Origin of the sequence: Pseudomonas sp. MF6751 (assembly GCF_016613265.1) — a bacterium.
Classification (GTDB): domain Bacteria; phylum Pseudomonadota; class Gammaproteobacteria; order Pseudomonadales; family Pseudomonadaceae; genus Aquipseudomonas; species Aquipseudomonas fluorescens_BV.
Map to the genome: position 1 here is coordinate 1 of NZ_JAENSV010000009.1, position 57671 is coordinate 57671.

The following is a 57671-nucleotide window of genomic DNA, read 5'->3' on the forward strand; positions in this document are numbered from 1 at the left end:
CGGTGTGCAACATCCCTCAAACCCGCGCTACCGGAACAATAGTCCTGCACGGCTGCGAGTTTTGCTTGCTCTGTGTACTTACCCATGACACCCCCAAGGTTGTGTCCAACCTTTGGGGGTCAGTTCAGAGCATGGGAACGATCAGTCGGGGGGTTAGAACAGGCGGGCGAGCAGGGCCGTTACGGCGGTTTCGACGCGTAAAATACGTGCACCCAGTTGCACCGGCTGCAAACCGGCCTTGGTCAGCAGGTCCACTTCATAGGGAATCCAGCCGCCTTCCGGGCCGATCGCGAGGGTCACCGGTTCCTCGAGGGCTCGGGGGCAGGACGGGTAATCGCCCGGATGGCCGATCAGGCCCAAGGTGCCAGCCGCCATGGCCGGCAGACGATCTTCCACAAACGGCTTGAAGCGTTTCTCGATAATGATCTCGGGCAGCAACGTGTCCCGCGCTTGTTCCAGGCCGAGAATCAGTTGCTCGCGCACCGCTTCCGGCTCCAGGAACGGGGTTTGCCAGAAGCTTTTTTCCACGCGGTAGCTGTTGACCAGTATCACCTTGGGCACGCCCATGGCCGCCACGGTTTGCAGCACCCGGCGCAGCATCTTCGGGCGAGGCAGGGCCAGCAGCAAGGTCAGGGGTAGTTTGCTCGGTGGCGGTTGGTCGAAGCTCACTTGCAGTTCGGCTTCAGCGGCTTCCAGGCGCAGCAGTTGGGCATTGCCCATCAGCCCGCCAATGCGGCCCACACGCAGGGTGTCACCGACGGCGGCGCGGTGAACCTCCTGCATATGCACCAGGCGACGATCACGCAGCACTACGCGGTCGGCCGCGATAAAGTCGGCCTCTTCGAGCAGCAGCAGGTTCACGGCTGGGTCGCTGGCGGTTGGTCGTCGTCGGCAGGCGCGTCATCCGGGTGTTCGCCACGCTTGCTGATCAGGCCGCTGAACAGGATGCCCACTTCGAACAGCATCCACATCGGCACTGCCAGCAAGGTCTGGGAGAAGATGTCCGGTGGCGTGAGGATCATGCCGACCACGAAGCAGCCGATGATCACGTACGGGCGGATCTTTTTCAGGTACTTGACGTCGACCACGCCGATCCACACCAGCAACACTACCGCTACCGGAATTTCGAACGCCACGCCAAAGGCGAAGAACAGCGTCATCACGAAATCGAGGTAGCTGGTGATATCGGTCATCATTTCCACGCCGGCCGGGGTGGCGGCGGCGAAGAACTTGAAGATCAGCGGGAACACCAGGAAGTAGGCGAAGGCCATGCCGGTGTAGAACAGCAGGATGCTCGACACCAGCAACGGCACAGCGATGCGCTTCTCATGCTTGTACAGGCCCGGCGCGATAAAGCCCCAGATCTGATGCAGGATCACCGGGATCGCCAGGAACAGCGAGACCATCATGGTCAGCTTCAAGGGGGTCAGGAACGGCGACGACACATCGGTGGCGATCATCGTCGCGCCGGCTGGCAGGTACTGGCGCAGGGGCGTCGAGACGAAGGTGTAGATCTGCTGGGTAAAGGCGAACAGCCCGGCAAAGATGATGAAGATCGCCGCCACGCAACGCAGCAGGCGGGTTCGCAGCTCGGTGAGGTGCGAGACCAGCGGCATGTGCTGGTCGTTTTCCGGTTTATCAGCGCTCATGGGGCTCGCGGCGGCAATGTAGGGTCATGGGGCGCGGGCGACGCGACGGGCGTCGGCGCAGGCGTCGGTGGGGCGGGCGCTGCCGATGTGGCGTCGGCCACAGGGGCTGGCGCGATGCTGTGCTCGGCCACCGGCGTTACCGGCTTGGCCGGCTCTTGCACCGGGGAAAGAATCTTGCGGGCTTCCTGCTCCAACGAGAGGATGTGCTCGTTGTGCAATTGCCGACGGATTTCGTCGGCACCGATTTCCCGTTCAACTTCCTGTTTGATCGCGTTGAAACTGCGCTTGAGGCGCCCGATCCACAAGCCGGCGGTGCGTGCGGCACCGGGCAGGCGTTCTGGCCCCAGTACCAGCAGGGCCACCAGGCCGACGAGCAGCAGTTCAGAGAAGCTGATACCAAACATTAGTCAGTGCTCACGAGTCTTTGCGGGTCGGCTCTTGGACCTTTTCAGCCTGCACGTCGAAGGTACGGCGCTCGGTGATCGGCTGGGTGGCCTGCGGGTGAACAGGCTGGGCCGGTGGCACCGGGTTGGCGCTTGGCTCGGCCGGCTTTTCATCATCGTTCATGGCTTTGCGAAAGCCCTTGATCGACTCGCCCACATCGGTGCCCAGGTTCTTGAGCTTCTTGGTGCCGAACACCAATACCACCACCACCAGAATGACAATCCAGTGTTTCCAGTCAAAAATGCCCATGCTTCAAATCCTCAAGTCTCAGTTATTCAGGCGGACGGGCGCGAGGCCTTCTCGGCGTGTCCGGACAAGCCGAAGCGACGGTCCAGTTCATCCAGCACGGCCTGTGGGTGCTGCCCCAGTTGGGCGAGCATCACCAGGCTATGGAACCACAAGTCTGCGGTCTCATAGATTACATCGCTGTAATCACCGCTGATTTGCGCGTCCTTGGCCGCAATGATGGTCTCGACGGATTCTTCGCCGAGTTTTTCCAGAATCTTGTTCAGGCCCTTGTGGTACAGGCTGGCGACGTAGGAGCTGTCGGCATCCGCGCCTTTGCGGTCTTCCAGCACCTGGGCCACACGGTTCAGGGTATCGCTCATGTTCAGTGTCCTGCTGGGTAGATGGCGTGCGGGTCTTTGAGCACCGGCTCCACAACCTTCCATTCGCCATTCTCGAACACGCGATAGAAGCAACTGTGGCGGCCAGTGTGGCAGGCAATGCCGCCGATCTGTTCGACCTTGAGGATCACCACGTCGGCATCGCAGTCCAGGCGCAGCTCGTGCAGGGTCTGCACGTGCCCGGATTCTTCGCCCTTGCGCCACAGTTTGCCACGCGAACGTGACCAGTAGATGGCGCGCTGCTCGGCGGCGGTGAGGCTCAGGGCCTCGCGGTTCATCCATGCCATCATCAGCACGCGCCCGGTCTTGTAGTCCTGGGCAATGGCCGGCACCAGGCCGTCACTGTCCCACTTGATCTCATCCAGCCAGTTTTTCATGTTCGGCTCCGGCAATTTGCGACAGTGTATAACCGGATTGGCTATCGACGCACGATCAGATAAACACCCACGGCGACCATGATGCCCGCTGGCCAGTGGCCTAGTTGGTTCAATGGCCCACCAATCGCCAGCATCACGCCGCCCACCAGATGCGCGGCACCGAGCAGGCGCAGGAACCAGTCGTCCTTGCGCTTGCGCCACGGTGGCTCAGGGTCCTTGGCATGGGGCTGGGACATGCGCTCCAGCAGGTCGCGGGTCATGTTGGCCAGGTGCGGCAGTTGCTCGAACTGGCTGTGCAGGTTGCCCAGCATGGTTTTCGGGCTCATGCGCTCGCGCATCCAGCGTTCCAGGAAGGGTTGTGCGGTGTTCCACAAGTCGAGGTCCGGGTAGAGCTGGCGGCCCAGGCCTTCGATGTTCAGCAGGGTCTTCTGCAACAGCACCAGTTGCGGCTGCACTTCCATATTGAAGCGCCGCGCGGTCTGGAACAGGCGCATCAGCACTTGGCCGAACGAAATATCCTTTAACGGTTTTTCGAAGATCGGCTCGCACACGGTGCGGATCGCCGCTTCGAATTCGTTGAGTTTGGTTTCCGCTGGCACCCAACCCGAATCAATGTGCAACTGCGCCACACGGCGATAGTCGCGCTTGAAGAAGGCAAACAGGTTGCGCGCCAGGTAATCCTGGTCTTCCGGGGTGAGGCTGCCGACGATACCGCAGTCGATGGCGATGTACTGCGGGCTCCACGGGTTGACGGTGCTGACGAAGATGTTGCCCGGGTGCATGTCGGCGTGGAAGAAACTGTCGCGGAACACTTGGGTGAAGAAAATCTCCACACCGCGTTCTGCCAACATCTTCATGTCGGTGCGCTGGTCGGCCAGGGTCGCGAGGTCGGTGACCTGCACGCCGTAGATGCGCTCCATAACCAGCACTTTTGGCCGGCACCAGTCCCAATACACCTGCGGCACATACAGCAGTTGCGAGCCTTCGAAGTTGCGTCGCAATTGGCTGGCATTGGCCGCTTCGCGCAGCAGGTCGAGTTCGTCGTAGATGGTTTTTTCGTAGTCGGCGACCACATCCACCGGGTGCAGCAGGCGCGCATCGGCGGAGAAGCGTTCGGCGGCGCGGGCGAGGATAAACAGCCATGCCAGGTCCTGGCCGATGATCGGCTTGAGGCCTGGGCGAATGACTTTCACCACCACTTCTTCGCCGGTCTTGAGCTGCGCGGCGTGCACTTGCGCCACTGACGCCGAGGCCAGGGGCTCGACGTCGAAGCGGCTGAACACCTCGCTGATCTTCTGGCCCAGCTGTTCTTCGATCAGCGCCATCGATTGCTGCGAATCGAACGGCGGCACGCGGTCTTGCAGCAGCATCAGCTCGTCGGCGATGTCTTCGGGCAACAGGTCGCGGCGGGTGGAGAGGATCTGCCCGAACTTGATGAAGATCGGCCCCAGATCCTGCAACGCCAGGCGCAGGCTGGCGCCACGGCTCAACGGCGATGGCTTGCGGGGCAACCAGCGCCACGGCAGCACATAACGCACCGCCAGCAGGAACCACGGCAAGGGCAGGGCAAACAGCAGGTCATCAAGACGGTAGCGGATTACGACGCGCTGGATACGAAACAAACGGCGGACGGCGAGCAACTTCATGCGTTATCGCTTGGATCAAGGGAACGGCTCAAGCGCTCGAAGCGGGCCTCGAGGCGTTCCAGGTCGATTTTGGCCTTGTCGAGCTCGCGAAAGCGCGCTTGCGCTTCCCGCTGCCCGACCAGGGTGCGCGATTCTTCGCTCAGGTATTCGGCAAGGTTCTGGTTGAGGCTGGCGAACCCTTGCTGGTACCAGCGCGAGCGGCTGCGCAGGTGCCCGCTGATCAACTGGGTGGCGACGGGGCCGATCCAGCGCGACAGTTCATATTCCCAGTCCAGCTCCAGGTCTTGCAGCACGGCGGCCAGGTCCATCAGCACCGCACTGTCGCCTTCCAGCTCCACCTCGGGGCTGTGGAGGATGGCAGTCTTGTTGCGGCTCAGCGCCAGGTGCAACAGGCTGGAGGCCGGCGCACGCAAGGTGCAATCGGCTTCAGCGGCCCATTGGGTGGCGAGCAGCAGGCCTTCATCGCTGGGCAGGATAAACAGCTGCACGGCGGGGCTGCGGCAATCGACGGCAATGACTTTGCCGGTCAGGTGCGCGAGCCGCGCCAGGGCGGTGCTGTCCAGGCGCAGTACACGGTTGAGACCGTGCTCAACGCTGGCGAGAAGACCTTGCAGCAGCATCAGGGCTTGATGCCGCGGTGCAGGGCGACGATGCCGGACGTCATGTTGTGGTAGGTCACGCGGTCGAAACCGGCCTCCACCATCATCGACTTCAGGGTTTCCTGGTCCGGGTGCATGCGGATCGACTCGGCCAGGTAGCGGTAGCTCTCGGCGTCGTTGGTGATCAGCTTGCCCATCAGTGGCATGAAGGCGAATGAATAGGTGTCGTAGACCTTGGACATCAGCGCGTTGGTCGGCTTGGAGAATTCCAGCACCAGCAGGCGGCCACCCGGCTTGAGTACGCGCAGCATCGAGCGGATCGCGTCTTCCTTGTGAGTCACGTTACGCAGGCCGAACGCGATGGTCACGCAGTCGAAATGGTTGTCTGGGAACGGCAGCTTCTCGGCATCGGCCTGGACGAACTCGATATTGCCGGCCACGCCTTTGTCGAGCAGGCGGTCGCGGCCAACCTTGAGCATCGAGCCGTTGATATCGGCCAATACCACCTGGCCGGTGGGGCCAACCAGCTTGGAGAACTTGGCCGCCAGGTCGCCGGTGCCACCGGCGATGTCCAGCACCCGGTTGCCGGTGCGTACGCCCGACAACTCAATGGTGAAGCGCTTCCACAGGCGGTGCATGCCGCCGGAGAGCACGTCGTTCATCAGGTCGTACTTGGCCGCCACGGAGTGGAACACCTCAGCGACTTTTTCCGCCTTTTGGCTTTCCGGGACGTTCTTGAAGCCGAAGTGAGTGGTGGGTTCGGCATCGCTGCCTTTGCGCTGATCAGTCATATCGCTGTCACCAAAAGAGAATGCGGGACATGATAATCCCCAAGGCCTGCTTTGTCTTGGCAAGGCTGCAGGTAAGATAGACGCTCATCGAGACCTTTTGCCGCATGGCGGGTGTTCTGAGTCGTTATAAAGAGGAGTCATTGCAATGGCCCGTATTACCGTTGAGCGTGAACACACCCTGGGAAAAGAACAGGCACGGGCCAAGGCGGAGCAATTGGCGCGCAAACTCGAGGATAAATATGGGGTGGAGTCTTCGTGGGCTGGCGACACCCTGAAGCTCAAGCGCTCCGGGGTTAAAGGCACAGTGTTGGTGGCCGATGATTCGCTGCGCATTGATGTGGAACTTGGCCTGTTGATGTCGGCCATGAGTGGCACGATCAAGTCCGAAATCGAAAAAGCCCTGGATAAGGCCCTGGCCTGATAGGGCTGTGCTTAGGGTGCCGATTCTAATTTTAAACCTTACTTTGTGCCCAAGCCCTCAACTCTTGCGGGCCGTCCGCCACCCAATTCTGTGTGAGGTGCACCATGGCCAAAGTTATTTTGAAGAAAAAAATCGACGTTCAGACCACCCCCCTGAGTGAGGTTAAAAGCTACGCCCGCAAGATCTGGCTGGCGGGTCTTGGCGCCTATGCCAAGGTCGGCAGCGAAGGCGGCGAGTACTTCAAGGAACTCGTTAGGAGCGGTCAACGTGTTGAAAGTAAAGGTAAAAAAGTTGTAGTTGAACAACTTGATGCCGCCAACAGTCAGATTGACCAAGTAAAGAGTAACGTCTCCGGCGTCAAAGGCCTGGTTGAAGTTCAACTGGATAAAGTTGAAAAAGCTTTTGATACTCGTGTCGCCAGTGCCTTGAATCGGATCGGCATTGCGTCTAAACATGACGTGGAGACACTCTCTGCTAAGCTCGAAGAGCTGACGGCATTGCTCGAACGTGTCGCGCGTAAACACTAAGGAGACATCGGGATGGCTGTTAAAAAGACTACTCAGAAAGAAGGCAGCTCGTGGGTCGGGAAAGTTGAAGAATATTCCCGCAAAATCTGGCTCGCTGGTTTAGGCGTGTACTCGAAGATCGACAGTGACGGCAGCAAACTCTTCGAGACCCTGGTTAAAGACGGCGAGAAAGCCGAGAAGTTGACCAAGAGCACGGTTGGTAAAAAAGTCGACGCTGCCAAGGCGAGCGCGGGTTCCGCCAAGTCGAGCATTTCGGATACCTGGGGCAAGTTGGAAGAGACTTTCGACAAACGCCTCAACAGTGCTATTTCGCGACTGGGCGTACCGAGCAAGGCGGAGTTGAAGGCGCTGCACAGCAAGGTCGATACCTTGACCAAGCAAATCGAAAAACTCACCGGCGCCAAAGCGGCTCCCGCCAAGACCGCCGCCGCCAAGCCTGCAGCAAAACCGGCGGCCAAACCAGCAGCTAAAACCGCAGTTGCAAAACCCGCCGCCAAAACTGCCGCCAAGCCTCTGGTTAAAGCCGCCGCCAAACCGGCTGCAAAACCTGCTGCAAAAGCGCCGGCCAAAGCCGCGGCGAAACCTGCGGCCAAGCCAGCGGCTAAAACTGCTGCCGCCAAACCGGCCAGCAAGCCTGCCGCTAAGCCAGTGGCCGCTAAAGCCGCCGCGAAACCTGCGGCTAAACCGGCTGCCAAACCTGCGGCTAAAACCGCTGCCGCTAAACCTGCTGCCAAGCCCGCCGCTGCGAAACCAGCTGCCAAGCCTGCAGCGGCCAAAAAGCCTGCGGTAGCGAAAAAACCGGCAGCCGCAAAGCCTGCCGCGGCGGCCAAGCCAGCCACGGCACCAGCACCGGCCGCTTCTACCGCCAATTCGGTGTCCGCGCCGACGCATGCGGCTGCTACCCCGACTGCAACGCCGGTTACCCCGACGCCATCCAGTCAGTCCTGATTTTTACGGGGCACATAAAACGCCCGGTCTGCGAAGATTGGGCGTTTTTTATGAAGATCCAAGAAACGCCGCATTTCCAATGTGGGAGCGAGCAAGCCCGCTCCCACACTTCAATCCAGGTCATCCAGATATTTGAGTGCGAACCGCTCGGTCGCCTGCCGCGCCGTTGGCAGCAGATGCGGCGCCACCAGCATCATGATCTGGTACACCACCACCCGTACCTCACCTTCACGGTCCAGAATCCGTTGGTAATCCAACGAAAACAGCAATGTCAGGGTGATCTGCTCCACCAGTTGCCCCAACGCCTGGGTATCGCTGACCAGTTGCCCTGCCGCCTTCAGCCGCGCAAGCAATGACGCCAAGGTGCGCTTGAGCGCCGTGAGCAAGTGACGGATCCCCTTGGCCAGCTTGGGCAAGCGCCCCGCCAGGTTCGACAAGTCCTGGAACAGGAACCGATAGTGGGCCATGCGCTCGACAATCAGGTGCAAAAACAGCCAGTAGTCCTCAGCTTCCAGTTGCGCATCCGCAGGAGGGTCCAGCAGTGGCGCCAGCTCACACTGAAAGCGCTCGAACAGCCCCAGCACCAACGGCTCCTTGCCATGGAAGTGGTAGTAGAGGTTGCCGGGGCTGATCCCCATCTCATTGGCCACCTCCATGGTCGATACGTTCGGTTCGCCCTTGTGGTTGAACAACTGCAGGGCGCATTCAAGGATACGGTCGCGGGTCTTCATCCAGTCTTCTTAAAGTTGATTGCTGAGCTCAGCGCACGCGCACGTAAGTACCCGGCGCCGCTTCCATCGGTGGGTAATTCTGGTTGCCCAGGGCGGTGAGGGTTTCGCGTTGTACGCCGGAGCGTTGTTGTACCCACTCCAGCCATTGTGGCCACCAACTGCCTTCGACGTGCTGGGCGTCGTAATACCAGGCCCGTGGGTCGCTGCTCAGCTTGAGGTTCTCGACGTAGTTGGCCTTGGGGTTGCCCGGTGGGTTGAGAATGCTCTGGATATGCCCGCTGTTGGAGAGCACAAAGCGCCGCTCGCCACCCAGCAGTTGCGTGGAGCGGTACACCGCGTCCCACGGCGTGATGTGATCGTTGATGCCGGCCACGCTGAAGCTGTCCACCGAGACCTTGCGCAAGTCGATGGGTGTGCCGCATACCTCCAGCCCACCGGGATGGCTCAGGGGGTTGTGCTTGAAGAAGTCCAGCAGGTCGCCGTGCAGGGCGGCGGGCAGGCGCGTGTTGTCGTTGTTCCAGTACAGGATGTCGAACGCCGGCGGTTCCTTGCCCAGCAGGTAATTATTGATCCAGTAATTCCAGATCAGGTCGTTGGGACGCATCCAGGCAAATATCTTGGCCATGTCGCGGCCATCCAGCACGCCTTGCTGGTAGGAGCGGCGCTTGGCGGCTTCCAGGGTTTGTTCATCAGCGAACAATGTTGCGGGGCTGTCGATCTGGCTGTCCAGCAGGCTTACCAGGTAACTGGCACTGGAGATGCGCCGCAACTGGCGCTTGGCTTGCAGGTGGCCTTGCAGCGCGGCGATGGTCAGGCCGCCGGCGCAGGCGCCCATCAGGTTGACCTCGCGGGCGCCAGTGATGGCCCGGCATACGTTGAGCGCTTCTTCCAGCGCCGCCACGTAGGTGGATAGGCCCCATTCGCGATGCCGCACGTCCGGGTTGCGCCAGCTGACCATAAAGGTCTGCAGGCCGTTTTTCAGTGCGTATTGCACAAAGCTGTTGGCCGGGCTCAGGTCGAAGATGTAGTACTTGTTGATTTGCGGCGGCACTACCAGCAGCGGCTTGGCGTATTGTTTTTCGCTCATGGGCTTGTACTGGATCAGCTCCAGCAGTTCGTTGCGAAACACCACCGAACCGGGGGTGGTCGCCACGGTCTTGCCCACTTCAAAGGCGTGCTTGCTGACCTGGCGCGGCAAACCGTTGTTGTGCAGCAGGTCTTCGAACAAGTTGCTCACGCCGCGCACCACGCTGTTGCCGCCGGAGTTGAGCAGCTCCTTGATCGCCAGCGGGTTGAGCAGGGTGTTGGAAGGGGAGACAGCATCGTTGAGCAGGGCGAAGGCGAACTGCGCGCGGGCGCGATCATCGTCACTGAGGGTGCTGTCGTCGATCCACAGCCGTGTCTGTTTTTGCCAGCTCAGATAGGCTTGCAAGCTGCGCCGGTACAGCGGGTTGAGCTTCCAGGTGGGGTCGCTGAAGCGATGGTCCCTGGGGTTGGGTTCGTGCACGGTCTCACCCAGCAGCACGCGGCCCAACTGGCCGCCCAGGGCCAGGGCGTGGCGGGCGGTGTGCACCGGGTTGCGCAGGCCGTGCGCGGCGACGGTACGCAGGGTCGACAGCAAGTCCCGGCCGCGCAGGCCGGTGATCGCATTTTGCGCGTTGATGAACGCAGCGGGGGTGGGCGCCGGGTTCGTCACGGGTCTTTCTCGCATGAGCCAACACTCCTTCGTCAAGTCATCAAGCAGGCACGCCAATCCAGAACCATAGTCGGTTCCTGGCAAGTTGCGCGGTGGTGTGTTCCTTCACACCGCCGGTCGCGGATGTATCACGGCGCGCAGGCGCTCCTCCTCCAGAAACTTCATGATGATCGGCGCCACGGCTTCGGCCCGGGTGATCAGGAACAGGTGGCCGTCATCGATGATGTGCAACTGTGCATTGGGGATGCGCCAGGCGAGCATGCGCATGTTGACCAGCGGGATCAGCGGGTCATCGTCCCCGGCCAGCACCAGGGTGGGCTGGCGGATCTTGTGCAACCAATGAATGCTGGTCCAGCCCAGGCCCGCAAACAGCTGCCAGTAGTAGCCCAGCTTGCCGGCCGAGCGCACTTTGCTGGCGTGCTCGGCGGCCAGTTTGGAATCTCGGCGGAACGAACCGCCATAAATCATCGGTGCAATGCGCACCACGTGGGACGGCTGGATATAACGCCTGGGGCTTGCCATCAGCCACAACACCTTGGGCTTGCCCGGCACCATGAAGGCCCCGGCCGCGGTGGCCGCGAGGATCAATTTCTTGCAGCGCTCGGGGTAGTCATACGCAAATTGCTGGGCCAGCGCTCCGCCCCAGGACACGCCCACGGCATTCACTTGGCCGTAGTCGAGGTAATCGAGCATACGTGCGGTGAGTTTGGCCAGGCCGGGGAAGCGATAGGGTCGCTTCGGCGTCGAGGAACCGCCCACGCCGGGCACGTCGAAGGCGATCACTTCCAGGTCCGGGTCCAGGGCCTGGACGAACGGAAACACCAGCTCAAGGTTGGCGCCGATGCCGTTGAAGATCAGCAGCGGGGTCAAGTGCGGCTTGCCCGGGCGTACCGCCGTGCGGATGGTCTGGCCATCCAGGTCGATGGTACGAAAGATGAACGGTTGCGCCATGCTCAAGCCCTGTGAAGTGGTGCTATTGGTCTGTAGGAACTCGGTCAGTGTGGGAGCTGGCTTGCCTGCGATGGCATTCTTTCAGGCCGCGATTAGTTAGCAGGCCCATCGCTATCGCAGGCAAGCCAGCTCCCACATCTGATCTGATTTCAATCACAAGAATGCCTAGCGTTCATGTACATAGGTACCCGGCGCCGCTTCCGCGGCGGTATAGGTTTTATTGCCTAATATCGTCGGGGCTTTTTTCAGTTTTCCCGCCCGCTCCGCCTGCCACACCTGCCAATGCAGCCACCACGAATCGGTGTGCTTGGTCGCATTCTCCTGCCACTCCAACGCACTGCCGGCCAGGCCCTCACTGGTCTGGTAGCGTGCCTTGGGGTTGCCCGGCGGGTTGAGGATGCTCTGGATATGCCCACTGCTGGACAGTACAAACTCGACCTTGCCGCCGAACAACTGCGCTGACTTGTAGCAGGACTGCCACGGCGTGATGTGGTCGTTGGTGCCGGCCAGGGAATAGATATCGGCGGTGACCTGCTTGAGGTCGATGGGCGTGCCGCACACTTCCAGGGCGTTGGCGCGTACCAGTGGGTTGTTTTTGAACAGTTCGATCAGGTCGCCATGGAACGCGGCCGGCAAGCGTGTGGTGTCGTTGTTCCAGAACAGGATGTCGAAAACCGGCGGCTCGTTGCCCAGCAGGTAGTTGTTGACCCAATAGTTCCAGATCAGATCGTTGGGGCGCATCCAGGCAAATACCTTGGCCATGTCGCGGCCTTCCAGCACGCCGGCCTGATAGGAGTGGCGCTTGGCCGCTTCCAGGGTCTGCTCATCCACAAACAGCGCCACCTGGGTGTCCAGGGTGGTATCCAGCACGCTCACTAGCAGCGTCAGGGCGTTGACCTTCTTCTCGCCCAGCGCCGCGTAGTGGCCCAACAGTGCGGTGCAGGTGATGCCGCCGGAGCAGGCACCGAGCATATTCACATCCTTGCTGCCCGTAATCGCCGTGACCACATCCACTGCTTCCTTGAGCGCCTCGATATAAGTCGACAGGCCCCATTCGCGTTGGGCCTTGGTGGGGTTGCGCCAACTGACGATAAAGGTCTGCTGGCCATTGCGCAGGCAGAAGCGCGCCAGGCTCTTATCCGGGCACAGGTCGAAGACGTAGAATTTGTTGATCTGCGGCGGCACCACCAGCAGCGGGCGCTCATGCACCTGCTCGGTAATGGGCTTGTACTGGATCAGCTCCAGCACGTCGTTGCGAAACACCACCGCGCCTTCGCTGGTGCCCAGGGTCTTGCCGACTTCAAAGGCGCCCATGTTGACCTGGCTGGGCATGCCGCCGTTGTGCACCATGTCCTTGGCCAGGTGAGACAAACCGTCGAGCAGGCTTTTGCCGCCAGTTTCAAAGAAGCGTTTGACCGCCGCCGGGTTGGCCGCGCTGTTGGTGGGGGCCATGGCTTCGGTCATCAGGTTGATCACGAAGTGGCCGCGGCTGATGTCTTGTGCCGACAGGTTGCTGTCGTCGATCCAGTCGTGAAGTTCCTTGCGCCATGCCAGGTAAGTCTGCAAATAACGTTTGTAGAGCGGGTTCTGGCTCCAGGCCGGGTCGTTGAAGCGACGGTCGTCGCCCTCGGGCACCAGTGCGGATTTGCCGAACATCACATTCTTCAATTCAACGCCAAAGTGGGCGACGTGCTTGACGCTGTGCAACGGTTGCTTGATGGCTTGGGTCAGCACCATCTTGGCCGAGGCCAATAAATCCTTTTTGCGTAACGCGATGATCGGGTTCAACCCCAGGGTGTTTTCCGAGGCCTGGCGTTTCAAGTCATCGTTATTCTTGTTACTCATCTACGACGCTCCATTGTCCGAAAGACGAGTACCGGCGATTGCTGCGCACCCAATTTCGATACACGACACCAGCCTGGTACTGCGACTCGGGTGACCGTTGATACCGCATCGTCAAATGCAGGGAACTTGCCAGCTCCATTGGTTACCCGAGTTTATTTTTTTTCGCAAGCGGGCCAATCGTTGGCCACGCGACAGGGCATTCAAACAGATGAAATTAGAAAATGCGCTCTAAACAGCAAGACCCCTGTGCTAGAGCATCAGCCGCACGACCGACTCACTCGGATCGCGGGTTTTCCCAGCGGCTTTGAGCTCGGCCAGGTAGTCGGCCCATAGAGCGTCCTGACGTACGGCCAGTTGATAGAGATAGTCCCAGGTGAACAGTCCGCTGTCATGACCGTCGTCGAAGGTCAATTTCAGTGCGTACTGGCCGGCGGGTTCCAGCTTGATCAACCGGACGTTGAGCTTGCCGAATTGCAGGATGGGTTTGCCGTGGCCCTGGACCTCGGCAGAAGGGGAGTGCACCCGCAGGAATTCGGCGGGCAACTGGTAGGTTTCGTCTGGCCCGTAGGTCAGGCCGAGGGTATTGGAGGTTTTGTGCAGGTTTACTGCGGTAGGAAATTTCGACATTGGAGATAACCCTGTAGGAACCGGCTCAAAATGTGGGAGGGACCCATGTGGGAGCCGGGCTTGCCCGCGATGCAGGCACCTCGGTGTTTCAGGAACACTGCAGTGATGCTATCGCAGGCAAGCCAGCTCCCACACAAGCCACTCCCACATTGAGTGAGGCTTACAGGATATAACGAGACAGATCTTCGTTCTGCGCCAATTCGCCCAGGTGACCGTTCACATACTCGGCATCGATCTTGATCGCTTCGCCATTCTGCGCACCGGCCATGTCGCCGGCGCTGAAAGATACTTCCTCAAGCAGGCGCTCAAGCAAGGTATGCAGGCGACGGGCACCGATGTTCTCGGTCTTCTCGTTGACCTGCCAGGCGATCTCCGCCAGGCGCTTGATACCGTCAGCCTGGAATTCGATACCCAGCCCTTCGGTTTTCAGCAGCTCGCGGTACTGCTCGGTGAGCGAGGCATGCGGTTCGCTGAGGATGCGCTCGAAGTCGCCCGGCGTCAGTGCCTTGAGCTCCACCCGAATCGGCAGGCGGCCTTGCAGCTCGGGCACTAGGTCGCTCGGCTTGCTCAGGTGGAAGGCACCGGAGGCGATAAACAGGATGTGGTCAGTCTTGACCATGCCCAGCTTGGTGTTGACCGTGCACCCTTCGATCAGCGGCAGCAAATCGCGCTGTACGCCTTCGCGGGAGACATCCACGCCGCCGGAGTTGCCACGCTTGGCCACCTTGTCGATCTCATCGATAAACACAATGCCATGTTGCTCGACCGCTTCCAGGGCCTTGGCCTTGAGTTCTTCCTCATTGACCAGGCGCCCGGCTTCTTCGTCGCGCACCAGCTTGAGCGCATCCTTGACCTTGAGCTTGCGGCTTTTCTTCTTGCCCTTGCCCATGTTGGCAAACAGGTTTTGCAACTGGCTGGTCATTTCTTCCATGCCTGGCGGGGCAGAGATATCCACGCCGGACACTTCGGCCACTTCGATCTCGATTTCCTTGTCATCCAACTGGCCTTCACGCAGGCGCTTGCGGAACAGCTGACGGGTGTTGGAATCGGACGACGGTGCGGCGTCTTCGTTGAAACCCATGCGTGCCGGTGGCAGCAGGGCGTCGAGGATACGCTCTTCAGCGGCGTCTTCGGCGCGATGGCTGACCTTGGTCACTTCCTGTTCGCGCAGCATCTTCAGGGCGGCGTCAGCCAGGTCGCGAATGATCGACTCGACATCGCGGCCCACATAACCGACTTCGGTGAATTTGGTCGCTTCGACCTTGATGAACGGTGCATTGGCCAATTTGGCCAGGCGTCGGGCGATCTCGGTTTTGCCGACGCCGGTAGGTCCGATCATCAGGATGTTCTTGGGCGTTACTTCAACGCGCAGTTCTTCCGGCAGTTGCATCCGGCGCCAGCGGTTACGCAGCGCAATGGCAACGGCGCGCTTGGCATCGTCCTGGCCGATGATATGGCGGTTGAGTTCATGGACGATTTCGCGGGGAGTCATGGACATAGTGTTTGGCGGCCTCAAGCCTGAATAAGCCCAGGGCTTATTCGGCGAGGTCCTGCTCCTCAATGGTCTGGTTGTGGTTGGTGAACACGCAGATATCGCCAGCGATACCCAGGGCGGTCTCGACGATTTCCCGGGCCGACAGGTCGGTTTTCTTCAACAGCGCGCTGGCCGCAGCCTGGGCGTAGCCGCCACCTGAACCCATGGCGATCAGGCCATGCTCGGGTTCAACCACGTCGCCGTTGCCGGTGATGATCAGGGAAGCGTCTTTGTTCGCAACTGCGAGCATGGCCTCCAGGCGGCTGAGGGAGCGGTCGGTGCGCCATTCTTTGGCAAGTTCCACAGCGGCGCGCACCAGGTGGCCCTGGTGTTTCTCAAGCTGGCCTTCGAAACGCTCGAACAGGGTAAAGGCGTCGGCGGTTGCGCCTGCGAAGCCGGCAAGCACCTGGCCGTGGTACAGGCGGCGCACTTTCTTGGCGTTGCCTTTCATCACGGTGTTGCCCAGGGAAACCTGGCCGTCGCCGCCCATGACAACTTTGCCGTGGCGACGTACTGAAACGATGGTGGTCAAGGGGAGAGTCTCCACGCAGCGGGGCGAAAATGCCCTGATGGAAACTCATATGGGGGTGGCGAGGGGGATTTCAACCGTAGGAAGGCAGGGCGGACGAGTGGTGTTTATGGGTTCAACACTTACTTGAGCACGCTGCAAACCAATGTGGGAGCTGGCTTGCCTGCGATAGCGGTGTGTCAGTCACTGAAACATTGACTGTTACACCGCTATCGCAGGCAAGCCAGCTCCCACATTAAAACCGGTTTGGCTGCTGGATCAGCGGCTCTGGCGTTGTTGTAACAACAGGTTGCTAAACCCGGCGCCGGCCAATTGCTTTTGCGCCACGGTCAGCTGTTCGCGGTTGCTGAACGGCCCTACCAATACGCGATACCAGGTCGCGTCCTTCACCGTGCCGGACTCAACCGATACCGATTGGCCCAACAGAATGATCTGTGCGCGTACACGGTCCGCATCCGCCTGTTTCGGGAACGAGCCCGCTTGCAGGAAGAACTTGGTCACCGGCGCGGCCTTGGTTGCAGCCACTGGCGGTGCTGGCGGCGGCGTGATACCGGCCAACGCGGCCTGAGCGCGCGCCGTGTCGATTTTCGCCGCTTCCGCTGGGGTTACCGGCGTGGTCGGCACTTGTGGCGTCGGCAGGGTTTTTTCCGGCACGGCGTCAGGCGGCACGATCACTTCCGATTCCGGCAGCAGCGTGTAGAAGTCGTACTTGGGCTTTACCGGTGCGGTCGGGCTCGGCGCGGTCTTGTTGGCTTCGGCGATTTTCGTGGCCTTTTGCTGCTCCTGTTTGACGCGCTTGACGTCATCGCCCTGACCGGGCTCCAGCTTCATCAGAAACACGATAAATGCGCCGACCGTAAGGCCGATGGCCATCCACAACCAACCCGGAATCGGTTGCTTCGCCGGGGCCTGGTAGCGGCTGGCGCCGCGCTTGGGTGCAGGTTTTTTCTTGGCAGCCAACTTACATACGCTCCAGAGTTTCCAGGCCCAAGAGTTCCAGGCCTTGCTTGAGGGTGCGTCCAGCCAAGGCGGCAAGGCGCAGGCGACTTTGTTTCTGGGCTTCGTCGTCGGCGGTCAGGATCGGGCAGTTCTCGTAGAAGCTGGAGAACAGGCCGGCCACTTCGTACAAATAGGTGCACAGGATGTGCGGCGTGCCTTTTTCGCCAACGCTGTTGAGCACCTCGCCAAATTGCGCGAGCTTGGCCGCCAGTTCCTGTTCGTGGGCGGCGTCCAGCGCGATCTGGCCTTCGACTTCGCTGAAGTCCTTGCCCAGCTTGCGGAACACCCCGGCCACGCGAGTGTAGGCGTACAGCAGGTACGGCGCGGTGTTGCCTTCGAAGTTGAGCATCAGGTCGAAGTTGAAGCTGTAGTCGCTGGTGCGGTGCTTGGACAGATCGGCGTATTTCACCGCGCCAATGCCCACCACGCGGGCGATGTTGCGCAGGTCGGCCTCGGCCAGCTCCGGGTTCTTTTCCTTCACCAGGTTGTAGGCACGTTCCTGGGCTTCGGTCAGCAGGTCGATCAGCTTCACGGTGCCGCCGTCGCGGGTCTTGAAGGGGCGGCCATCGGCGCCGTTCATGGTGCCAAAGCCCATGTGCTCCATGTGCATCGGGTGGGTGACGAAACCGGCGCGACGCGCCACTTCGAACACCTGCTGGAAGTGCAGGGCCTGGCGCTGGTCGACGAAGTACAGCGCACGGTCAGCCTTGAGCACGCCACTGCGGTAACGCACGGCGGCCAGGTCGGTGGTGGCGTAGAGGTAGCCGCCATCGGCCTTGACGATGATCACTGGCAGCGGCTCGCCGTCGGCGGTCTTGAATTCTTCGAGGAACACGCACTGGGCGCCGTTGCTCTCGACCAACAGGCCCTTGGCCTTGAGGTCGTTGACCACGTTGATCAGGTCGTCGTTGTAGGCGCTTTCGCCCATCACGTCGGCCATGGTCAGTTTCACGTTGAGCAGCTCGTAGATTTCCTGGCAATGGGACAGGGAAATTTCACGGAAGCGGTTCCACAGCGCCAGGCACTCTTCGTCGCCGGCCTGCAGCTTGACCACCAGGCCACGGGCGCGGTCGGCGAACTCTTCGGACTCGTCAAACCGCTTTTTGGCGGCGCGGTAGAAGTTTTCCAGGTCGGCCAGCTCGTTGCTGGTGATCGGGTTTTCCTGCAGGTAGGCCATCAGCATGCCGAACTGGGTACCCCAGTCGCCCACGTGGTTCTGGCGGATCACGGTGTCGCCAAGGAATTCCAGCACGCGTGCCACGCCGTCGCCAATGATGGTGGAGCGCAGGTGGCCCACGTGCATTTCCTTGGCCAGGTTCGGCGCCGACAGGTCGATGACCACGCGCTGGGTAGCGCCCGCCTTGTGTGCGCCGATTTTGGCATCGGCCAGGGCAGCGTCCAGGCGCGAAGCCAGGGCTTGGGTGTTCTGGAAGAAGTTGATAAAGCCCGGGCCTGCAATTTCAGCCTTGGTGATACTGGCGTCAGCCGGCAGTGCGGCGATGATTTTTTCCGCCAGGTCGCGCGGTTTCATGCCGGCCGGCTTGGACAGCATCATCGCGATGTTGCTGGCGAAGTCGCCATGGGTCTTGTCGCGGGTGTTCTCCACCTGGATCGCCGGCGACAGGCCTTCAGGCAACACACCTTCGTTGACGAGTTGGGTGAGGGCTTGTTGGATCAGCTGGCGAATGGTGTCTTTCATGGTGTTCTCTTTCGACCGCAAGCGGCGGCGCGCGATGCGCAGGTGGAAAAACTGGGCATTATCCGTGGCGAGGGCGGGCTTGCCAACCGTTCAGACTATATGGCGGACCTGCGGGCCTCTTCGCGGGCAAGCCCGCTCCCACATTTAAGGGTATTCACATTTCATAATGTGGGAGCTGGCTTGCCTGCGATGACGTAATTACCCTCAATACAAATCTACCGGGTCTACATCCAACGACCATCGCACCTGCCGACCGCTGGGCAGTTGCTCCAGCTCAAGCATCCAGCGACTTAATAGCCGATGCAGCGGCGCGCGGGAGGTTGCCTGCAAGAGTAGCTGAGCGCGATAACGTCCGGCGCGCCGCTCCATGGGCGCTGGCACCGGGCCGAGTAGTTCGATGCCACTGAGGGCCAGTTCGCCCAATAAACGTTCGGCGGCGCTGCAGGCCTCATCAAGAAAGCCTTCGGCCTGCCCGGGTTTGTGGGCTTCGGCACGCAGCAGCGCCAGGTGCGCAAAGGGCGGGAGGCCGGCGGCGCGGCGTTCGCTCAAGGCCTGTTCGGCGAAGGCAAAGTGGCCTTGTTCCGTCAGTTGAATCAGCAGCGGGTGGTCGGCCAGGTGCGTCTGGATAATCACCCTGCCTGGCTCTTCGGCTCGCCCGGCGCGTCCTGCCACCTGCACGATCAACTGCGCCATGCGTTCGCTGGCGCGAAAATCCCCGGAGAACAGCCCGCCATCGGCATCCAGGATCGACACCAGGGTCACCCGTGGGAAGTGATGCCCCTTGGCAAGCATCTGCGTGCCCACCAGGATGCACGGTTGGCCTTTGTGGATGGTGGCGAACAGTTGGTTCATGGCGTCTTTGCGCGACGTGCTGTCGCGGTCCACCCTTAGCACCGGGTAGTCCGGGAACAGAATGCCGAGGCGTTCTTCGGCGCGCTCGGTGCCGGCGCCCACGGGCCGCAGGTCCACCTTGCCGCACTGCGGGCAATGGCGCGGTACCCGTTCCACATGGCCGCAGTGATGGCAGCGTAACTCGCCGTGGCGCTGATGCACCGTCATGCGCGCATCGCAGCGCTCGCACCCGGACATCCAGCCGCAGTCATGGCACAGCAACGTCGGGGCAAAGCCGCGGCGGTTGAGAAATACCAATACTTGCTGGCCGGCGGCCAGGGTCTGGCCAATGGCCTGTTGCATCGGGCCGGAAATACCGCTGTCCAGCGGGCGGCTTTTCACGTCCAGGCGCAGGAAGCGCGGTTGTTTGGCGCCGCCAGCACGCTCGTTCAGGCGCAGCAGCCCGTAACGGCCGGTGTAGGCGTTGTGCAGGCTTTCCAGGGACGGCGTGGCCGAGCCCAGCACAATCGGGATGTCTTCCTGGCGGGCGCGTACCAGCGCGAGGTCGCGGGCGTGGTAGCGCAAACCTTCCTGCTGTTTATAGGAGCCATCGTGCTCCTCGTCGACGATGATCAGCCCGGGGTTTTTCATCGGCGTGAACAGTGCTGAGCGCGTGCCGATAATAATGTCGGCCTCGCCATCCCGCGCCGCCAGCCACGACTCCAGGCGTTCACGGTCATTGACTGCCGAGTGCACCAAGGCGATTCGGGCATTGAAGCGTTGCTCGAAACGCGCCACGGTCTGCGGGCCCAGGTTGATCTCGGGGATCAGCACCAGTGCCTGCTTGCCCGCCTGCAGGGTTTCGCGGATCAGCTGCAAATAGACCTCGGTCTTGCCGCTGCCAGTGACGCCGGCCAGCAGGAACGCGTGGAAACTGTCGAAACCGGCGCGAATCGCCTCATACGCGGCGCGTTGCTCGGGGTTCAGCGGCAACTCCGGCTGGGCCAGCCAGTGTTCGTGGCGCGGGTCCGGGGCGTGCTTGCGGATTTCCACTTGCACCAGGCCCTTGGCCAGCAGCAGGTCGAGGCTGTCTTTGCTCAGCATCAGCTTGCTTAATAGCTGATGGGCCACGCCGTGGGGGTGCTGCGCCAAGGTGGCCAGGGCCTCACGCTGGCGCGGGGCGCGGGCGATGCGCGGGTCGTCGAGGCGTGCGCCGGGCACCATCGACCAGAAACGCTCCTGGCGCGCTTCGGCCAGTTCGCCCTGGCGCAGCAGCACCGGCAGCGCCCAGCTCAAGGTATCGCCCAGGCTGTGTTGGTAATACTGCGCGGTCCACAGGCACAGCTTGAACAGCGCGGGCGGCAGCGGTGGTGTGGCGTCGAGCAGGGCAATTGCCGGCTTGAGCTTTTCGGCAGGCACTTCGCTGTGGTCGGTGACTTCCACCAGAATGCCGATCATTTCCCGGCGTCCGAACGGCACGCGCACGCGCATGCCCGGTTGCAACTGCGCACGCGACACGCCGGGCGGGGCCCGGTAATCGAACAGGCGGCGCAGGGGTGAGGGCAGGGCTAGGCGCAAAATGGCGTCGGGCACGCGAGGAGTCTCATCAATAAAGGCAAGCGGTGGCGCAGGGGCGCGAGCCTAGCAGACCGGGGGTGTCCCGTCTCCAGTACTGGAATCGGATCTTGTGGGAGCTGGCTTGCCTGCGAAAGCGCTAGTGCAGTAACAGATGCAGTGACTGACACACCGCCTTCGCGGGCAAGCCCGGCTCCCACATTGACGGCGGTGTGTCAGGAATATCTGATGAAAGGGAGTTTTCGACCATTACCGCCGCTTGCGTGATTAAAAAGGTCTGGTAGAATCCGCGGCCTAATTACGTGCGGTATTCGACAATAGTGTCGAGTGGCGGCACGCTAGCCCGAGGAAGTGCCATGAAAGCCGATATCCATCCAGCGTACGAAACCATCGAAGTCACCTGCAGCTGCGGCAACAAGTTCGAAACTCGTTCGAACCTGTGCAAGCCACTGGGTACTGACGTATGCAACGAGTGCCACCCGTTCTACACCGGTAAGCAGAAAACTCTGGACACCGGCGGCCGCGTACAGCGCTTCGCAGATCGCTTTGGTGCTTTCGGCAAGAAGCCTGCTGCTACTCCAGCAGAGTAAGGTTCAAGAGCCTTATGGGCTTTTACCTGCTGTTGAAAAAGGCGTCCCTTGTGGGCGCCTTTTTTGTGCCTGGGATTTGGCTGGCGACCGCTCAGGCCGATGCATTCTGCCCCGCGCCGGCAGCCGTCGTCCGCGTCGAGGTACAGCGTGTGGTGGATGGCGACACGGTGCGCCTCAAGGACGGTCGCAGCGTGCGCATGATCGGCCTCAACGCGCCGGAAACCGGCAAGAAGGGCCGCCCTGACGAGCCATTCGCTGTCGCCGCCCGCCAGCGCCTGCAGGCGTTGGTCAAGGCCAGCGATGGGCGTGTCGGCCTGGTGGCGGGGCGCGAAGCCAAAGACCATTACGGGCGCACCCTGGCTCACCTCTACGGCGCCAATGGCGAGAATCTGGAGGCGCAACTGCTGGCCGAGGGCCTGGGGTACCAAGTGGGCGTGGCGCCGAATATAGACCTGGTTGCCTGCCAGCAGGCGGCCGAAAACAGCGCCCGCCAGGCACGGCTTGGCCTGTGGCGCCAATCGCCGGTGCAAAGCGTGGCGAGTCTCAAGCGCTCCGGGTTTGCCCTGGTGGCCGGTCGGGTCAGCAAGATCGAGCGCAATCGCGGTGGAATCTGGATTGAACTGCAGGGTTCACTGGTATTGCGTATTGCGCCCGAGCTGATCAGCCAGTTCGATACAGCCATGCTCGATGGTCTGCAAGGCCGCACCCTTGAGGCGCGCGGTTGGGTGCAGGATCGGGCCCGCCGTGGCGGCCTGAAAAAAGGCCAAGCGCGCTGGCTGTTGCCAATAACCGACCCCGGCATGCTGAAATCGGCGCTTTGAATAAAAAATTGTAGACATTTTTTATTTCGATTGTGAACAGTTGAGCCCTTGTATCCCGTGGCTCTTGGCCAAAAGTCGTAGCCCAGGGCCCTTGACACCTGTGACTGCCCAGTCTTGTAGGGACTTTACGACACGCGTATCCTCGGCGGTCCGTCGACCAACAGTAAAAGCGGAATGCCGATATGTCTGATTTGAAAACTGCCGCTCTCGAATACCATGCCCATCCTCGTCCAGGAAAGCTGAGTGTAGAGCTCACCAAAGCCACTGCCACTGCCCGCGACCTGTCGCTGGCCTACAGCCCTGGTGTTGCCGAACCCGTACGTGAAATCGCCCGTGACCCAGAGCTGGCGTACAAGTACACCGGCAAAGGCAACCTGGTTGCAGTGATTTCCGATGGCACCGCGATTCTGGGCCTGGGTAACCTCGGCCCATTGGCTTCCAAGCCAGTCATGGAAGGCAAGGGCGTGCTGTTCAAGCGCTTTGCCGGCATCGACGTTTTCGACATCGAAGTCGATTCCGAAAGCCCGCAGGCGTTCATCGACACCGTCAAGCGCATTTCCATCACGTTCGGTGGCATCAACCTGGAAGACATCAAGGCACCTGAGTGCTTCGAGATCGAAAAGGCCCTGATCGAGCAGTGCGACATTCCGGTATTCCACGATGACCAACACGGCACCGCGATCGTTACCGCAGCCGGCATGATCAACGCCCTGGAAATTGCTGGCAAAACCCTGGGCGAGGCGAAAATCGTCTGCCTGGGCGCCGGTGCCGCGGCCATTTCCTGCATGAAGCTGATCATCAGCATGGGCGCCAAGCTGGAAAACATCTACATGGTCGACAGCAAGGGCGTGATTCAGTCCGAGCGCACCGACCTGAACCAGTACAAGGCTATGTTTGCCCATCCGTCCTCCAAGCGCACCCTGGCTGACGCCCTCGACGGTGCCGACGTGTTCGTTGGCCTGTCCGGCCCGAACCTGCTGAGCGCTGAAGGCCTCAAATCCATGGCGCCGAACCCTATCGTGTTCGCCTGCTCCAACCCGGATCCGGAAATCTCTCCTGAACTGGCCCACGCCACTCGCAGCGACGTGATCATGGCCACCGGCCGTTCGGACTACCCGAACCAGGTCAACAACGTATTGGGCTTCCCGTTCATCTTCCGTGGTGCCCTGGACGTTCGCGCCAAGCGCATCAACGAAGAAATGAAAGTGGCCGCTGCCAACGCCCTGCGTGAACTGGCCAAGCTGCCGGTACCTCAGGATGTGTGTGACGCCTACGGTGGCGCCAAGCTGGAATTCGGTCGTGAGTACATCATTCCGAAACCAATGGATAAGCGCCTGATCACCCTGATCTCCGATGCCGTGGCCAAGGCCGCTATCGAGACTGGTGTGGCTACCCTGCCGTATCCAAAGAACTACCCGCTGCAAAGCGTGGATGATGTGTTCAACGGCTAAGCCGTTGTAGACACACCCGCAAAAAAAGCCCCGACTGAGTGATCAGTCGGGGCTTTTTTTGTGGCTGGCGATTCACTCGAGTCTTGTGCGGATCCAAGTGTGGGAGCAAGCCTGCTCCCACATTAGGTCTGTGCCAGGCCGCAGCTCCCGTCAGAACAGGTCGATCGGCGCACCTTCATCCGCCGGCAGCGGGCTGCCCGGCACTACGCCGTTGCCCAGTTCGTTGACCGATGGCGGTGTATCTTCGCTCTTGAACAGCTCGAAGTACGCATTCGGCGTGCTCGGTGAAGCCGCACGGCCACTGATCGGGTCGATGCGCAGGCTGAGGATGCCTTCTGGCTCTGGCTGGGTGTGCAGCGGCTTGTCCTTGAGCGCTGCGCCCATGTAGCTCATCCAGATCGGCAGGGCGACGGTGCCACCAAACTCGCGGCGGCCCAGGCTTTCAGGCTGGTCATAGCCGGTCCACACGGTGGTCACATAGTCGCCGTTGTAGCCGGAGAACCAGGCGTCCTTGGACTCGTTGGTGGTACCGGTCTTGCCAGCGATATCCGCACGGCCCAGGGCCAGTGCGCGGCGGCCGGTGCCCTTCTTGATCACGTCTTGCAGGATGCTGTTGAGGATGTAGGTAGTGCGGCCGTCCACGATGCGCTCGGCAACCGCTGGCGCTTGCGGTTCGGCCGGTGCGCCGGCGTTTGCGGCCGACGGTGTGCCTGGCGTCGCCTCGATGGTGATACCGCCGTTGCTCGGTACCGCAAGCCCGTCGGTCGCGGCCACACCATTGACCACGTCGCCGGGTACCCGTGGCGGGTTGGCGGTGAACAGGGTGTCGCCATTGCGGCTTTCGATCTTGTCGATCAGGTACGGCGCGATCTTGTAGCCGCCGTTGGCAAAGGTGCTCCAGCCGGTGGCGATTTCCATCGGCGTGAGGGTCGCGGTACCCAGGGCCAGGGACAGGTTTGGCGGCAGGTCCGACTTGGCGAAGCCAAAGCGCGTCATGTAGTCGATGGTCTTGCCTACGCCCATCGCCTGCAGCAGGCGGATCGACACCAGGTTGCGTGACTTGTACAGCGCCTCGCGGATACGGATTGGGCCGAGGAACGTGTTGGTGTCATTCTTCGGACGCCAGACCTTGTCCAGATATTCATCGACAAACACGATTGGCGCGTCGTTGACCAGGCTGGCGGCGGTGTAGCCGTTGTCCAGCGCGGCACTGTAGACAAACGGCTTGAAACTGGAGCCCGGCTGGCGCTTGGCCTGGGTGGCGCGGTTGTAGTTGCTCTGCTCGAAGGCAAAGCCGCCGACCAGTGCGCGGATCGCACCGTTCTGCGGGTCCAGGGACACCAGGGCGCCCTGGGCGAGCGGCACCTGGCTGAATTTGAGGCTGTCATCCTTTTGGCGTTGCACGCGGATCAAATCACCCACTTGGGCCACGTCGGATGGCTGCTTGGGCATCGGGCCCATGCTGTTGGTGTTCAGGAACGGGCGTGCCCACTTCATGCTGTCCCAGGCTACATGGGCTTCGCCAGAGCGGGTCAGCACTTGGATGCCGTCCTTGGATACCTGGGTAACGATGGCCGGGTCCAGGCCGCTGATCGAGCGCTGTTTGCCCAATTCGGTGGTCCAGGCACTCAGGGTCTTGCCCGGCAGGCGCGACTCGGGGCCACGGTAGCCGTGACGCTGGTCATAAGTGATCAGGCCTTCATGTACCGAGTGGTTGGCGATTTCCTGCAAGTTGCTCGGCACCGTCGTGGTGACGCGGAAACCTTCGGTGTAGGCCTCGCTGCCATAACGGCCAACCATCTCGGCGCGGGCCATTTCGGCGATATAGGGTGCATTCACTTCTGGGGTCGGCACGTGATAGCTGGCGTTCAGCGGCTCGGCTACGGCACTTTCATAAGCGGCCTGGTCGATCTTGCCCAGTTTGTACATGCGGCCCAGGATCCAGTCACGGCGTTCTTTACTGCGCGCCGGGTTGGCCAGCGGGTTGAAGCGCGACGGTGCCTTGGGCAGGCCGGCAATCATGGCCATTTGCGCCAGGCTGGCGTCACGAATCGACTTGCCGTAGTAGACCTGGGACGCGGCCTCGATGCCATAGGCGCGGTTGCCCAAGTAGATCTTGTTGACGTACAGCTCGAGGATTTCATCCTTGGTCAGCTGGCGTTCGATCTGCAGCGCCAGGAGGATTTCGGTGGCCTTGCGGGAAAAGCTGCGCTCGCTGGTGAGGAAGAAGTTCTTCGCCACCTGCATGGTGATGGTGCTGCCGCCCGATTGAATGTGTCCGCTTTTTACCAACTGCGTGGCTGCACGCACCAGGCTGCTGGGGTCTACGCCGTAGTGGTTGGCGAAATTATCGTCTTCGGCAGACAGCAAAGCGCTGATGAAATTGGGTGGAATGTCGGCGAAACGGATCGGTGTGCGGCGCATTTCGCCGAACTCCGCGATCAGTTTTTCATCGCTGCTGTAGACCCGCAAAGGAATCTGCAACTGGATACTTCTGAGGGCCTCTACGGAGGGCAAACCCGGACTAAGGTAGAGGTAGGCCCCGCTGAATACGAGCAGCAGCCCGCAGACGATGGCGACAATGGAGTACCCGAAAAACTTCAGCAGACGAATCAAGGCTTTTGGATTTCCAGAGAAAAGAAAGAGTTACGCGTCGGGGCATGCATGGCAAACGATGGATCGACCCGGGCAGCAGATAAAAAGCGGGAAAAAACGCTGGGCATTAAAGCATTTTTCGGCTTGGGGCGTCATTCGCGAGCCTTGAACAAGCCGACCGAATGCAAGGTGCCTGGCAGCAATCAGGCGAGATGACAGCCGGTATGACAGGGAAAGTTTTGGGGAGTTTTATGGGAAAGGGATTTTTCAGGCGAAAAGTCGACACGGTGTTGGGGGTCGATATCAATGACAGCGGCATCAAGCTGATCGAACTGGGCCGTTCATCAGGCGGTTTCAGCGTGCAGGGCTACGTTATGCAAATGCTGCCGCCCCAGGCGGTGGTGGACGGCACCTTGCTGGACCTTGAGGGTGTGGGCCGTATGCTGCAACAGGCACTGTCGCGCCTGGGTACCTCGGCCCGGTACGCCGCCGTGGCGGTTGCGGGCCCGTCGGTAATTACCCGGCTGATTGACATGGACGCTGGCCTCAGTGATGAGGAAATGGCCTGGAAGATCCAGATGGAAGCCGACCAGTTCATCCCCTATCCATTGGACGAGGTGGCCATCGACTTTCAGGTTCAAGGGCCATCGGCTCAAGGCCCGCAGTGGGTAGAGGTGATGCTGGCGGCGTGCCTGCGTGAGCAGGTCGAAGCGCGCGAGGCGGTTTTGACCCTGGCGGGGCTGGTGCCGCGGGTGGTCGATGTAGAAGGGTTTGCATTGGAGCGCGCTTGCCTTCAGGATTTTGCCAGCTTCACGCCGGGTCACAGAGTCGATGGTGCACAATGGGCCTTGGATGCCCAAGGGATGGGAGTGGCTTGCGGGCTGGCCCTTAGGAGTTTCGCTGGATGACACGAATCAATCTTTTGCCTTGGCGCCAGGCCCTCGCGGAGCGCAGGCGCAAATACCTGTTGGTGCTATTGCTGGCGTTTGCCTGCGTGGCGCTCGCGGCACTGTGGTTGGCTGATCAAGTGATCGACCAGGCGATAGACCGCCAGGTAAGCCGCAACAGCCGCCTGGAAGAGCACATCGCTACCCAGGACTCGCGGATCAGGACCATCGACGACTTGCAGGCGCGAAGCCAGCAACTGGCCGAACGCATGAAGGTGGTTCAGGACCTGCACGATGCCCGCTCCTCCGGGGCCCGATTGTTCGAGCAATTGGCTCGCTCGGTGCCTGAAGGTGTCCATCTGCATGAGGTGGTTGCGAACGGCGACACCATCAGCATTCGCGGCACGGCTGAAAGCAACCAGGATATCGCCCGTTTGATGCAGCAGCTCAAGCCAATCCACGGCTCCAGTTCGACCCGTCTGCAGCGCGTGCAAGCCGAAGGTGCACGCGGCGAAAGTGAATTCCAGCTGATGGTGCGCCAGGGAGAGTCCAGCGAGGCGCAACCATGAGCCTGCCCAGGCTCGATTTTTCCACGCTCTCTTACAACGCTGCCAAATGGTCCCTGCCGGGCAAGGTACTGCTTGGCTGTGCGCTGGCCGGCCTGGTGCTGGCGCTAGGCGAGGTTTCGCATGGGGGGGCGCAGCGGGAGCGATTGCACGGGCTTGAGGCGCGGGAGCAGGCGCTGCAGCAGCAACTCACAGAAAAGACCGGCCTGGCCGCGAGCCTTGAGCTGCGCACCCGGCAAGTCCGGAGCATGGAAGACAATCTTGCCAGCCTTCTAGGGCAATTGCCCGGCGAGTCCGAGGTGCCTGCCGTGCTGGCAGACATCGCCCGGCTGGCGGCTGTTCATGGGGTGTGGGTCGAAGGCATCACCGTGCTGGATGAAGCGCCTCGGCAGCTTTATATCGAACAACCCATGCAGATAAGCGCCTCCGGGGTTTATCACGACCTGGCGACGTTTGTCTGTGCCTTGGGTGGGTTGCCGCGGGTCGTTACCGTGCAGGATATTGCGCTCGGGCATCAGGGCGCCTTGTTACGTCTGAACATGCTCGCCAAGACCTATCGCAGCACCCTGCACACCGGCAAGGCCCGTCAGGTGCTCGACCCAGGGCCGCAATTTGTCTACGAACCCTCGTCCTTGCGCGACCCGTTCACGCCGCCCGCCTTGCAGGCACCGCACGTTCCGGGCCGCCCGGCCCTTGCCCCGGATTTCACCCGGCCACGGGGACTGTTGGAGGGTATGCGCCTCGATCAGTTCGAAATGGTCGGCACCTTGTCCCGTGGTGCGCAGGCCTTTGCCTTGTTGCGGGCTGGGGCCAGGGTGTATCGGCTGGCGGTGGGTGATTACCTGGGGCCGGACCATGGCCAGGTCACGGCCATTCAAGACGCTGCTGTCGAGCTGGTGGAGCTGTTTCCCGATGGACAGGGCGCCTGGCTGGAACGCCCGCGAACCCTTGTGCTGAACGTCAACTCATAACGGAATCAAACAATGAAAAGGACCTTCTCGTCCTTCGGTGTGGCGCTATGGATAGCGTTCACGGCACCGATGGCTGCTGCTGTGCCCAATCGCCTGGACCTTATCCAGCTGCCGCCGCCCGACAGTGCCCAGCCGGTCAGCTATACAGGCGCCAAGCTGACCCTGAATTTCCAGGACATCGACCTGCGCGCGGTCTTGCAGCAAATTGCCGATGTCGCCGGGCTCAACCTGGTGACCAGCGATGAGGTGCAGGGCTCGATCACCCTGCGGCTCAAGGATGTGCCCTGGGACCAGGCTCTGGACCTGGTACTGCAAACCAAGGGCTTGGACAAGCGAGTCAAGGCGGGCGTGCTGCTGGTGGCGCCCGCCGATGAATTGGCTGCTCGCGAGCTGTTGATGCTGGAGTCGCGCAAGCAGATGGCCGAGCTGGCGCCCTTGCGTCGGGAGCTGCTGCAGGTCAATTACGCCAAGGCCGCCGACCTGGCCAAGCTGTTTCAGTCGGTGACCGGCTTTGAGGGCGCCACCGATGAGCGCGGTTCGGTGGCAGTGGATGACCGCACCAACAACATCATCGCCTACCAGACTGGCGAGCGGCTCGAAGAGCTGCGGCGCATCGTGGCGCAGCTGGATATCCCGGTACGCCAGGTCATGATCGAGGCACGGATTGTGGAGGCCAATGTCGACTACGACAAAAGCCTGGGTGTGCGCTGGGGGGGGCGGCTCACCCGCGGCAACAGCGGCGTTGGCGGTATTGGCAAGCCGCTGGCGGAGGGTGCCGAGCCGCCGCAAAACCCACCCAGTTCACCTTTTGTCGACTTGGGGTCGCTGGCCGGAACCTCGGGCCTGGGGATCGCCTATATCACCGACAACCTGTTGCTGGACCTTGAGCTTACCGCCATGGAAAAAACCGGCAACGGTGAGATCGTCTCGCAGCCCAAGGTCGTCACCTCCGACAAAGAGACTGCACGCATCCTCAAAGGCACCGAGATTCCTTATCAGGAATCCACCTCCCAGGGTGCCACCTCGGTGTCGTTCAAAGAGGCCTCGCTGTCGCTTGAAGTCACGCCGCAAATCACCCCCGACGACCATGTGATCATGGCGGTCAAGGTCACCAAGGATGAGCCCGACTACCTGAACCGACTCAATGACGTGCCGCCGATCAAGAAAAACGAGGTCAATGCCAAGGTTCTGGTCAGGGATGGCGAGACCATCGTCATTGGCGGGGTTTTCTCCAACACCCAAAGCAAAGTGGTAGATAAAGTGCCATTTTTGGGCGATGTGCCGTATCTTGGCCGCCTTTTCCGGCGCGATGTGCTGGCGGAGAAAAAATCCGAGCTGCTGGTATTCCTGACTCCGCGTATCATGAATAACCAGGCGATTGCTGTGAGTCGTTGATTCTGTGCGAAATTTGATTCTTGTAGGGCCGATGGGCGCTGGAAAAAGCACCATCGGCCGTTTGCTGGCCAAAGAGCTGCGCCTGCCATTCAAAGATTCCGACAAGGAAATTGAATTGCGCACGGGCGCCAATATCCCATGGATCTTCGATAAAGAAGGCGAGCTGGGCTTTCGTGACCGCGAGCAGGCGATGATTGCCGAGCTGTGCGGCTGCGATGGCGTGGTATTGGCGACCGGTGGTGGCGCCGTCATGCGCGATGAAAACCGTCGGGCGCTGCATGCCGGTGGTCGGGTGGTGTATTTGCACGCGTCGGTCGAACAGCAGGTGGGCCGTACCGCCCGTGATCGCAATCGCCCGTTGCTGCGCACCGCCGACCCGGCGAAAACCCTGCGGGACCTGCTGGCGCTGCGCGATCCGCTGTATCGGGAAATCGCCGATCTGGTGGTGGAAACCGATGAGCGGCCACCTCGGATGGTCGTACTTGACATCCTTGAGCGCCTGCAACGGTTGCCACCCCGTTAAAGCCTGGCCCGAAATGCGCTATTCTCGGCGGCGCGCCATGACCTTATAAGGTATGGCGTAGAGCCACCAGGCGGTGTCGAGATGTCGACAGTGCCGGTCGTTAATACATCTTCAACGCGGGGACACATGCAGACACTTAAGGTCGATCTAGGCGAGCGCAGCTACCCGATCCACATTGGCGCAGGTCTGTTGGACCAGCCCGAACTGCTTGCGCCGCATATTGCCGGCCGACAGGTGGCGATCATCTCCAACGAAACGGTCGCGCCGCTGTATCTTGAGCGTCTGAGCCGCAGCCTGGCGGCGTACTCGGTGATCTCCGTGGTGTTGCCTGACGGCGAAGCCCACAAGAACTGGGAAACCCTGCAACTGATCTTTGACGGCCTGCTGACCGCACGCCATGACCGTCGAACCACTGTGGTCGCCCTGGGCGGCGGTGTGATTGGCGACATGGCCGGGTTTGCCGCGGCCTGCTACCAGCGCGGCGTGGATTTCATCCAGGTGCCGACAACCTTGCTGTCCCAGGTCGATTCGTCGGTGGGCGGCAAGACCGGTATCAACCACCCGTTGGGCAAGAACATGGTCGGTGCGTTCTACCAGCCTCAGGCTGTGCTGATCGACACCGCTACCCTCAACACCTTGCCGCCGCGCGAGCTGTCGGCGGGCCTGGCGGAAGTCATCAAGTACGGCCTGATTTGCGATGAGCCGTTCCTGACCTGGCTGGAAGAACACATGGACGCCTTGCGCGCCCTCGATCAGGTAGCCCTGACCGAAGCGATCTCCCGCTCTTGCGCGGCCAAGGCGCTGGTGGTCAATGCCGACGAGCGCGAGTCCGGCGTGCGGGCCACGCTGAACCTGGGCCACACCTTCGGCCATGCGATCGAAACGCACATGGGCTATGGTGTGTGGTTGCACGGAGAGGCCGTGGCGGCTGGTACGGTGATGGCATTGGATATGTCGCAGCGCCTGGGCTGGATCAGCGCCCAAGAGCGCGATCGCGGTATCCGCCTGTTCCAGCGTGCCGGTTTGCCGGTCGTTCCGCCCACGGAGATGACCGAGGCGGATTTCCTTGAACATATGGCGATAGACAAGAAAGTGATCGACGGTCGACTTCGACTGGTACTGCTGCGCCACATCGGCGAAGCCGTGGTGACCGACGATTATCCAAAAGAGATTCTACAGGCCACGCTGGGAGCGGATTACCGCGCCCTGGCCCAGCTCAAAGGTTAATAAGACCCGATGACTAGTTTGCATGCCGACGAGGCGTTCCTCGGCCATTATCACTTGAGCCACGACCCCTTCGCACCACGGGTGCCGGGTTTCAAGTTCTTCCCCGCCCAGCGCAAGCCGGTACTTGGGCAGTTGCATCACCTCGCGCGCTACAGCCAGTTGCTGCTGGTGGTGACCGGCCCTCTGGGCAGCGGCAAGACCTTGCTGCGCCAGGCGCTGGTGGCCAGCACCAACAAACAATCGGTGCAGAGCGTGGTGGTATCGGCCCGCGGTGCCGGTGATGCGGCCGGCGTACTGCGCGAGGTGGCGCAAGCGTTGAACGTCTCCAACGCCGAGCCGAACGCGATTCTCAAGCAGGTGGTGCAATTGGGCCTGACCGGCCAGGAAGTCTACCTGCTGGTAGACGACGCCGAGCAGCTCGACGAATCGGCCCTGGAAGCCTTGCTGGCGCTGGCAGCGGGTACGCCGGAAGGTCGCCCGCATGTGTTCCTGTTCGGTGAGTCGTCGTTGATCGCCGATCTGGAGCAGATCAGCGGTGAGCAGGAGCTGTTTCACGTCATCGAGTTGCAGCCGTACGAAGAGGAAGAAACCCGCGAATACCTGGCACAACGTCTTGAAGGCGCCGGGGCGGGTATCGAACTTTTCACCGCTGCGCAGATCTCTGATATTCACGAAAGCTCCGATGGCTGGCCTGGAAACATCAACCAGGTTGCCCGCGATGCCATGATCGAAGCCATGATTGCCAGCCGCTCTGCGGTCAAGCGTCCAAAGATGGGGTTCACTATGCCTAAGAAGCACGTATTGGCTATTTCCGCCGTTGTCGTGGTCGCTGTTGCCGCCGCCTGGTTGATCCCGGGCCGCAACAAAGCACCGACAACCACTGGCGCGCCAACCGAACAGGCGCAGTTGCCACTGGGCAAGCCCACGCCAAACGTCGAATTTGCCAACTCCGGCCAACCGACCAACCTGCCGATGGTCGGCCAACCTGTGATGCGCGGCCCTCTGGCTGAAGAAGCCGGTGGCATCTCCGAAGGCGACGACGGTGTGCCGGTGGAAGGCTCCAGCGCCACGCCGCCGACCGTGACCACCACCGCGCCACCTGCAGGCGTACCGGCCGGTGTGCCAGCGACGCCGGTTGCTCCGGTCGCCAAGCCGACGCCGGCGCCCACCGTTGCTACCGCCAAGCCTGCTCCGGTGACCAAGCCTGTCGCACCAGCGCCAGCCGCCAAACCAGCCCCGGCCGCCAAGCCTGCGGAAAAACCAGCCGCCACCGTTGCCAAGGCCGGCGCTGCTGGCAGCAGCTGGTACAGCAGCCAGCCTACCGGTAACTTTGTGGTGCAGATCCTGGGCACCAGCTCCGAAGCCAACGCCCAGGCGTTCGTCAAAGAGCAGGGCGGCCAGTACCGTTATTTCAAGAAAGTGCTCAACGGCAAGCCTCTCTACGTGATCACCTACGGCAGCTTCCCAAGCCGCGCCGCAGCCGATTCTGCCATCAAGGCCTTGCCAGCGAAGGTTCAGGCTGGTAAACCTTGGCCTCGCACTGTTGCCAGCGTTCAACAAGAACTGGCAGCAACTCGCTGAAGATCCGGCGGCCTTACCCAGGCCGCCCTCCCGGCACCTCAAAAAAAATCCGCAAGTGCGTGCAGTCTCCCGAGACCGCGCGCTTTGTGGTGTCTGCGTCACAGTGGCTTTTGAGTCGTAGCGGTCAGAATTAAAAAAGTTTTGACTAGCACAGCATATCGCTTTAAACCTTTCATAAATGCGACATAGATTTGCGACATTTCGTCGCTAAATTTGTGAGCGTCTGTGTCGGTGTGTACAATGACCTCCCTTTTGCCCCCGCTAAGCCGGCGTACGTTCGGCGTGGAAGGTAACCGGTTGAATTGAAAAGAAATTTGCCTCGGTAAAAGAGGCAGCCTGGTGAGAAAGTGTCTATGAAAGCAGGTCTGTACCAACCCGATGAATTCAAGGATAACTGCGGTTTCGGCCTGATAGCCCACATGCAGGGCGAACCCAGTCATACCCTTTTGCAAACGGCCATCGAGGCCCTGACCTGCATGACCCACCGCGGTGGGATCAACGCCGACGGCAAGACCGGTGACGGCTGTGGCTTGCTGATTCAAAAGCCCGACCAGTTCCTGCGCGCTGTCGCCAAAGAGCAATTCGCGGTCGAACTGCCCAAGCAGTACGCCGTGGGCATGGTGTTTTTCAACCAGGACCCGGTAAAAGCCGAAGCCGCCCGCGAGAACATGAACCGCGAGATCGCCGCCGCCGGCCTGCAAATTGTCGGATGGCGCAAAGTGCCCATCGACACCAGCGTACTCGGCCGCCTGGCCCTGGAGCGCCTGCCGCAGATCGAACAAGTGTTCATCGCCGGCGATGGCCTGAGCGACCAGGACATGGCGATCAAGCTGTTCACGTCCCGTCGTCGTTCGTCGGTGCTCAACGCCGCCGACACCGACCATTACATCTGCAGCTTTTCCCACAAGACCATCATTTATAAAGGCCTGATGATGCCGGCGGACCTCACCGCCTTCTATCCAGACCTGAGCGATGAGCGCCTGCAAACCGCAATCTGCGTGTTCCACCAGCGCTTTTCCACCAATACCCTGCCGAAATGGCCGCTGGCCCAGCCATTCCGCTTCCTCGCCCACAACGGCGAGATCAATACCATCACTGGCAACCGCAACTGGGCCCAGGCCCGTCGCACCAAGTTCGCCAACGATTTGATGGACCTCGAAGAGCTCGGCCCGCTGGTCAATCGCGTGGGTTCCGACTCCTCCAGCATGGACAACATGCTCGAACTGATGGTCACCGGCGGCATCGACCTGTTCCGTGGCGTGCGCATGATCATTCCGCCAGCGTGGCAGAACGTCGAGACGATGGACCCGGACCTGCGTGCGTTCTACGAGTACAACTCGATGCACATGGAACCGTGGGACGGCCCGGCCGGCGTGGTCATGACCGACGGCCGCTATGCGGTGTGCCTGCTCGACCGTAACGGTCTGCGCCCGGCGCGTTGGGTGACCACCACCAACGGTTTCATCACCCTCGCCTCGGAAATCGGCGTGTGGGACTACAAGCCTGAAGACGTAATCGCCAAAGGCCGTGTGGGCCCTGGCCAGATCCTGGCCGTGGACACCGAGACCGGGCAGATCCTCGACACCGACGCCATCGACAACCGCTTGAAGTCCCGTCACCCGTACAAGCAATGGCTGCGCAAGAACGCCCTGCGCATCCAGGCGACCATGGAAGACAACGACCACGGTTCGGCTTTCTATGACGTGGACCAGCTCAAGCAGTACATGAAGATGTACCAGGTCACGTTCGAAGAGCGCGACCAGGTGCTGCGTCCGCTCGGTGAGCAAGGCTACGAGGCCGTCGGCTCCATGGGCGATGACACGCCAATGGCCGTGCTGTCCCAGCGCGTACGCACGCCGTACGACTACTTCCGCCAGCAGTTCGCCCAGGTGACCAACCCGCCGATCGACCCGCTGCGTGAAGCCATCGTGATGTCCTTGGAAGTGTGCCTCGGCGCCGAGCGCAACATCTTCCAGGAATCGCCTGAGCATGCCTCCCGCGTGATCCTCAGCTCGCCGGTCATTTCCCCGGCCAAATGGCGCTCGCTGATGACCCTGGAGCGTCCGGGCTTCGATCGTCAGATCATCGACCTGAACTACGACGAGAGCCTGGGCCTTGAAGCCGCAGTGCGTAACGTTGCTGACCAGGCTGAAGAAGCCGTGCGTGCCGGTCGTACCCAGATCGTACTGACCGACCGTCACATTGCGCCTGGCAAGTTGCCGATCCACGCGTCCCTGGCGACCGGTGCGGTGCACCACCGCCTTACCGAAAAAGGCCTGCGCTGCGACTCCAACATCCTCGTGGAAACCGCCACCGCCCGCGACCCGCATCACTTTGCGGTGCTGATCGGTTTCGGCGCTTCGGCGGTTTACCCGTTCCTCGCGTACGAAGTGCTGGGTGACCTGATCCGTACCGGTGAAGTGCTGGGCGACCTCTATGAGGTGTTCAAGAACTACCGCAAGGGCATCACCAAGGGCTTGCTGAAGATTCTGTCGAAGATGGGTATCTCCACGGTCACCTCGTACCGTGGTGCTCAGTTGTTCGAAGCCATCGGTCTGTCCGAAGAAGTCTGCGAGCTGAGTTTCCGTGGCGTACCGAGCCGCATCAAGGGTGCGCGTTTCGTCGACATCGAAGCCGAGCAGAAAGCCCTGGCCGCCGAAGCCTGGAGTGCGCGCAAGCCGATCCAGCAAGGCGGTCTGCTCAAGTTCGTGCACGGTGGCGAATACCATGCCTACAACCCGGACGTGGTCAACACCCTGCAAGCCGCTGTGCAGCAGGGCGACTACGCCAAGTTCAAGGAATACTCGAGCCTGGTGGATAACCGCCCGGTGTCGATGATCCGCGACCTGTTCAAGGTGAAGACCCTGGACACGCCGATGGACATCGCCGAAGTCGAGCCGCTGGAGTCGATCCTCAAGCGCTTCGACTCCGCCGGTATTTCCCTGGGCGCCTTGTCGCCCGAGGCTCACGAAGCCCTGGCCGAAGCCATGAACCGCCTGGGTGCGCGTTCCAACTCCGGCGAAGGCGGTGAAGACCCGGCGCGCTACGGCACGCTCAAAAGCTCGAAGATCAAGCAGGTGGCCACCGGCCGTTTCGGGGTGACCCCGGAGTACCTAGTGAATGCCGAGGTGCTGCAAATCAAGGTGGCCCAAGGCGCCAAGCCGGGTGAGGGTGGTCAATTGCCAGGCGGTAAGGTCAACGGTCTGATCGCCAAGCTGCGTTACGCCGTACCGGGCGTGACCTTGATTTCGCCACCGCCGCACCACGACATCTACTCGATTGAAGACTTGTCGCAGTTGATCTTCGACCTCAAACAAGTCAACCCGCAGGCCCTGGTCTCGGTGAAACTGGTTGCGGAAGCCGGCGTCGGCACCATCGCGGCCGGTGTGGCCAAGGCCTATGCCGACCTGATCACCATCTCCGGTTACGACGGTGGCACCGGCGCTTCGCCGCTGACCTCGATCAAGTACGCCGGTGCGCCGTGGGAGCTCGGCCTGGCCGAAACCCACCAGACCCTGCGTGGCAACGACCTGCGCGGCAAGGTGCGAGTACAGACCGACGGCGGCCTGAAAACCGGCCTCGATGTGATCAAGGCCGCGATCCTCGGCGCCGAAAGTTTCGGCTTCGGCACTGCGCCCATGATCGCCCTGGGCTGCAAATACCTGCGCATCTGCCACCTGAACAACTGCGCCACCGGCGTGGCGACTCAGAACGAGAAACTGCGCAAGGATCACTACATCGGCACCGTCGACATGGTGGTGAATTTCTTCACCTACGTCGCCGAAGAAACCCGTGAATGGCTGGCCAAATTGGGCGTGCGTTCGCTGGAAGAGCTGATCGGTCGCACCGACCTGTTGGACATCCTCGAAGGCCAGACCGCCAAGCAACAACATCTGGACCTCACCCCACTGTTGGGCAGCGATCACATCCCGGCAGACAAGCCACAATTCTGCCAGGTGGACCGCAACCCACCGTTCGACAAAGGCCTGCTGGCCGAGAAGATGGTCGAAATGGCCGTCTCCTCGATCAACGACGCCAGCGGTGGCGAATTCGCCCTGGATATCTGCAACTGCGACCGTTCCATCGGCGCACGCATCTCCGGCGAAATCGCACGCAAGCACGGCAACCAGGGCATGGCGAAAGCGCCGATCACCTTCCGCTTCAAGGGCACTGCGGGCCAGAGCTTCGGCGTGTGGAACGCCGGCGGCCTGCACATGTACCTGGAAGGCGACGCCAACGACTACGTGGGCAAGGGCATGACTGGCGGCAAACTGGTCATCGTTCCACCGGCTGGCAGCGTGTACAAGACCCAGGACAGTGCCATCATCGGCAACACCTGCCTGTACGGCGCCACCGGTGGCAAGCTGTTTGCCGCAGGTACTGCCGGTGAGCGTTTCGCCGTGCGTAACTCCGGTGCCCACACCGTGGTGGAAGGTACTGGCGATCACTGCTGCGAGTACATGACCGGAGGCTTTGTCGCGGTACTGGGCAAGACCGGTTACAACTTCGGTTCGGGCATGACCGGCGGTTTCGCCTACGTGCTCGACCAGGACAACACCTTCGTCGACAAGGTCAACCACGAGTTGGTCGAGATCCAGCGGATCAGCGGCGAAGCCATGGAATCCTACCGGAACCACTTGCAGCACGTGCTGGACGAGTACGTCGAGGAAACCGGCAGCGAATGGGGTCGTAACCTCGCCGAAAACCTCGATGATTACCTGCGTCGTTTCTGGCTGGTCAAGCCCAAGGCTGCCAACCTGAAATCGTTGCTTTCCAGCATCCGTGCCAACCCGCAGTGATATGCGCCTGAACAGTTTGATGAGGTTTTAACATGGCTGAACGTCTGAATAACGACTTCCAGTTCATCGATGTCGGGCGCAAAGATCCGAAGAAGAAACTGTTGCGTCAACGCAAGAAAGAGTTCGTGGAAATCTACGAACCCTTCAAACCCCAGCACTCGGCCGACCAGGCCCACCGCTGCCTGGGGTGCGGTAACCCGTATTGCGAATGGAAGTGCCCGGTGCACAACTTCATTCCCAACTGGCTCAAACTGGTGGCCGAGGGCAACATCCTCGCCGCTGCCGAGCTGTCGCACCAGACCAACACCCTGCCGGAAGTCTGCGGCCGGGTGTGCCCGCAAGACCGTCTGTGTGAAGGTGCCTGCACCCTCAACGACGGCTTCGGCGCGGTGACCATCGGTTCGGTGGAGAAGTACATCACCGACACCGCGTTCGCCATGGGCTGGCGCCCGGACATGTCCAAGGTCAAACCGACCGGCAAGCGCGTCGCGATCATCGGCGCGGGCCCGGCGGGCCTGGGGTGTGCCGACGTGTTGGTGCGCGGCGGCGTGACCCCGGTGGTGTTCGACAAGAACCCGGAAATCGGTGGCCTGCTGACCTTCGGTATCCCCGAGTTCAAGCTGGAAAAAACCGTACTGAGCCACCGTCGTGAAGTGTTCACCGGCATGGGTATCGAGTTCCGCCTCAATACCGAAATCGGCAAAGACATCACCATGGAGCAACTGCTCGCCGAATACGATGCGGTGTTCATGGGCATGGGCACCTACACCTACATGAAGGGCGGCTTTGCCGGTGAGGACTTGCCCGGCGTGTATGACGCGCTCGACTTCCTGATCGCCAACGTCAACCGCAACCTGGGCTTTGAAAAGTCGCCGGAAGATTTCGTCGACATGAAGGGCAAGAAGGTCGTGGTGCTGGGCGGTGGTGACACCGCGATGGACTGCAACCGTACCTCGATCCGCCAGGGCGCCAAGTCGGTGACCTGCGCTTATCGCCGTGACGAAGCCAACATGCCCGGCTCGCGCAAAGAGGTGAAGAACGCCAAGGAAGAAGGCGTGAAATTCCTCTACAACCGCCAGCCGATCGCCATCGTCGGTGAAGACCGTGTGGAAGGTGTGAAGGTGGTCGAGACCCGTCTCGGTGAACCGGACGCCCGTGGCCGTCGCAGCCCCGAGCCGATCCCGGGTTCCGAAGAAATCATCCCGGCCGACGCCGTGGTCATCGCCTTCGGTTTCCGTCCAAGCCCGGCGTCGTGGTTCGAGCAGTTCGAAATCCAGACCGACAGTCAGGGCCGTGTCGTGGCCCCGGAACAAGGCCAGTACAAGCATCAGACCAGCAACCCGAAGATCTTCGCCGGTGGCGACATGGTGCGCGGGTCGGACCTGGTGGTCACCGCGATCTTCGAAGGCCGTAACGCCGCCGAAGGCATCCTGGACTACCTGCAAGTCTGATTTGAAACAGGGTCAACTGTGGGAGCTGGCTTGCCTGCGATGGCGGCGGTGAATTCACTATTGCTATCGCAGGCAAGCCAGCTCCCACATAAACCTCGTTTCACATTGAGATGTGTAATGCCAGCCGCCGCGACAAATTGACCCGATAGACAAAAGGCACGGTGCATTCCGTGCCTTTTGCGTCGCGCTCTGAGAAAATGCCCGCACTTTTTTTGCGGATGCCGACATGACTGCCCTCAAGAACGACCGTTTCCTTCGTGCCCTGCTCAAGCAACCCGTAGACGTCACCCCGGTGTGGATGATGCGTCAAGCCGGTCGCTATCTGCCGGAATACCGCGCCAGTCGCGCCAACGCCGGTGATTTCATGAGCCTGTGCATGAACCCGGAGTTCGCCTGCGAAGTCACGATGCAGCCGCTGGACCGCTACCCACAACTGGATGCGGCCATCCTCTTCTCCGATATCCTCACCATCCCGGACGCTATGGGCCAAGGCCTGTACTTCGAAACCGGCGAAGGCCCGCGATTCAAGAAAGTCGTCAGCACCCTGGCCGATATCGAAGCCCTGCCGATCCCTGACCCACACAAAGACCTGGGCTACGTGATGGATGCTGTGAGCACCATCCGCCGCGAGCTCAACGGCCGCGTGCCGCTGATCGGTTTCTCCGGCAGCCCATGGACCCTGGCCACCTACATGGTTGAAGGCGGCTCGTCGAAAGACTTCCGCAAGACCAAAGCCATGCTCTACGACAACCCGCAAGCCATGCACCTGTTGCTGGACAAGCTGGCGCAGTCGGTCACGTCCTACCTCAACGGCCAGATCATGGCGGGTGCCCAAGCGGTACAGATTTTCGACACCTGGGGTGGCAACCTGTCGGCGGCGGCGTACCAGGAGTTCTCCCTGGCCTACATGCGCAAGATCGTCAGCGGCCTGATCCGTGAACACGAAGGCCGCAAGGTTCCGGTGATCATGTTCACCAAAGGCGGCGGCCTGTGGCTGGAAAGCATCGCTGACGCGGGCGCCGATGCATTGGGCCTGGACTGGACCTGCGACCTCGGCGAAGCGCGCCGTCGCGTCGGCAACCAGGTTGCCCTGCAAGGCAACATGGACCCGACCGTGCTCTACGCCAAGCCAGAAGCGATCCGCGCCGAAGTTGGACGCATCCTGGCCAGCTATGGCAAGGGCAGTGGCCACGTGTTCAACCTTGGCCACGGCATCACCCCGGAAGTGAACCCGGAGCACGCGGGTGCGTTCTTGCGCGCAGTGCACGAACTATCGGCGCAATACCACGAGTAAAACGCAAAACAAAATGTGGGAGCTGGCTTGTCGGGTCGCCGCATCGCTGCGATGGCGGCGGCGAATTCAACACCGCTATCGCAGGCAAGCCAGCTCCCACATAAAGCCAGTCGCCTCAGGCTTTCACATGGCCCAGTGGCGGCAACTTCGCCAACTTCAACGCCACCAGCAACGCGCCAATCAGCAGCGCGACGATAAAGCCGCCAATCCCGTTCCACCCGGCAAAGTGCCAGAAAAAGCCTCCCGCCGTGCCGGCAATACTCGACCCCACGTAGTAACAAAACAGGTACAGCGAAGACGCCTGCCCCTTGGCCTTGACCGCGCGTCGGCCGATCCAGCTGCTGGCCACGGAGTGGGCGCCGAAGAAGCCGAAGGTGAACACCAGCATGCCTGGCACCACCAACCACAGCGGGGTGAACAGCGTCAGGGCCATGCCGGCGAGCATCAGCACGATGGTGCCCCATAGCACGCGGCGGCGGCCGAGGCGGTCGGCCAGTGAGCCGATCTTGGCCGAGCTGTAGATGCCCGAGAGGTACACCACTGACAGTAAACCGACCACCGCCTGGCTTAGCTCGTAGGGGGAGGCCAGCAGGCGATAGCCGATGTAGTTGAACATCGTCACGAAGGCGCCCATTAGCAGGAAGGCTTCGAGAAACAGCCACGGCAGGCCGGCGTCCTTGAAGTGCATGACAAAGCCGTCCACCAGGCTGCGTGGCTTGAGGCTGCTGGCGCGGAAGTTGCGCGATTCGGGGAGGATCTTCCAGAACACCGTGGCAGCGATCAACGCCAGGGCGCCGATGATCAGTATTGCAGTGTGCCAACTGACGAAGTCGATCAACACGCCGATGATAAGGCGCCCGCTCATGCCGCCAATCGCGTTGCCGCCGATGTACAGGCCCATGGCCAGGCCGATGTGCTGCGGGTGGATCTCTTCGCTGAGGTAGGTCATGGCCACGGCGGCCAGGCCGCTCAAGGACAGGCCCACCAGTGCGCGCATCAACAGGATGCCCTCCCAGCTCGGCATCAGGCCGCTGGCGATGGTGGCCAGCGCCGCACAGAACAGCGCGGCGACCATCACCGGCTTGCGCCCCAGCCTGTCGGATATCGGCCCGGTGATCAGCAGGCCGCAGGCGAGCATCGCGGTTGCGACGGACAGAATCAGGCTGCTTTGCGCCGCATTGATGGAAAACTCATGGGACAGCGCCGGCATCATCGGCTGTACGCAATACAACAGGGCGAACGTGGCGAAGCCGCCGGAGAACAGCGCCAGCACGGTGCGCATGAACATCGGCGTGCCTTTTTCGATGTACGCGTCGTTGAGCTGCGCCACCACGTCATCAAGGGCTGAGGGCGGGGTGTGTTGGGCAAGTGGAGCAACAGCAGGATTCACGAGGGACCTCGGGGAGGAAAGTCTGCCAGGACTGACAATACGAAAAAGCATATAGCTGGCTAATGATTCTTTCCAATATATTGTTCGACCTGTTTGATAGGTTTTACGACCTAATGAGGTGTGCATGGAATTACGTCACCTGCGGTACTTCATCGCCGTCGCTGAAGAACTGCACTTCGGCCGCGCCGCGCAGGTGCTGGGCATCTCGCAGCCGCCCCTGAGCCAGCAGATCCAGGCGCTGGAACACGAGCTGGGCGCACGCTTGTTCGAGCGCACCAATCGTCGGGTCGAGCTGAGCGAGGCCGGGCGCTTGTTCTTGCAAGAGGCACGGCTGGTGCTGGCCCAGGTCGACAAGGCGGCAGATGTGGCGCGGCGTGCGCAGTTGGGGGAACTGGGTGAATTGAAGATCGGCTTCACCTCGTCTGCGCCGTTCAACGCCAGCATTCCCCAGGCGATCTTTGCCTTCCGCCAGGCATTCCCGGCGGTGCATCTGAACCTGCAAGAAATGAGCAGCACCCAAGTAGCCGAGTCGCTGGTGGACGAGTCGATTCAGGTTGGGCTGATGCGGCCTTTGCCCTTGCCCGACTCACTGAACGTGATCGAGTTGATGCGCGAGCCATTAGTCGCGGTACTGAGCGCCGGCCACCCGTTGGTGCAAGGTAGCGAGCGCGGCTTGCACCTGGAGCAATTGGCCGAGGAGCCTTTCGTGTTCTTCCCGCGCAGTTACGGCAGCGGCTTGTACGCGCAGTTGCTCAACCTGGCCCGCGACGCCGGGTTCAGCCCGCACTTTGCCCAGGAAGCAGGAGAGGCGATGACCATCATCGGGCTGGTGGCAGCGGGGTTGGGGGTATCGGTGCTGCCGGCGTCTTACCAGCGCATCCGCATTGATGGCGTGGTCTATCGCACCTTGCTCGACCCACAGGCAGTGACGGCGGTGTGGCTGGTGCAGCGCCAGGGCGCGCAAACGCCGATGGCGAAGGGGTTTGTGGAGTTGTTGACGCGTAAGGCCGCTCAATAACCTGTGGCGAGGGAGCTTGCTCCCGCTGGTTCGCGTAGCGGCCCTAAAAAATGGGCCTGCTGCGCAATCCAGCGGGAGCAAGCTCCCTCGCCACAAGGGGGTCAGTTTTGGGGCGAAGTATTTGCTTCATTCACGCTGTAAGTACGCAACCCCGCCAGAATATCCCGATCCAGCATGCTCACCCAACGGTTGTAGTTGCGATGGATCTTACCGTCCTTGTAGCCCAGGTCGCGGCTGTCGCGGTAGGTGATGGCGTAGCTGTTGCGGGTGTAGCGGATGTCGATGGCGGCGTAGAACTGGCCGCGCACGGTGATCTCGGCCTGCACCAGTCGCGGGCTCAGGCGTTGTACCGTCCACTCGCGTTTTTGCAGGGCGGCGACGATCACCTGTTTCATTTTTTCTTCGCTGACCTGGCTCGTGGCCGGCAACTCGTGCTGGGTGTTGAGCACCGGTTTGCTGGTGCAGCCAGCCGTGGTCAGCAGGGCCAGCGTGATCAGGGTAGCGCGCAGTAGGGAAGACATTCCGTTTTCTCCAGTTGATTAAAGAGTCAGGCCCAGCGGCGGAAGATCAACGAGGTGTTGACGCCGCCGAAGGCAAAGTTGTTGTTCATCACGTAGTCGTTGTGCATCTGGCGAAACCCACCTTGCAGGTAGTCCAGCTCGCCGCATTGCGGGTCGACCGCGTCCAGGTTGAAGGTGTGCACGTACTGGTCGCGGTTCATCATCTCGATGCTGAACCACGATTCCAGCGCGCCGCAGGCACCCAGGGTGTGGCCGAGGAAACTCTTCTGCGAACTGATCGGCATGCGGCTGCCAAACAGGCTGCTGGTGGCCAGGGTTTCGGCGATGTCGCCCTGGTCGGTGGCCGTGCCGTGGCCGTTCACGTAGCCGATGGCGGACGGTTCAAGACCCGCGTCTTCCAGGGCCAGCTCCATGGCGCGGCGCATGGTTTTCTGTTCCGGGCGGGTGGTGTGCTGGCCGTCGGCGTTGCTGCCGAAGCCAACCAGTTCAGCGTGAATATGCGCGCCTCGCGCCAACGCGTGCTCCAACTCTTCGAGCACCAACATTCCGCCACCTTCACCGATCACCAGGCCATCGCGGCCGCTGTCGTAGGGGCGCGGGCTGGTTTGCGGCGCATCGTTTTTCAGGCTGGTGGCGTACAACGCATCGAAGACCATGGCTTCGGTGGGGCACAGTTCTTCTGCGCCGCCCGCGAGCATCAACGGCAGGCGCCCGAACTTGATTGCCTCATAGGCGTAGCCGATGCCCTGGCTGCCGCTGGTGCAGGCGCTGGAGGTAGGAATCAGCCGGCCCGTGAGGCCAAAGAAGATACTGATATTTGCCGCCGTGGTGTGGGGCATCATGCGCACATAAGAATTGGCATTGAGCCCCTCGGCCACCGAGTTGAGCAGCATATTGCCGAACGCCTTGATCTCATCGGTGCTGCCGGTGGACGAGCCACAGGCCACGCCCATGCGTCCGTCCTTGATCGACTCGTCACCGAGCAAGCCGGCGTCCTGCAAGGCCTGCTCCGCCGCCCAAACAGCCAGGCGCGAGACGCGGCCCATGCTGCGCAGTTGCTTGCGGGTCCAGTGCGCAGGCACCACAAAGTCATCAATTGGCCCCGCCAGGCGCGTGTTCAGTTCGGTGAAACGGTCCCACTCATCCATGCGCCGAATGCCGCTGCGGTTGGCGCGAAAGTTGGCGGCGATGGTGTCCCAGTCGCTGCCCAGGGAGGTCACGCCGGCCATGCCGGTGACGACAACGCGCTTCATCAGCACAGGCCCCCGTTCACGGCCAGCACCTGGCGCGTGATGTAGCCGGCTTCGGCGGACATCAGGAAGTTCACGGCGCCGGCGACTTCTTCCGGCGTGCCCATTCGTTGGGCCGGGATCATTTTCATCAGTTCTTCTACCGGCACGTTTTCATCCAGCATCGCGGTGTCGATCAGGCCCGGCGCCACGCAGTTGACAGTGATCTTGCGCTTGCCCAGCTCGATGGCCAGCGCCTTGGCCGCGCCGATCAAGCCGGCTTTGGACGCGCTGTAGTTGACCTGGCCGCGGTTGCCGATCAGCCCGGACACCGAGGTGATGCACACGATACGCCCGGCGGCGCGGCGTCGAATCATCGGCATCATCACCGGGTGCAGCACGTTGTAGAAACCATCCAGGTTGGTGCGCATCACCACATCCCAATCGTCTTCCGACAGAGCAGGAAAGGCGCCGTCGCGGGTCAGGCCGGCATTGAGCACCACGCCGTAATAGGCGCCATGCTGCTCCACATCGGCCTCAAGGATCTCTTTGCACGCAGCGCGATCCGCCACGTCGAACTGCAGCACGCGTGCCTCGCGCCCCAGGGCTTGAACCTCGAGCTGTACCGTGTCGGCTTCGGCACGACCGCTGCGGCAATGCAGCACGATGTCATGGCCGGCCTGGGCCAGGCGCAGGGCAATGGCGCGGCCGATACCACGGCTGGAGCCGGTGACCAGTACGGATTCAGTCATGGCGTTTCGTCCTTCGATTCATCTAAATAGTTGGCCGCCTGGGGCGGTCGAAATACGTTCAGGCGCGCGCTGGCCTGGATACCGTCGCCGGTGAGGTGGCATTCGAACACACCCATGCCGTTGTCGTCTTCCAGGGAGCGCAGGCCGTGGATATGCAGCTCGGCACCGGCCGGGAAGTGCTCCACGTTGCACTCGAACTTACGTGTGCCCAACAGGAAACCGAGTTCCACGGCCTTGCCTTGCTGGCGCGCATGACAACCGGCATACGCGGCGACGCTTTGCGCCATCAGCTCAATACCGACCCAGGCCGGCAGGCTGCCGTCGGCACGGTTGAACAGGCCGTCGGGCTTGACGGTGACGCGGGTGTGGATCTGCTCTTCATCGAACGACAGCACCTGGTCGATCAGGATCATGTCGCCCGCATGGGGCAGCAGTTCAGCAAGTGGCCAATCGATCATGGGGCCTCTGCGATTATCAGGCTGACATTGTTACCGCCGAAGGCAAACGAGTTGCTCATCAGGCAGGTTTTTTTCAAGCTGTCGCCGCTGCGCACCCACTGCAACGCGGGCAGCGCCGGGTCGGGGTGGCCGTCCCATACGTGGGGTGGCAGCAGGCGATGGGTCAGGCTCAGCCAGCAGAACGCGGCTTCCAGGGCCCCGGCAGCGCCGAGGGTGTGGCCGGTCATGGGTTTGGTCGATGAGCAGGCGACGCCGCCGGGAAACAGGCTGGCGACCGCCAGGCTTTCCATGGCGTCGTTGTGTTGGGTCGCGGTGCCGTGCAGGTTCAGGTAGCCGATCTGCTCGGGCGAAAGCTTCGCGCAGGCTAAGGCCTTGCGCATGGCCAGCAACGCGCCCTTGCCGCTGGGCTCGGGCGCGGAGATATGGTGCGCGTCGCAACTGGCGCCGCTGCCCAGCAAGGCGATAGGGGCCGGCTCACGGCTCATCAGGAACAGCACCGCCGCTTCACCAATATTGATGCCGTTGCGGTTCACCGAGAACGGATTACAGCGCTCGGCAGACACTGCTTCCAGCGCGGTAAACCCGTTCAGCGTCAGCTTGCACAGGCTGTCTACGCCGCCGCAGATCACCGCATCGCACACCCCCAGGTCCAACAGGCGCTGGGCACTCATCAATGCACGGGCGCTGGAGGTGCAGGCGGTGGAAATCACATAGGCCGGGCCGCTCACGTTCAACCATTCGGCGAGGAAGTTGGCCGGGGCGCTGAGTTCCTGTTGCTGGTAATCGTAGTCAGCGGGGAACTGCGTGTTCTGCAGGTAATGGGCAATACCACGGCTAGCTTCGTCAATGCCCGAGGTGCTGGTGCCCAGCACAACCCCGACCCGGCCAGGGCCGTAGGTCTGGATGGCCTGACGAATCTCATCTTCGATCTGCAGCGCCGCTTCCAGCAGCAACTGGTTATTGCGACTGCTTTGCTGGGCCAGTTCCGGGGGCAGGCTCGCCAGTTCACCGTGTACGGCGGCCACCGGCACTACGCGTTCCGGCACCCAGCCGCTTTCGGCACGCATGCCCGAGCAGTCGCCGGCAAACAGGTTGCGGCTGACTTGCGCCTGGCCACGGCCAAGGGCGCAGATCACGCCAAGGGCATTCAGGTAGGCGGTCATCGGCTCACACCCAGCGGGGCGATGCGGTAACTCAACGGCGGGTCGGCCATGTTCACGCTGAACACCTCGGAAGACTGATAGACGATCTGCCAGTGGCCCGGCAGCGTGCGCGTCAGGTCCATGGCCTGGGCAGTGGGATACAGCGCCGGTACGTCACCGGGCGCGGTCAGGGCAAACAGCAGCGCGGCAAATAGCGTACGCGCCTGGGGGTTGGGTGGCAGCAAGCCGTCTGCCTGCCACTGCCCATCAAGCAGTTTTTGCCGGGCCAGGGGAATGCCCAGCGGGTCCATCATCGACCAGCGAATCGCGCGGCCTTCGCGCTGGATCACCAGCAGCCAGTCCTGGCTCTGGCTGTCCGCCAGGCGCTGCACATGCAATTGCATCGGCAAGGCCAGGGCCGGCATTTTTTCCGGCAGCGGCGCCTGGCTGGCACAGGCGCCGAGCAGCAACAGGCAACTTATCAACAGCAGGCGCATCATGGGGCCGCATTCTCCACAGGTTTACGGGCCACGCAGTTGACCAGGGTTTCCTCGCGCTGGCCCACGGGCGGTGCCTTGCGCAGACCCCAGCGTTCCAGCAGGCCGAAGTCACTGGAACGGCTCCACCACAAGTAAGGGTACGAAATGTTCTGTGCAGCGAACTCAAAGCCCTGCTCGCGCAGCATCTCCAGGTACTCTTCGGCGCTCTTTTGCACATGCATCGGGTGGCGGAACAGCCAGCGAATCACCCAGGTGTCGATGTAGGCTTCGGTGGATTCGGCAAACAGCAAATAGCCGCCCGGCTTGAGCACCCGATAGAACTCCTTGAGTGCGCGATGTTGTTCCACCAGATGATGGAAGGTCTGGTGGCAGAACAGGATATCGACGCTGGCATCCGCTAGGTTGAGGGTCGCGCAGTCGCTGCCGATCAGCTCGACGTCCAGGCCCAGCCGCGCGGCCTCTTCGCGGCTCAGTGCCAGGCTGTGAGGGTCGGCATCCAGGCCGATCAGGCGCGAAGGCGCGAATACCTGATGCAGCAACTGGAAGGATTTGCCCTGGCCGCAACCGGCATCCAGCAACACCGGCGCCACCGGCAGCGGCTCGCTGAACAAGCTGCGCAGGTCATTGATCGCCACGCGCAATACGTGATGCTGCCAGGTATGGCTGCGCAGGAACCAGAAGCCGAACTTGGTTTCTTCGACGTAGTTTTGACTCAGGTAGTTTTTTTCGACGCCAGGGCTGCTCATACCGCTTCACTCGCACAAATATCCGACAACATCCGCAACCGCCGTTTCGGCTCGCTGACAAACGGGTTGCGTTCATCCCAGGCGTAACCGGCAAGGATCGAACTGATCATGCGGCGAATCTCCGGTGAACTGCCGTGGTGGAAAATCACATCCTGGAATGTGCCGGCATACCAGCCTTCGACGTAGCAGCGGAAGGTATCGACACCGCGCTTGAGCGGTTCGGCAAACTGGGTTTGCCAGTCCACTGTTTCGCCGCTCAATTGGCGGTGCAGCACTCCTGCGGCCATGCTGGCCGAACGCATGGCAATGGTCACGCCGGAAGAGAACACCGGGTCGAGGAATTCCGCCGCATTACCCAGCAGCGCAAAGCCTGGGCCGTGCAGGGTTTTGACGTTGGCCGAGTAGCCGCCGATGGTGCGCGCCGGGGTGTCCCAGACGGCATTTTGCAGCACGCCGGACAGGCTTGGGGTTTGCTCGATAAAGCCGCGCAGGCAGGCGTCGAGGTCGCTGTCGGCGCCCTCGAAATGCTCTTTGGCTGCGACCACGCCCACCGAGCAACGGCCGTTACTGAACGGGATGGTCCAGAACCAGATGTCGCGCTTGGTCGGGTGAGTGGTCACCAGGATTTTGCTGCGGTCAAAGCCTGGGTGTTCGATACGGTCTTCGACGTGGGTGAATACGGCCTGGCGCAGCGGGAAATTCGACGGTGCTTCCAGGTCCAGCAGGCGTGGCAACACACGGCCATAGCCGCTGGCATCGAGCACGAACCTGGCCTTGAGGTGGTACTCGCTGCCATTCTGGCGGCGCACATGCAAATACCGGCTCTCGGCAGAAAAATCCACGCCGACAATGGTTTGGCCGTAGCGGATTTCCACGCCTTGCAAAGCCGCCTGGTCGGCCAGCAATTTGTCGAACTCGCCGCGCTGCACCTGGAAGGTGGTGGGCTTGCCGTTGCTGAAGGTGTCGCTGAAATCAAAGGCACTGTAGCGCTCGCCCCAAGCGAATGCGGCGCCGGTTTTTACCTGGAAGCCTGCAGCTTGCACAGCGTCGAGCATGCCGGCTTCTTCGATAAAGTCGATGCAGTGCGACAGCAGGCTTTCGCCAATCGAGAAACGCGGGAAATGCTCGCGCTCGATGATCAATACATCATGCCCTTTGCGCTTTAACAGCGCGGCCGCGATAGCACCGGAAGGCCCGGCACCGATCACCACCACCTGGCGACGTTCCATTTCAACTGTGGGCACGAGGGCTCCTTGCCGCATGGGCGCTAATCACATTCATAAGGCGTGTTTCTGCCGACCGGCCCAGGGTGCCAGCATAAAGCTGAACGCCAGGCCCAGGCTGACAGACAAGCCGAAATTGCTCACGGCCGGTGTACTGGAGACCGCCAGCAGGCCGAACGACAACCAAGTCGTCAGCGCCGCCAGCAGTGTTCCCAACAGGCTGACGGCAGGGCCGCCGATCTGCTCGCGCATCAAAATCGCATAGTCGACGCTGATGGCCGTGACCAGCAGCAGGCCAAACAGGCTGAACAAAGTCAGCGGCTGGCCCAGCCAACCGAGGCTGGCCAGGCTGCACAACGCCGCCAGCAGCGGCAGGGCGACGATACGCAAGGCGCCGCCAAAGCCGAAGGGCGCAATCAGCAATAGCACGATCAGCACGCAAGACAGCAACTTCAATTCGGCAGCGCTGATCTGCGTGTCGGCAAACACCCGGTTCAAGTCACCCAAGCGGTCCACCAACTGCACGCCGGGCAAGTCCAGGGCCTGTACCCGCAGCAACGCCGGGTTATTCAAGCCTTGCAGGCTGACCATGGCCGCCACGCCGCCCTCTACCGGGCCCAGCCACAGCGTACGCCAGGGTTCGGCCAGCGGGCCTTGCAGTGCGGCGTCGATGTCTGCGGTAGGCAGGGCCTGCAACTGCGCCACTTCGGCTTGCAGGGCGCTGAGGGGCACGCCGAGGTCCAGTAGCGGTTGCCAGTGTGGCGCCAGGTTGTTCAGCGCCTCGCGCAGCTGTTGTTGCTCGCCGGGGAGGTTGACCAGTTGATTGAGCGCCAGGTAGCCCTGGAGCTTGTCCATCTGCACCAACTGATCCAAGCGTTTGCCCAGGGCGGCCTGGCGCTCCAGCAACTGCTGCTGATTGTCTGCTCGCACCAGGAAAAACTGGCTGGTGGGCTGGAACCCGGTGATGCGCGCCACGGCCTGGGCTTCGTGCAGCAACTGCGGCGGCGCACCGATCCATTGGCGGATATCATTTTTAGTGTTCAGTTGCCACAGGCCCGCAGCGCAGAACAGCAGCACCCACACCAGCAGTACCGAACTGGGTACGCGTTTGAGCAGGGCCGTGCGCAGTTGCCATAGGCTTTGGGCGACACGCAGCGGCCATTGCGCCGGGCGCAGTTCCACGCCCTTGAGCAGCGCGGGCAACAGGCACACGGCACACAAATAGGCACCGACCAAACCGGCAGCCGAAAACACCGCAATCTGGGTCAGCGCCGGGAACGGCGTCCAGGCCAACGCCAGGTAGCCAATCGCGCTGGTGGCCAGGCTCAGGCTCAGCCCTGGCAGGGTCAGGCGCAACGCCGGCCAACTGCGCCACGGCTGCAGGCTCCAGCTTTTGGACAGGTAATGCAGCGGGTAATCCACTGCCACGCCGATCAGGCTGGAACCCAGCACCAGGGTCATCACATGCATATGCCCAAACAGCGCCACACATGCCACCGCGCCAAACAGCATGCCCACCAGTACCGGCACGAACGCCAGCAACACCCGCCAGCGTCGGAACGCCAGCAGCAGCAATAGCAGGATGCCCAGGGTGGCGCCGCCGCCGACCCAGGTCATTTCCCGAGTGGCCTGCTGTTGCCCGTTGGCCGCATAGAGCAAACCGCTGGCGGCGAGCAGTTGCGCGCCGTGTGCGCTGGCTTGCTCGCGGCTGGCCTTCAGCAAGTCCGCCACTTGCAGCGGCAACTTCATGTCGAAGGCGTTGCCGGTAGTGCGGGCCCGCAGCAGCACCCAGCTTTTGCCGTCGGCATCGGCGATCAAGGCGCCGCTGCCGATGTCCATTTGCACCGCGCCCTGTTGCGGCTGGCTGTTCTGGATACGCCCGGTCAGGCCGAGCCAATCGTCCTGGCTTGGCACCAGGCTGAAGCCGGTGAAGGGGTCGAACAGCGATTGCACACGTTGCTGGATGAACGTGTCAGGCTGTTGGATCAGTTGCTCGCGGTCCTTGGCCGACAGCATCGACAGACGCCCACGCAGCAGTTGCTCGCGCAATGCTGGCAAGTCGGCTTGCAGGTTCCACTGCACCTTTTCAAACAGGCCGCTGGCCTGCCAGCGCTCACCCAGTTGCTGCGCCACGGCCACCGCTTGCTGGCGGTCGGCATGCCCCACCAGTACCAGCATTTCGCGGTTGAGCGGCTCTTGCATGCGCTGTTCGGCTTGCAGTTCCAAGGCGTCCGGCGTGCTGCCGGGCACCAGTTCCATCAGGTTGGCCGACAACGGCGCGCCATTACGCCACTGCCAGCCTGCCAGGGCCAGCACGGCCACCAGCAAGGTCAGGAACAGGCGCGGCAGCAGGCGCTCACTGGGCAAAGTCGTGTTGCTCCGCATTGCTCAACGGCTGCTCGGCGGTACTGTCCTGCATGCGCAACAGCGTGCTGTCGCCTTGGGTTTCCAGCAGTTCAATGGTGTGCACCAGCGCGCCGCCGTCGATATTGATCTGGGTGAACACTTGCTTGAGCAGCAGCGAACGCGGGGTCAGCGTGAGCTTCCACTGTTGGGCCTCGCCTTGCAGTTGCAGGTCGAAGTCGCGCTGCAGGCCACTGCTGTCGCCCTGCAGTACCGCCAGGAACAAACGATTCTGTTCGGCGCCGGCACTCTTGTTTGGCAGTAGTTGCCAGCCATTGGCATCGCGGCGGGCAATGCCTTGGGAGGTGATGCGGTAGTCCTGTTGCAGAGGGGTTTTCAACAGCCACAGCAGGCCGTGATCCTTGGCGAGCACGAAGGTGCCTTTGCTCACCAATGGCTGGGGCAGGGCACGCAGGTGTTTTTCCTGGGTGAAGTTGCCGTGGATCACGGAGGGTTTGGCAAGCTGATCGCTCAACTGCTGCAGGTCGAAGGCATGGGCGCTGAAGCTCAGCAACAACGCGATCAATGTGGGAGCGGGCTTGCCCGCGAAGAACCTGAGGGCGCTGCGCAGCGTCAGGCGACCTGCGTTATCGTTAACGTCCATCGCGGGCAAGCCCGCTCCCACAGGGGATCTCATTTCAAGGCTCTCTCTACGGCGTCGGTGAAGACTTTGGGCGAGGCCAGCTGCATCTCGCGGCTGGCGATTTCCACCGCCACTTGCACGGTGCTGGCGCGGGTCAAGCGCTCGCCGCTGGCCAGGTCGGTAATCAGGTAGTTCACCTTCAAACGGTTCTCCCATTCCACCAGGCTGGCGCGCACATTGATGGTCTGGCCGAAGGTCGCGCCGCGCACATAGCGTAGCTGCATGTCGATCACTGGCCAGGCGTAACCGGCTTCGAGCATCGCCGTGTAGTTATGGCCGATCTTGTCCAGCAACGCACAGCGCGCTACTTCCAGGTACTTCACGTAATGCCCGTGCCACACCACGTTCATGGTGTCGATGTCGAAAAAAGGCACAAGGATTTCAGTGTCGCTGTGCAACACGCCGGGGCTACGCATGCAGCCTCCAGTGTTGCGCGGCGATACGTTGCAGGCACAGGCGCAGTTCGCCTTCCAGGGCGCGGTCTTCGATGACCGGCGCAAAGTCCTGGGCCAGTTCCGCGTGCATCGCGGCCAGTGCTGGTGGCAGTGGGCGGGCATCCTCGGCCTGGGCGCGCAGCCACACGCCCTGGTTGGCGGCGAGCAGGGTCGCGGCGGCGACCTGTTCGGTCAACTCCAGCACGCGGATTGCATCGCGGGCAGCGATGGTGCCCATGCTCACCTTGTCCTGGTTATGGCACTCGGTGGAGCGCGAGAACACGCTGGCCGGCATGGTGTTTTTCAGCGCTTCGGCGGTCCAGGCGCTGGTGCCGATCTGCACGGCCTTGAAGCCGTGGTTGATCATCGCGCGGTCAGCCGGGGCGCCTGAGAGGTTGCTCGGCAGGCCATGGTTGTAACGCACGTCCACCAACAGTGCGAGCTGGCGGTCGAGCAGATCGGCAACGTTGGCGACCAGGGTCTTGAGGCTGTCCATGGCGAAGGCGATATGCCCGCCGTAGAAGTGCCCGCCATGCAGCACACGTTCTTCTTCGGCGTCGATGATCGGGTTGTCGTTGGCGCTGTTCAGTTCGATCTCGATGAACGAGCGCAGCCAGTTCAGGCTGTCGGCCAATACGCCGAGCACGTGGGGCGCGCAGCGCAACGAATAACGGTCTTGCAGGCGATGCAGGGGGGCGGTGGGCGCGTCGATGGCCAGGTCCTTGCGCAGCCACGCGGCGACTTGCATCTGCCCAGGGTGCGGCTTGGCGGCGAACAGGCGCTCGTCGAAGTGTTCCGGGTTGCCTTGCAGCGCCACCACGTTGAGCGCGGTGATGCGCGTGGCCAGTTGCAACAGGTAGTCGGCGCGGGCAAAGGCCAGGCAGGCCAGGCCAGTCATCACTGCGGTGCCGTTCATCAGTGCCAGGGCTTCCTTGGGCCGCAGTACCAGCGGCTCCCAGCCCAGCTCGCGGTGTACGTCGGCCGCCGGGCGGCGTTCGCCACGGAACAGCACTTCACGTTCGCCGGATAAGGTCGCAGCCACATAGGACAGCGGCGTCAGATCACCACTGGCGCCCACCGAGCCTTCTTCCGGGATCAGTGGCAGCACATCGTTTTCGAGGAAGGCATGCAGGCGTTCCAGCAGTTCCACACGCACCCCGGACACGCCATGGCACAGCGACTGCAAACGCGCCGCCAGTACGGCGCGGGTGGCCTGGGCATCAAGCAACTTGCCCAGGCCGCAGCCGTGAAAGGTGTACAGATGACGCGGCAAGGCTTCGACGTGCTCCAGCGGCACAGCCACTACGCAGGAGTCGCCGTAGCCGGTGGTCACGCCGTAGATCACGCCTTCCTTGTCCAGCAGCGAGTCGAGGAACTGCGCGCCCTTGGCGATGCGTTGGCGGTACGCGGCATCGTCCTGCAGGCGAGTGGGCACCTGGCGGTTGGCCAGGGCCAGCACGTCTTCGATGCGCAGGGGGCGTTCACCAAAGGTGATGGGCTCAAGAGGCGTCGTCATCGGTCTTCCAGAAAGGGTAAAAGTTGAACCATTGTTGGGGCGCTTGCAGGCAGAACTGGCCCAGGCGTGCGGCGTAGCGGGTGGTCCATTCGGCAATGACTTGCTCACGAGTGCTGCGCTTCCATTCGATCAAGTCGGCAAAGGGCTCGATAGTCAGGCGATAGCGACTCTGGTGCTTGAGACACATCAGCAGATTGACCGGGCACTTGAGCAAGCCCGCCAGCAGCCATGGGCCTTGGGGAAATGCCGCCGTGTGTCCGAGGAAGTCCACGCGTACCGTGCGCCCGCCGTGCAGCGGGATGCGGTCGCCGGCAATCGCCAGCCACTCGCCATCGTCCAGGCGCTGGCTGAGTAGCAGCATGGTGGCCGGGTCCAGTTCGCTGACCTGGATCAGGCGCAAATGGGTCGCGCCGGCCTCGCCCAGCAGACGGTTGAAACGCTCGGCGTGCTTGGTGTGCACCAGCACATTCATGGTGACCTGCTCACCAATCTCCGCGAGGGCGCGGCACACTTCCAGGTTACCCAGGTGCGCACCCACCAACATCTGCCCGCGCTCGCCACGCAGTTGACTGCGCAACTGCGCCGGGTCGTTGATCTCGATTTGCTCCAGGCGCAGCTTGCCGTTCCACACGTCCAGCTTGTCGAGCAGCGAATCGGCGAAGGCCATGAACTGGGCAAAGACTGTGCGGTGGCTCGGCAGCAAGTCATTGCGCCCGCTCCATTGCGCCAGCCGCTGCTGGTATTGCCAGACGCTGTGGCGTGCGGTGCGGCCGAACAGGAAGAAGTAAAAGACGATGCTGTAGAGCAACGGGCTCAATAGGCGACGGCCGAGGACTTTGACCGCGACCGCGGTGAATTTCATCAGCCAGAAGCTGCCGCGTTCCTCGCGGTCGGCCCAATGCTTGGTGCTGTCGTTCATGCTTGCCACCGTCGCCACAGGATCATCGGCGCACGCACGAGCATGCCGAAGAACAACCGCGTGTGCATGGCGCTGATGCGCAGGTTGTCGCGCAACAAACGAAAGTGCGACAGGCCGTCGGCGGGGTAGTGCACCTGGGTGGGCAGCCAGCGCATCGGCTGGTTGCGCCAGGCCAGGCGCACCAGGATGTCCGAGTCGAAATCCATGTGCGTGCCGATGTAGGCCGAGTCCATCAGCGCCAGCGTCGGAGCCAGCGGGTACACGCGAAAGCCGCACATCGAGTCGCGAATCTCAAGCGACAGGGTGTTGATCCATACCCACACGTGGGTCAGGTAACGTGCGTACAGGCGACCCTTGGGCACGCTGTCGTCGTATTCGGGGTAGCCGCAGATGACGGCCTCGGGGTGCTGGCGTGAGGTGTGGATAAAGGTCTGGACTTCGCGCAGGTCGTGCTGGCCATCGGCGTCCACTTGCAGGGCGTGGGTATAGCCCAGGCGCGCTGCTTCGCGAAAACCGGCCATCACGGCGGCGCCCTTGCCCTGGTTGCTGGGCAGGGTCAGCAGGGTGACATTGTCCAGCGTCGCCAACTGCGCCAGCACGGCTGCGCACGCGGCGCTGCTGCCATCGTCCACCAAGAGGCAGGGCAGGCCGCTCTTCAGCACACTGTGGACCACGGCCGGCACGGCGGCTTCGTGGTTGTACACCGGGATCAACGCGCAGGGGTTATGCATATTCAAAGCCTGCGCAAACCCCGTGGCGAGGGAGCTTGCTCCCGCTGGGCTGCGAAGCAGCCCCAATGGAGGCGACCGAGATCATCCTGGGAGTGGGTGATGCCTGGGTTGGGAGCGCTTCGCACTCCAGCGGGAGCAAGCTCCCTCGCCACGAGAACAGGTCATGCATGCGCGGCCTCCAGCACTATCCGCCCGCTTGAGCACGCCGCAACCCCATTGCGATAGGCGAAGTACAGCTTGCTACGCTCCCGATCAAAGCGCAGGTGCAGTTCGATGTGATCGCCCGGGCGCACCAGTTGCTGGAACTTGAGCACTTCCATGCCGGCGAACCGGGTTGGCAGGTCGAGCAATTGTTGGCCCAGGTTGAACGCCCATTCCACCTGCACCACCCCCGGCAATACCGGGGTGACCGGGAAGTGCCCGCTGAAATAGGCCAGGTCCGGTGGGATGCTCAGTTGCAAGGTCCATTCACCTTCGGTTTCGACTTGTGCCAACACCTCAGGCCCCTTGGGGCGAGGCGCCAGCAACAAGGCTTCGATATCGGCCTGGGGCAATTTGCCCTGGCTGTTCAGCGGCAGTTGGCGCAACAAGCGCCAGCGGCGTGGCAAGGCCAGGGCTTCGCAATGTTGGCTCAGGTGCTGGCGCAGGGTCTGGGTGAGCGTGCGGCGGCCCTGGTTGCGCAGGGCATGCAGCCCCGCGTCGGTGAGCACCACCACGGCACCCAGGGACGCACGGTTTTCCTGCACCACGCCCAGGCGGGTGTCGGCCACCCATTCATGGGCGATCAGCGCTTGTTCCAACATCGGCAGGGAGATGCGTTTTTCTTCCAGCTTGACGATACGGTCCAGGC

At 61.8% G+C, this 57671-nt stretch carries 52 protein-coding genes and 1 pseudogene (1 of these 53 running past the window's edge); 17 read left to right on the forward strand and 36 right to left on the reverse strand.

The annotated features are described in order from the left end of the window. Positions 1-153: 153 nt before the first annotated feature. Genes JJD66_RS10270 through ubiE form a run of 9 tightly spaced genes read right to left on the reverse strand, consistent with a single transcriptional unit; the run spans position 154 to position 6132 of the window. Positions 154-861 (reverse strand): 16S rRNA (uracil(1498)-N(3))-methyltransferase, encoded by a 708-nt coding sequence (locus tag JJD66_RS10270; protein ID WP_105225466.1) that lies wholly within the window; start codon positions 859-861, stop codon positions 154-156. Then, a complete protein-coding gene (gene tatC, locus JJD66_RS10275) occupies positions 858-1649 on the reverse strand; it encodes a twin-arginine translocase subunit TatC (RefSeq protein ID WP_034125559.1) in 792 nt (263 codons plus the stop codon). Before tatC ends, JJD66_RS10270 begins: the two co-directional genes overlap by 4 nt. Next, on the reverse strand, positions 1646-2053 hold the full coding sequence (tatB, locus tag JJD66_RS10280) for a Sec-independent protein translocase protein TatB (protein ID WP_198714964.1): 408 nt from the start codon (positions 2051-2053) through the stop codon (positions 1646-1648). Before tatB ends, tatC begins: the two co-directional genes overlap by 4 nt. 10 nt (positions 2054-2063) lie before the next feature. Further along, a complete protein-coding gene (locus JJD66_RS10285) occupies positions 2064-2342 on the reverse strand; it encodes a twin-arginine translocase TatA/TatE family subunit (protein ID WP_003187877.1) in 279 nt (92 codons plus the stop codon). A 26-nt stretch (positions 2343-2368) separates the two neighbouring features. Then, the gene (locus JJD66_RS10290) at positions 2369-2701 is read right to left on the reverse strand and encodes a phosphoribosyl-ATP diphosphatase (RefSeq protein WP_003187881.1); all 333 of its coding nucleotides are present in this window, start codon (positions 2699-2701) and stop codon (positions 2369-2371) included. A 2-nt stretch (positions 2702-2703) separates the two neighbouring features. Further along, the gene (hisI, locus tag JJD66_RS10295; protein ID WP_198714965.1) at positions 2704-3096 is read right to left on the reverse strand and encodes a phosphoribosyl-AMP cyclohydrolase; all 393 of its coding nucleotides are present in this window, start codon (positions 3094-3096) and stop codon (positions 2704-2706) included. Between the two features lie 41 nt (positions 3097-3137). Next, complete coding sequence (gene ubiB, locus JJD66_RS10300; protein WP_019820016.1) at positions 3138-4742, reverse strand: ubiquinone biosynthesis regulatory protein kinase UbiB; 1605 nt, start codon at positions 4740-4742, stop codon at positions 3138-3140. Next, positions 4739-5362, reverse strand: coding sequence for a ubiquinone biosynthesis accessory factor UbiJ (locus tag JJD66_RS10305; RefSeq protein ID WP_034125561.1), 624 nt, complete (start codon positions 5360-5362; stop codon positions 4739-4741). Before JJD66_RS10305 ends, ubiB begins: the two co-directional genes overlap by 4 nt. After that, positions 5362-6132: a bifunctional demethylmenaquinone methyltransferase/2-methoxy-6-polyprenyl-1,4-benzoquinol methylase UbiE gene (gene ubiE / locus JJD66_RS10310; protein WP_003171186.1), complete on the reverse strand. Its 771-nt coding sequence runs from the start codon at positions 6130-6132 to the stop codon at positions 5362-5364. Before ubiE ends, JJD66_RS10305 begins: the two co-directional genes overlap by 1 nt. A 145-nt stretch (positions 6133-6277) precedes the next feature. On the opposite strand from ubiE, the gene JJD66_RS10315 reads away from it, so the two are divergent. The 3 genes from JJD66_RS10315 (at position 6278) to JJD66_RS10325 (ending at position 8028) form a co-directional block, all read left to right on the forward strand. Further along, positions 6278-6553, forward strand: a complete 276-nt coding sequence (locus tag JJD66_RS10315) for a polyhydroxyalkanoic acid system family protein (protein ID WP_034125562.1) — start codon at positions 6278-6280, stop codon at positions 6551-6553. A gap of 104 nt (positions 6554-6657) precedes the next feature. Beyond that, entirely contained in the window at positions 6658-7080 is a 423-nt protein-coding gene (locus JJD66_RS10320) for a phasin family protein (protein WP_032893974.1), read from the forward strand. A 12-nt stretch (positions 7081-7092) separates the two neighbouring features. Beyond that, positions 7093-8028 (forward strand): phasin family protein, encoded by a 936-nt coding sequence (locus JJD66_RS10325; RefSeq protein WP_200648090.1) that lies wholly within the window; start codon positions 7093-7095, stop codon positions 8026-8028. 110 nt (positions 8029-8138) lie between these two features. Here the strand turns inward: JJD66_RS10325 and JJD66_RS10330 are convergent, their stop codons facing one another. The 10 genes from JJD66_RS10330 to JJD66_RS10375 form a co-directional block, all read right to left on the reverse strand. Continuing rightward, positions 8139-8759: a TetR/AcrR family transcriptional regulator gene (locus tag JJD66_RS10330; RefSeq protein ID WP_105225473.1), complete on the reverse strand. Its 621-nt coding sequence runs from the start codon at positions 8757-8759 to the stop codon at positions 8139-8141. A gap of 28 nt (positions 8760-8787) precedes the next feature. Next, the gene (phaC, locus tag JJD66_RS10335) at positions 8788-10470 is read right to left on the reverse strand and encodes a class II poly(R)-hydroxyalkanoic acid synthase (RefSeq protein WP_200648091.1); all 1683 of its coding nucleotides are present in this window, start codon (positions 10468-10470) and stop codon (positions 8788-8790) included. 90 nt (positions 10471-10560) lie between these two features. Beyond that, entirely contained in the window at positions 10561-11406 is an 846-nt protein-coding gene (gene phaZ / locus JJD66_RS10340; RefSeq protein ID WP_105225475.1) for a poly(3-hydroxyalkanoate) depolymerase, read from the reverse strand. 165 nt (positions 11407-11571) lie between these two features. Next, entirely contained in the window at positions 11572-13251 is a 1680-nt protein-coding gene (gene phaC, locus JJD66_RS10345) for a class II poly(R)-hydroxyalkanoic acid synthase (RefSeq protein ID WP_105225476.1), read from the reverse strand. 249 nt (positions 13252-13500) lie between these two features. Further along, entirely contained in the window at positions 13501-13878 is a 378-nt protein-coding gene (locus tag JJD66_RS10350) for a gamma-butyrobetaine hydroxylase-like domain-containing protein (protein ID WP_034125568.1), read from the reverse strand. 160 nt (positions 13879-14038) lie between these two features. Further along, complete coding sequence (gene hslU, locus JJD66_RS10355) at positions 14039-15376, reverse strand: ATP-dependent protease ATPase subunit HslU (protein WP_034125569.1); 1338 nt, start codon at positions 15374-15376, stop codon at positions 14039-14041. Positions 15377-15413: 37 nt separating this feature from the next. Continuing rightward, positions 15414-15944: an ATP-dependent protease subunit HslV gene (gene hslV, locus JJD66_RS10360; protein ID WP_003171209.1), complete on the reverse strand. Its 531-nt coding sequence runs from the start codon at positions 15942-15944 to the stop codon at positions 15414-15416. Positions 15945-16199: 255 nt separating this feature from the next. After that, on the reverse strand, positions 16200-16901 hold the full coding sequence (locus tag JJD66_RS10365) for an SPOR domain-containing protein (protein WP_003187899.1): 702 nt from the start codon (positions 16899-16901) through the stop codon (positions 16200-16202). Between the two features lies 1 nt (position 16902). Further along, positions 16903-18639 (reverse strand): arginine--tRNA ligase, encoded by a 1737-nt coding sequence (gene argS, locus JJD66_RS10370; RefSeq protein WP_200648092.1) that lies wholly within the window; start codon positions 18637-18639, stop codon positions 16903-16905. A gap of 204 nt (positions 18640-18843) precedes the next feature. Further along, positions 18844-21063, reverse strand: a complete 2220-nt coding sequence (locus JJD66_RS10375) for a primosomal protein N' (protein ID WP_200648093.1) — start codon at positions 21061-21063, stop codon at positions 18844-18846. 338 nt (positions 21064-21401) lie between these two features. Between JJD66_RS10375 and rpmE the strand changes: the two genes are divergently transcribed. The 3 genes from rpmE (at position 21402) to JJD66_RS10390 (ending at position 23907) form a co-directional block, all read left to right on the forward strand. Beyond that, complete coding sequence (rpmE, locus tag JJD66_RS10380) at positions 21402-21635, forward strand: 50S ribosomal protein L31 (protein WP_005784030.1); 234 nt, start codon at positions 21402-21404, stop codon at positions 21633-21635. Positions 21636-21649: 14 nt separating this feature from the next. Continuing rightward, positions 21650-22456 (forward strand): thermonuclease family protein, encoded by an 807-nt coding sequence (locus JJD66_RS10385; protein ID WP_105225477.1) that lies wholly within the window; start codon positions 21650-21652, stop codon positions 22454-22456. A gap of 182 nt (positions 22457-22638) precedes the next feature. Continuing rightward, positions 22639-23907, forward strand: coding sequence for a malic enzyme-like NAD(P)-binding protein (locus JJD66_RS10390; RefSeq protein ID WP_005784034.1), 1269 nt, complete (start codon positions 22639-22641; stop codon positions 23905-23907). Between the two features lie 150 nt (positions 23908-24057). Here the strand turns inward: JJD66_RS10390 and JJD66_RS10395 are convergent, their stop codons facing one another. Then, a complete protein-coding gene (locus JJD66_RS10395; protein WP_414478970.1) occupies positions 24058-26520 on the reverse strand; it encodes a penicillin-binding protein 1A in 2463 nt (820 codons plus the stop codon). Positions 26521-26753: 233 nt separating this feature from the next. On the opposite strand from JJD66_RS10395, the gene pilM reads away from it, so the two are divergent. The 10 genes and pseudogenes from pilM to hemE all read left to right on the forward strand — a co-directional run bounded on the left by pilM (position 26754) and on the right by hemE (position 41196). Beyond that, entirely contained in the window at positions 26754-27410 is a 657-nt protein-coding gene (gene pilM, locus JJD66_RS10400) for a type IV pilus biogenesis protein PilM (RefSeq protein WP_200648094.1), read from the forward strand. Further along, entirely contained in the window at positions 27407-27958 is a 552-nt protein-coding gene (locus JJD66_RS10405) for a PilN domain-containing protein (RefSeq protein ID WP_106117975.1), read from the forward strand. Before pilM ends, JJD66_RS10405 begins: the two co-directional genes overlap by 4 nt. After that, positions 27955-28926, forward strand: coding sequence for a pilus assembly protein PilP (locus JJD66_RS10410; RefSeq protein WP_200648095.1), 972 nt, complete (start codon positions 27955-27957; stop codon positions 28924-28926). Before JJD66_RS10405 ends, JJD66_RS10410 begins: the two co-directional genes overlap by 4 nt. Before the next feature lie 138 nt (positions 28927-29064). Beyond that, positions 29065-30321, forward strand: a pseudogene (locus JJD66_RS10415) (type IV pilus secretin PilQ); the annotation flags it as partial. 4 nt (positions 30322-30325) lie between these two features. Continuing rightward, entirely contained in the window at positions 30326-30844 is a 519-nt protein-coding gene (gene aroK, locus JJD66_RS10420) for a shikimate kinase AroK (RefSeq protein ID WP_003187914.1), read from the forward strand. A 126-nt stretch (positions 30845-30970) separates the two neighbouring features. Continuing rightward, positions 30971-32071 carry a 3-dehydroquinate synthase gene (gene aroB, locus JJD66_RS10425; RefSeq protein WP_034125577.1) on the forward strand — a complete coding sequence of 367 codons (1101 nt, stop codon included), beginning with the start codon at positions 30971-30973 and terminating at the stop codon, positions 32069-32071. Between the two features lie 9 nt (positions 32072-32080). Beyond that, the gene (locus JJD66_RS10430; protein WP_105225483.1) at positions 32081-33652 is read left to right on the forward strand and encodes an SPOR domain-containing protein; all 1572 of its coding nucleotides are present in this window, start codon (positions 32081-32083) and stop codon (positions 33650-33652) included. A gap of 353 nt (positions 33653-34005) precedes the next feature. Next, positions 34006-38451, forward strand: coding sequence for a glutamate synthase large subunit (gene gltB, locus JJD66_RS10435; protein ID WP_200648096.1), 4446 nt, complete (start codon positions 34006-34008; stop codon positions 38449-38451). Positions 38452-38483: 32 nt separating this feature from the next. Continuing rightward, positions 38484-39902 (forward strand): FAD-dependent oxidoreductase, encoded by a 1419-nt coding sequence (locus tag JJD66_RS10440; RefSeq protein ID WP_046070563.1) that lies wholly within the window; start codon positions 38484-38486, stop codon positions 39900-39902. Positions 39903-40128: 226 nt separating this feature from the next. Next, positions 40129-41196: a uroporphyrinogen decarboxylase gene (gene hemE / locus JJD66_RS10445; RefSeq protein ID WP_003187922.1), complete on the forward strand. Its 1068-nt coding sequence runs from the start codon at positions 40129-40131 to the stop codon at positions 41194-41196. Between the two features lie 115 nt (positions 41197-41311). On the opposite strand, the gene JJD66_RS10450 is transcribed toward hemE, so the two are convergent. Beyond that, positions 41312-42529 (reverse strand): MFS transporter, encoded by a 1218-nt coding sequence (locus tag JJD66_RS10450; protein WP_442800174.1) that lies wholly within the window; start codon positions 42527-42529, stop codon positions 41312-41314. 181 nt (positions 42530-42710) lie between these two features. Between JJD66_RS10450 and JJD66_RS10455 the strand changes: the two genes are divergently transcribed. Continuing rightward, positions 42711-43604: a LysR family transcriptional regulator gene (locus JJD66_RS10455; RefSeq protein WP_200648098.1), complete on the forward strand. Its 894-nt coding sequence runs from the start codon at positions 42711-42713 to the stop codon at positions 43602-43604. A 101-nt stretch (positions 43605-43705) separates the two neighbouring features. Here JJD66_RS10455 and JJD66_RS10460 read toward each other — a convergent pair whose 3' ends face one another. The 15 genes from JJD66_RS10460 to JJD66_RS10530 all read right to left on the reverse strand — a co-directional run. Then, entirely contained in the window at positions 43706-44125 is a 420-nt protein-coding gene (locus tag JJD66_RS10460) for a hypothetical protein (protein WP_200648099.1), read from the reverse strand. Between the two features lie 26 nt (positions 44126-44151). Then, positions 44152-45378, reverse strand: a complete 1227-nt coding sequence (locus JJD66_RS10465) for a beta-ketoacyl-ACP synthase (RefSeq protein ID WP_003187928.1) — start codon at positions 45376-45378, stop codon at positions 44152-44154. Continuing rightward, complete coding sequence (gene fabG, locus JJD66_RS10470) at positions 45378-46106, reverse strand: 3-oxoacyl-ACP reductase FabG (protein WP_200648100.1); 729 nt, start codon at positions 46104-46106, stop codon at positions 45378-45380. Before fabG ends, JJD66_RS10465 begins: the two co-directional genes overlap by 1 nt. Then, positions 46103-46564, reverse strand: a complete 462-nt coding sequence (locus JJD66_RS10475) for a hotdog family protein (protein WP_200648101.1) — start codon at positions 46562-46564, stop codon at positions 46103-46105. The genes fabG and JJD66_RS10475 overlap by 4 nt, the downstream gene beginning before the upstream one ends. Further along, positions 46561-47727 (reverse strand): beta-ketoacyl-[acyl-carrier-protein] synthase family protein, encoded by a 1167-nt coding sequence (locus JJD66_RS10480; RefSeq protein ID WP_200648102.1) that lies wholly within the window; start codon positions 47725-47727, stop codon positions 46561-46563. The genes JJD66_RS10475 and JJD66_RS10480 overlap by 4 nt, the downstream gene beginning before the upstream one ends. Next, positions 47724-48206, reverse strand: a complete 483-nt coding sequence (locus tag JJD66_RS10485; RefSeq protein ID WP_200648103.1) for a hypothetical protein — start codon at positions 48204-48206, stop codon at positions 47724-47726. The genes JJD66_RS10480 and JJD66_RS10485 overlap by 4 nt, the downstream gene beginning before the upstream one ends. Next, entirely contained in the window at positions 48203-48952 is a 750-nt protein-coding gene (locus tag JJD66_RS10490; protein ID WP_014716593.1) for a class I SAM-dependent methyltransferase, read from the reverse strand. The genes JJD66_RS10485 and JJD66_RS10490 overlap by 4 nt, the downstream gene beginning before the upstream one ends. Beyond that, complete coding sequence (locus JJD66_RS10495) at positions 48949-50196, reverse strand: NAD(P)/FAD-dependent oxidoreductase (RefSeq protein ID WP_200648104.1); 1248 nt, start codon at positions 50194-50196, stop codon at positions 48949-48951. Before JJD66_RS10495 ends, JJD66_RS10490 begins: the two co-directional genes overlap by 4 nt. Positions 50197-50229: 33 nt before the next feature. Further along, entirely contained in the window at positions 50230-52560 is a 2331-nt protein-coding gene (locus tag JJD66_RS10500) for an MMPL family transporter (RefSeq protein ID WP_200648105.1), read from the reverse strand. Further along, positions 52532-53215 (reverse strand): outer membrane lipoprotein carrier protein LolA, encoded by a 684-nt coding sequence (locus tag JJD66_RS10505; RefSeq protein ID WP_232914379.1) that lies wholly within the window; start codon positions 53213-53215, stop codon positions 52532-52534. Before JJD66_RS10505 ends, JJD66_RS10500 begins: the two co-directional genes overlap by 29 nt. Next, the gene (locus JJD66_RS10510; RefSeq protein WP_003187940.1) at positions 53212-53637 is read right to left on the reverse strand and encodes an acyl-CoA thioesterase; all 426 of its coding nucleotides are present in this window, start codon (positions 53635-53637) and stop codon (positions 53212-53214) included. Before JJD66_RS10510 ends, JJD66_RS10505 begins: the two co-directional genes overlap by 4 nt. After that, positions 53630-55171 carry an HAL/PAL/TAL family ammonia-lyase gene (locus JJD66_RS10515; RefSeq protein ID WP_032893923.1) on the reverse strand — a complete coding sequence of 514 codons (1542 nt, stop codon included), beginning with the start codon at positions 55169-55171 and terminating at the stop codon, positions 53630-53632. The genes JJD66_RS10510 and JJD66_RS10515 overlap by 8 nt, the downstream gene beginning before the upstream one ends. Then, positions 55155-56090, reverse strand: coding sequence for an LpxL/LpxP family acyltransferase (locus tag JJD66_RS10520; protein ID WP_200648106.1), 936 nt, complete (start codon positions 56088-56090; stop codon positions 55155-55157). The genes JJD66_RS10515 and JJD66_RS10520 overlap by 17 nt, the downstream gene beginning before the upstream one ends. Continuing rightward, positions 56087-56821, reverse strand: a complete 735-nt coding sequence (locus tag JJD66_RS10525) for a glycosyltransferase family 2 protein (protein ID WP_105225505.1) — start codon at positions 56819-56821, stop codon at positions 56087-56089. The genes JJD66_RS10520 and JJD66_RS10525 overlap by 4 nt, the downstream gene beginning before the upstream one ends. Positions 56822-56982: 161 nt before the next feature. After that, positions 56983-57671: the 3' end of an ApeI family dehydratase gene (locus JJD66_RS10530; protein ID WP_200648107.1), read on the reverse strand. Its footprint extends 982 nt past the window's final position; only the last 689 of its 1671 coding nucleotides appear in the window; its start codon lies off the right edge, out of view — the gene reads right to left on this strand; it ends in the stop codon at positions 56983-56985.

Bases quoted from the DNA above. Each gene is read 5' to 3' on its own strand.
- JJD66_RS10500 (WP_200648105.1), bottom strand. From the start codon at position 52,560: ATGCGGAGCAACACGACTTTGCCCAGTGAGCGCCTGCTGCCGCGCCTG.
- JJD66_RS10405 (WP_106117975.1), top strand. From the start codon at position 27,407: ATGACACGAATCAATCTTTTGCCTTGGCGCCAGGCCCTCGCGGAGCGC.
- rpmE (WP_005784030.1), top strand. From the start codon at position 21,402: ATGAAAGCCGATATCCATCCAGCGTACGAAACCATCGAAGTCACCTGC.
- JJD66_RS10325 (WP_200648090.1), top strand. From the start codon at position 7,093: ATGGCTGTTAAAAAGACTACTCAGAAAGAAGGCAGCTCGTGGGTCGGG.
- JJD66_RS10315 (WP_034125562.1), top strand. From the start codon at position 6,278: ATGGCCCGTATTACCGTTGAGCGTGAACACACCCTGGGAAAAGAACAG.
- phaC (WP_105225476.1), bottom strand. From the start codon at position 13,251: ATGAGTAACAAGAATAACGATGACTTGAAACGCCAGGCCTCGGAAAAC.
- pilM (WP_200648094.1), top strand. From the start codon at position 26,754: ATGGGAAAGGGATTTTTCAGGCGAAAAGTCGACACGGTGTTGGGGGTC.
- JJD66_RS10515 (WP_032893923.1), bottom strand. From the start codon at position 55,171: ATGACGACGCCTCTTGAGCCCATCACCTTTGGTGAACGCCCCCTGCGC.
- hslU (WP_034125569.1), bottom strand. From the start codon at position 15,376: ATGTCCATGACTCCCCGCGAAATCGTCCATGAACTCAACCGCCATATC.
- phaC (WP_200648091.1), bottom strand. From the start codon at position 10,470: ATGCGAGAAAGACCCGTGACGAACCCGGCGCCCACCCCCGCTGCGTTC.
- JJD66_RS10485 (WP_200648103.1), bottom strand. From the start codon at position 48,206: ATGATGCGCCTGCTGTTGATAAGTTGCCTGTTGCTGCTCGGCGCCTGT.
- JJD66_RS10440 (WP_046070563.1), top strand. From the start codon at position 38,484: ATGGCTGAACGTCTGAATAACGACTTCCAGTTCATCGATGTCGGGCGC.
- JJD66_RS10290 (WP_003187881.1), bottom strand. From the start codon at position 2,701: ATGAGCGATACCCTGAACCGTGTGGCCCAGGTGCTGGAAGACCGCAAA.
- phaZ (WP_105225475.1), bottom strand. From the start codon at position 11,406: ATGGCGCAACCGTTCATCTTTCGTACCATCGACCTGGATGGCCAGACC.
- tatB (WP_198714964.1), bottom strand. From the start codon at position 2,053: ATGTTTGGTATCAGCTTCTCTGAACTGCTGCTCGTCGGCCTGGTGGCC.
- JJD66_RS10455 (WP_200648098.1), top strand. From the start codon at position 42,711: ATGGAATTACGTCACCTGCGGTACTTCATCGCCGTCGCTGAAGAACTG.
- gltB (WP_200648096.1), top strand. From the start codon at position 34,006: ATGAAAGCAGGTCTGTACCAACCCGATGAATTCAAGGATAACTGCGGT.
- JJD66_RS10320 (WP_032893974.1), top strand. From the start codon at position 6,658: ATGGCCAAAGTTATTTTGAAGAAAAAAATCGACGTTCAGACCACCCCC.
- JJD66_RS10305 (WP_034125561.1), bottom strand. From the start codon at position 5,362: ATGCTGCTGCAAGGTCTTCTCGCCAGCGTTGAGCACGGTCTCAACCGT.
- JJD66_RS10520 (WP_200648106.1), bottom strand. From the start codon at position 56,090: ATGAACGACAGCACCAAGCATTGGGCCGACCGCGAGGAACGCGGCAGC.
- hisI (WP_198714965.1), bottom strand. From the start codon at position 3,096: ATGAAAAACTGGCTGGATGAGATCAAGTGGGACAGTGACGGCCTGGTG.
- argS (WP_200648092.1), bottom strand. From the start codon at position 18,639: ATGAAAGACACCATTCGCCAGCTGATCCAACAAGCCCTCACCCAACTC.
- JJD66_RS10430 (WP_105225483.1), top strand. From the start codon at position 32,081: ATGACTAGTTTGCATGCCGACGAGGCGTTCCTCGGCCATTATCACTTG.
- JJD66_RS10480 (WP_200648102.1), bottom strand. From the start codon at position 47,727: ATGACCGCCTACCTGAATGCCCTTGGCGTGATCTGCGCCCTTGGCCGT.
- hemE (WP_003187922.1), top strand. From the start codon at position 40,129: ATGACTGCCCTCAAGAACGACCGTTTCCTTCGTGCCCTGCTCAAGCAA.
- ubiB (WP_019820016.1), bottom strand. From the start codon at position 4,742: ATGAAGTTGCTCGCCGTCCGCCGTTTGTTTCGTATCCAGCGCGTCGTA.
- JJD66_RS10330 (WP_105225473.1), bottom strand. From the start codon at position 8,759: ATGAAGACCCGCGACCGTATCCTTGAATGCGCCCTGCAGTTGTTCAAC.
- JJD66_RS10475 (WP_200648101.1), bottom strand. From the start codon at position 46,564: ATGATCGATTGGCCACTTGCTGAACTGCTGCCCCATGCGGGCGACATG.
- ubiE (WP_003171186.1), bottom strand. From the start codon at position 6,132: ATGACTGATCAGCGCAAAGGCAGCGATGCCGAACCCACCACTCACTTC.
- tatC (WP_034125559.1), bottom strand. From the start codon at position 1,649: ATGAGCGCTGATAAACCGGAAAACGACCAGCACATGCCGCTGGTCTCG.
- aroB (WP_034125577.1), top strand. From the start codon at position 30,971: ATGCAGACACTTAAGGTCGATCTAGGCGAGCGCAGCTACCCGATCCAC.
- JJD66_RS10525 (WP_105225505.1), bottom strand. From the start codon at position 56,821: ATGCATAACCCCTGCGCGTTGATCCCGGTGTACAACCACGAAGCCGCC.
- JJD66_RS10285 (WP_003187877.1), bottom strand. From the start codon at position 2,342: ATGGGCATTTTTGACTGGAAACACTGGATTGTCATTCTGGTGGTGGTG.
- JJD66_RS10490 (WP_014716593.1), bottom strand. From the start codon at position 48,952: ATGAGCAGCCCTGGCGTCGAAAAAAACTACCTGAGTCAAAACTACGTC.
- fabG (WP_200648100.1), bottom strand. From the start codon at position 46,106: ATGACTGAATCCGTACTGGTCACCGGCTCCAGCCGTGGTATCGGCCGC.
- JJD66_RS10505 (WP_232914379.1), bottom strand. From the start codon at position 53,215: ATGAGATCCCCTGTGGGAGCGGGCTTGCCCGCGATGGACGTTAACGAT.
- JJD66_RS10385 (WP_105225477.1), top strand. From the start codon at position 21,650: ATGGGCTTTTACCTGCTGTTGAAAAAGGCGTCCCTTGTGGGCGCCTTT.
- JJD66_RS10390 (WP_005784034.1), top strand. From the start codon at position 22,639: ATGTCTGATTTGAAAACTGCCGCTCTCGAATACCATGCCCATCCTCGT.
- JJD66_RS10465 (WP_003187928.1), bottom strand. From the start codon at position 45,378: ATGAAGCGCGTTGTCGTCACCGGCATGGCCGGCGTGACCTCCCTGGGC.
- JJD66_RS10410 (WP_200648095.1), top strand. From the start codon at position 27,955: ATGAGCCTGCCCAGGCTCGATTTTTCCACGCTCTCTTACAACGCTGCC.
- JJD66_RS10350 (WP_034125568.1), bottom strand. From the start codon at position 13,878: ATGTCGAAATTTCCTACCGCAGTAAACCTGCACAAAACCTCCAATACC.
- JJD66_RS10460 (WP_200648099.1), bottom strand. From the start codon at position 44,125: ATGTCTTCCCTACTGCGCGCTACCCTGATCACGCTGGCCCTGCTGACC.
- JJD66_RS10510 (WP_003187940.1), bottom strand. From the start codon at position 53,637: ATGCGTAGCCCCGGCGTGTTGCACAGCGACACTGAAATCCTTGTGCCT.